Annotated in this window: 36 protein-coding genes; 12 read left to right on the top strand and 24 right to left on the bottom strand. The window is 61.7% G+C overall.

The features are described from left to right. The 4 genes from OZ411_RS31515 to OZ411_RS31500 form a co-directional block, all read right to left on the bottom strand. The coding region (locus OZ411_RS31515) for a DUF4082 domain-containing protein (protein WP_282531080.1) at positions 1-5,155 on the bottom strand (5,155 nt) is incomplete at its 3' end. Between the two features lie 177 nt (positions 5,156-5,332). Further along, positions 5,333-6,331: an SIS domain-containing protein gene (locus tag OZ411_RS31510; protein ID WP_282531079.1), complete on the bottom strand. Its 999-nt coding sequence runs from the start codon at positions 6,329-6,331 to the stop codon at positions 5,333-5,335. A gap of 11 nt (positions 6,332-6,342) precedes the next feature. Beyond that, positions 6,343-7,299 carry an N-acetylmuramic acid 6-phosphate etherase gene (locus OZ411_RS31505; protein ID WP_130579736.1) on the bottom strand — a complete coding sequence of 319 codons (957 nt, stop codon included), beginning with the start codon at positions 7,297-7,299 and terminating at the stop codon, positions 6,343-6,345. 19 nt (positions 7,300-7,318) lie between these two features. After that, positions 7,319-8,242 (bottom strand): BadF/BadG/BcrA/BcrD ATPase family protein, encoded by a 924-nt coding sequence (locus tag OZ411_RS31500; RefSeq protein ID WP_130579737.1) that lies wholly within the window; start codon positions 8,240-8,242, stop codon positions 7,319-7,321. Positions 8,243-8,358: 116 nt separating this feature from the next. Between OZ411_RS31500 and nagA the strand changes: the two genes are divergently transcribed. The 9 genes from nagA to OZ411_RS31455 all read left to right on the top strand — a co-directional run bounded on the left by nagA (position 8,359) and on the right by OZ411_RS31455 (position 27,895). Next, complete coding sequence (gene nagA, locus OZ411_RS31495) at positions 8,359-9,543, top strand: N-acetylglucosamine-6-phosphate deacetylase (RefSeq protein ID WP_282531078.1); 1,185 nt, start codon at positions 8,359-8,361, stop codon at positions 9,541-9,543. Then, positions 9,544-10,746: an aspartate kinase gene (locus tag OZ411_RS31490; RefSeq protein WP_282531077.1), complete on the top strand. Its 1,203-nt coding sequence runs from the start codon at positions 9,544-9,546 to the stop codon at positions 10,744-10,746. 329 nt (positions 10,747-11,075) lie between these two features. Next, the gene (locus OZ411_RS31485; protein ID WP_282531076.1) at positions 11,076-11,756 is read left to right on the top strand and encodes an STN domain-containing protein; all 681 of its coding nucleotides are present in this window, start codon (positions 11,076-11,078) and stop codon (positions 11,754-11,756) included. After that, positions 11,749-12,321 carry an RNA polymerase sigma factor gene (locus OZ411_RS31480; protein WP_282531075.1) on the top strand — a complete coding sequence of 191 codons (573 nt, stop codon included), beginning with the start codon at positions 11,749-11,751 and terminating at the stop codon, positions 12,319-12,321. The genes OZ411_RS31485 and OZ411_RS31480 overlap by 8 nt, the downstream gene beginning before the upstream one ends. A 119-nt stretch (positions 12,322-12,440) precedes the next feature. Beyond that, positions 12,441-13,412, top strand: coding sequence for a FecR domain-containing protein (locus OZ411_RS31475; protein ID WP_282531074.1), 972 nt, complete (start codon positions 12,441-12,443; stop codon positions 13,410-13,412). Between the two features lie 141 nt (positions 13,413-13,553). Continuing rightward, positions 13,554-25,067: a filamentous haemagglutinin family protein gene (locus tag OZ411_RS31470; RefSeq protein WP_282531073.1), complete on the top strand. Its 11,514-nt coding sequence runs from the start codon at positions 13,554-13,556 to the stop codon at positions 25,065-25,067. A 560-nt stretch (positions 25,068-25,627) separates the two neighbouring features. After that, positions 25,628-26,329, top strand: coding sequence for a TonB family protein (locus OZ411_RS31465; RefSeq protein ID WP_282531072.1), 702 nt, complete (start codon positions 25,628-25,630; stop codon positions 26,327-26,329). Next, positions 26,326-26,844 (top strand): sigma-70 family RNA polymerase sigma factor, encoded by a 519-nt coding sequence (locus OZ411_RS31460; protein WP_282531071.1) that lies wholly within the window; start codon positions 26,326-26,328, stop codon positions 26,842-26,844. The genes OZ411_RS31465 and OZ411_RS31460 overlap by 4 nt, the downstream gene beginning before the upstream one ends. A 280-nt stretch (positions 26,845-27,124) precedes the next feature. Further along, positions 27,125-27,895, top strand: a complete 771-nt coding sequence (locus OZ411_RS31455) for a FecR domain-containing protein (protein WP_282531070.1) — start codon at positions 27,125-27,127, stop codon at positions 27,893-27,895. Positions 27,896-27,928: 33 nt separating this feature from the next. On the opposite strand, the gene OZ411_RS31450 is transcribed toward OZ411_RS31455, so the two are convergent. The 3 genes from OZ411_RS31450 to OZ411_RS31440 form a co-directional block, all read right to left on the bottom strand. After that, positions 27,929-29,398, bottom strand: coding sequence for a class II fumarate hydratase (locus OZ411_RS31450; protein WP_282531069.1), 1,470 nt, complete (start codon positions 29,396-29,398; stop codon positions 27,929-27,931). A 162-nt stretch (positions 29,399-29,560) separates the two neighbouring features. Beyond that, on the bottom strand, positions 29,561-30,883 hold the full coding sequence (locus OZ411_RS31445; protein WP_282531068.1) for a cation:dicarboxylase symporter family transporter: 1,323 nt from the start codon (positions 30,881-30,883) through the stop codon (positions 29,561-29,563). A gap of 81 nt (positions 30,884-30,964) precedes the next feature. Then, positions 30,965-32,332 (bottom strand): adenylosuccinate lyase family protein, encoded by a 1,368-nt coding sequence (locus OZ411_RS31440; protein ID WP_282531067.1) that lies wholly within the window; start codon positions 32,330-32,332, stop codon positions 30,965-30,967. Positions 32,333-32,473: 141 nt separating this feature from the next. Between OZ411_RS31440 and OZ411_RS31435 the strand changes: the two genes are divergently transcribed. Continuing rightward, positions 32,474-33,223 (top strand): GntR family transcriptional regulator, encoded by a 750-nt coding sequence (locus OZ411_RS31435; RefSeq protein ID WP_130579777.1) that lies wholly within the window; start codon positions 32,474-32,476, stop codon positions 33,221-33,223. Between the two features lie 166 nt (positions 33,224-33,389). Here the strand turns inward: OZ411_RS31435 and OZ411_RS31430 are convergent, their stop codons facing one another. The 11 genes from OZ411_RS31430 to OZ411_RS31380 all read right to left on the bottom strand — a co-directional run bounded on the left by OZ411_RS31430 (position 33,390) and on the right by OZ411_RS31380 (position 48,812). Next, positions 33,390-35,951: an ATP-binding protein gene (locus OZ411_RS31430; RefSeq protein ID WP_282531066.1), complete on the bottom strand. Its 2,562-nt coding sequence runs from the start codon at positions 35,949-35,951 to the stop codon at positions 33,390-33,392. Between the two features lie 758 nt (positions 35,952-36,709). Continuing rightward, on the bottom strand, positions 36,710-39,820 hold the full coding sequence (locus tag OZ411_RS31425) for a proton-conducting transporter membrane subunit (RefSeq protein ID WP_282531065.1): 3,111 nt from the start codon (positions 39,818-39,820) through the stop codon (positions 36,710-36,712). After that, positions 39,814-40,173 (bottom strand): sodium:proton antiporter, encoded by a 360-nt coding sequence (locus OZ411_RS31420; protein WP_282531064.1) that lies wholly within the window; start codon positions 40,171-40,173, stop codon positions 39,814-39,816. The genes OZ411_RS31425 and OZ411_RS31420 overlap by 7 nt, the downstream gene beginning before the upstream one ends. A 26-nt stretch (positions 40,174-40,199) precedes the next feature. Further along, on the bottom strand, positions 40,200-40,901 hold the full coding sequence (gene mbhE / locus OZ411_RS31415) for a hydrogen gas-evolving membrane-bound hydrogenase subunit E (protein WP_130579781.1): 702 nt from the start codon (positions 40,899-40,901) through the stop codon (positions 40,200-40,202). Further along, the gene (gene mnhG / locus OZ411_RS31410) at positions 40,898-41,236 is read right to left on the bottom strand and encodes a monovalent cation/H(+) antiporter subunit G (protein ID WP_130579782.1); all 339 of its coding nucleotides are present in this window, start codon (positions 41,234-41,236) and stop codon (positions 40,898-40,900) included. The genes mbhE and mnhG overlap by 4 nt, the downstream gene beginning before the upstream one ends. Continuing rightward, positions 41,233-41,475 carry a hydrogenase subunit MbhD domain-containing protein gene (locus OZ411_RS31405; RefSeq protein WP_130579783.1) on the bottom strand — a complete coding sequence of 81 codons (243 nt, stop codon included), beginning with the start codon at positions 41,473-41,475 and terminating at the stop codon, positions 41,233-41,235. The genes mnhG and OZ411_RS31405 overlap by 4 nt, the downstream gene beginning before the upstream one ends. A 4-nt stretch (positions 41,476-41,479) precedes the next feature. Further along, positions 41,480-41,740, bottom strand: a complete 261-nt coding sequence (locus OZ411_RS31400) for a monovalent cation/H+ antiporter complex subunit F (protein ID WP_130579784.1) — start codon at positions 41,738-41,740, stop codon at positions 41,480-41,482. Further along, positions 41,733-42,251: a Na+/H+ antiporter subunit E gene (locus OZ411_RS31395; protein WP_282531063.1), complete on the bottom strand. Its 519-nt coding sequence runs from the start codon at positions 42,249-42,251 to the stop codon at positions 41,733-41,735. The genes OZ411_RS31400 and OZ411_RS31395 overlap by 8 nt, the downstream gene beginning before the upstream one ends. Before the next feature lie 32 nt (positions 42,252-42,283). Beyond that, the gene (locus OZ411_RS31390; protein ID WP_282531062.1) at positions 42,284-45,367 is read right to left on the bottom strand and encodes an efflux RND transporter permease subunit; all 3,084 of its coding nucleotides are present in this window, start codon (positions 45,365-45,367) and stop codon (positions 42,284-42,286) included. Next, entirely contained in the window at positions 45,364-46,440 is a 1,077-nt protein-coding gene (locus OZ411_RS31385) for an efflux RND transporter periplasmic adaptor subunit (RefSeq protein ID WP_282531061.1), read from the bottom strand. The genes OZ411_RS31390 and OZ411_RS31385 overlap by 4 nt, the downstream gene beginning before the upstream one ends. Positions 46,441-46,988: 548 nt before the next feature. Continuing rightward, a complete protein-coding gene (locus OZ411_RS31380) occupies positions 46,989-48,812 on the bottom strand; it encodes a tetratricopeptide repeat protein (RefSeq protein ID WP_349017049.1) in 1,824 nt (607 codons plus the stop codon). Positions 48,813-48,938: 126 nt separating this feature from the next. Between OZ411_RS31380 and OZ411_RS43415 the strand changes: the two genes are divergently transcribed. Next, complete coding sequence (locus OZ411_RS43415; RefSeq protein WP_349017048.1) at positions 48,939-49,226, top strand: hypothetical protein; 288 nt, start codon at positions 48,939-48,941, stop codon at positions 49,224-49,226. Positions 49,227-49,245: 19 nt separating this feature from the next. Continuing rightward, positions 49,246-49,422, top strand: coding sequence for a hypothetical protein (locus OZ411_RS31375; protein WP_282531082.1), 177 nt, complete (start codon positions 49,246-49,248; stop codon positions 49,420-49,422). Between the two features lie 95 nt (positions 49,423-49,517). Here the strand turns inward: OZ411_RS31375 and OZ411_RS31370 are convergent, their stop codons facing one another. From OZ411_RS31370 to OZ411_RS31345, 6 genes are all read right to left on the bottom strand, one after another. Beyond that, entirely contained in the window at positions 49,518-50,525 is a 1,008-nt protein-coding gene (locus OZ411_RS31370) for an HAD family hydrolase (RefSeq protein WP_282531060.1), read from the bottom strand. Positions 50,526-50,578: 53 nt separating this feature from the next. Further along, a complete protein-coding gene (locus OZ411_RS31365) occupies positions 50,579-50,764 on the bottom strand; it encodes a hypothetical protein (RefSeq protein ID WP_282531059.1) in 186 nt (61 codons plus the stop codon). 151 nt (positions 50,765-50,915) lie between these two features. Further along, positions 50,916-52,580 (bottom strand): arylsulfatase, encoded by a 1,665-nt coding sequence (locus OZ411_RS31360; RefSeq protein ID WP_282531058.1) that lies wholly within the window; start codon positions 52,578-52,580, stop codon positions 50,916-50,918. A 296-nt stretch (positions 52,581-52,876) separates the two neighbouring features. Continuing rightward, complete coding sequence (locus OZ411_RS31355) at positions 52,877-53,821, bottom strand: helix-turn-helix transcriptional regulator (protein ID WP_282531057.1); 945 nt, start codon at positions 53,819-53,821, stop codon at positions 52,877-52,879. A 256-nt stretch (positions 53,822-54,077) separates the two neighbouring features. Then, entirely contained in the window at positions 54,078-54,959 is an 882-nt protein-coding gene (locus OZ411_RS31350) for a helix-turn-helix domain-containing protein (protein ID WP_282531056.1), read from the bottom strand. A 147-nt stretch (positions 54,960-55,106) separates the two neighbouring features. Continuing rightward, positions 55,107-56,114 (bottom strand): helix-turn-helix domain-containing protein, encoded by a 1,008-nt coding sequence (locus tag OZ411_RS31345; RefSeq protein WP_130579791.1) that lies wholly within the window; start codon positions 56,112-56,114, stop codon positions 55,107-55,109. Positions 56,115-56,757: the final 643 nt, after the last annotated feature.

The raw sequence follows: 56,757 nt of genomic DNA, 5'->3' as shown, positions 1-56,757 counted from the left end.
CCGAAACCTGGACGCCGGCGGTGCCGACATTTGCCGATGTCGGCGTGCCGCTGAAAGTTCGTGTCGCCGCGCTGAACGTCAGCCATGCGGGAAGCGCCGCGCCGTTCGAGCCGGTTGCCGAATAGGTGAGAGCGCCGCCGTCGGGATCATTGAAGGTGCCGGCAGACAGCGTCAGCGAGAAGGCCGAGCCGGCAACCGCACTCTGGTTGGGGGTCTGGGTCACGAGCACCGGCGGCGTGTCGGTCGTCGAGCCAGGCGAGAACACCACGTCGGCGTAGTAGTTGGACGCGCTGAAGCTGCTGGTCGGGAAGATGCCGGCGGTGCTGGTGCCGCCATAGGAGTAAACCCCGTTGCCGCCGGACGAGGCGGAAGAGGGCGCCGTCAGCGCGCCGCTCGATACGGCGTTGGTGAAGAAATTGCTGGTGGCTGCATACGCGCCGTTTGTGTGATAGGACGCGACATAGGTGGTGTTGGCAGCGATCGAGACCGGCGTCGCCAAGGTCACGGTCTGCCAGCCGCTTGCGGTGGTGTTGGTGAAGGTGGCGCTGGCAAGCTTGGTGCCGGTCGAGGTCCACAGGTCGAGGAGATCGGAGCCGGTATCGCCGGGACTGCGGTAGAACTTGAGCGCGGTGATCTGGCCGGCAGTGGACGAGGTGAACTTCACCCCGACCTCGAGCGGCGAGCCATCATTCAAACTGGTCTGCGTCGGGATGTTCGATGCGGTGAACAGGCTCACCGTCGCGGACGTCGTGGTTACGGCGATATTAAAGGTCTCACTGGCAGAAAGGCCGGCAGGATCGGTGGCCGAAACCTGGACGCCGGCGGTGCCGACATTTGCCGATGTCGGCGTGCCGCTGAAAGTTCGTGTCGCCGCGTTGAACGTCAGCCATGAGGGAAGCGCCGCGCCGTTCGAGCCGGTTGCCGAATAGGTGAGAGCGCCGCCGTCGGGATCGTTGAAGGTGCCAGCCAGCGTCAGCGAGAAGGCGGAGCCGACGACCGCATTCTGGTTGGGGGTCTGGGTCACCAGCACCGGCGGCGTCTCGGTCGTCGAGCCAGTATCGTTAAGGACGACATCGACCCAGTAGTTGTCGCCGGAGACAGGGATATTAGTGGGGAAGATACTCCCTGAGGAATAGGCGTAAACGCCATTCAGACCATCAGCCGTTGCGGAAAGAGATCCGTTTGTCGGATTTTGGAGCGTGTCAAAATAGTAAGGCGTATCGGAGTATTGGCCATTGGTCATGTGGTACGAGGCGACGTAGGTCGTGCCTGCAACAATGTTCACAGGACTCGAAAAGTTCACCTGCTGCCAGCCACTGGCGGTCTCGTTGGTGGATGTGGCGGTCGCCAGCAGCGTGCCGCCGGCGCTCCAAAGGTCAACCAGATGGGCGCCGGTGTTCAGGGACCCCTTATAGAAGCGGATCCCGGTGATTTGGCCGTTGGTACTTGACGTGAACTTGAGGCCGACTTCCACGCCCTTTGGGTCACTTACATCAGCCGTAGCAGGCGTGGCGCTGGAGCCAAACAGGTTGAGGGACGTGGACGGTGAAACCGTGTACGACACGCCGGAACCCGGTGTCTCGAGATTTAGGCTGTCATCGACCGCTCGGGTTTCGATGCTGTACGACCCCTTGGCCGGCGCATTGAAAGTGTAGGTCCAATTGACAGTTTGCGTGCCAATTTGACCGCTCGTCACGTGCCACGTTTTTCCACCGTCGGTCGAAATCTGAACGCCGCCAATCACGCCGCCGACGTCAGTCGCGGTACCGCTTACGGTTACGGTTTGGCCTTCGATCACGGACGAGGATGACACGTTGGTGATCTTGGACGTTGGCGCGGTGTGATCGGTCGACTGGCTCGCGATCACCAGACTGGCCTGCAGCGTCTGGGGCTGGATGCCCATGTCCGCAAACACATTCACCATTGCCTGTTGGACGTTCGGGTCGGTGTTTGTCTGATTGCCGTCCGGCGAAGGGTCGTGCTGGTTTGACAGGCCCCATGACCAAAAGACGGTGCCGGCCCCGAACACCAGCGCGCCACTGGTGGGATCACGGTACTCGACTAGATTGTGGGTTGCGGTACCGCTTGTGTCGACGTTCCCGAACTCCGTGTTGAACGCCGAAGATTGCTGGAGTGTCGTCGAAGAGAGGTCGATCAGGCCGGCAGGCATGAAGCCGTTGTCAGGAGAGGAGTCCCATTCATATCCCAACAGGCCGCTTTCCAGCGAAGCTGTCTGGCCGGGTGCCGTGGCCGCGACGCTTGTATTGCGCCAGAAACGCAACTGGGTCATGCTGTAGGGAATCTTGATCGTCCCAAGGCTCCCGCTCTCATCAACCGAGAACACCGTTCCCGTCAGCGCATTGGACGGCATGGCGGCACCGCCCCAATTGGTGGGGGCCTCAAAGGTGCCCGTCCCCTGCCCGCTAGGGTTGATCAATTGCTCAAAGTGGCTGTCCTTGTAGGTGACCAGCGTGCGATTGGCTGTCTTGCTACTGTCTATGCTCGGTGTGAACTGGGTTTGCCAGAAGATCTCGTTGCCGCTGAGGAACACCAGGTTGACGCCCGCGTTCGCCGCGGCCTGAACATTCGCGACTTGGCTGTCGGTCCAATATTCGTCGTGTCCGGCATCCATGAACACCTTGTGGTTGAGCAGCAATGCGCCATTGGTTGCTGTATCCATGCCGGAGATGTAGCTTACATTGTAGCCGTTTTCTTCCAGCCAGTAGATTGCGGGATATTCGCCTGCAAACACAGTATCATCTGAATTCGCATACAGTCCTACTCCATCTCGGGTCATGATGGGGCGGTTGTAACTGACCGCGTAGGCCGCGCCACCCTGGGAAGGACCGTTGCCTCCATATAGGCTGGCGCCGCCCCAACCGTTGTAAGCCTGCCAGGTCTCATCAGACGTCTGAAAGACGATGTCGCTTGTGGAGTTGGGATCCTTGACGACGAACGGAATCTGGAAAACTTGAGTGCCTTGGACGACGTTGGCGACATAAACGCCTGATACGGCCGTGGTCGGAATGGACCATGAATCAGTGACGCTCCAATTGCCGGCGTCGACCTCCCCGGTCGCAGCATTCGTGATCGGTGACGGCTGGGCGATCGATGACGTGCCCTGATGCTGCAGGGTTGTGACGAGACGGGCGCCGTCTCCTCCGTAGTACCCCAGTCGATAGATCTGGATTTGATAGTTCGGGCTGCCCGTCAGATTGTCGATCTTGAACTGTACCGTGCTGCCGATATTGGTGCTGATTGCGGTCGTGAATCCCTCGAGCTTGGTCGAATCGGCACCGGGAGCAACCTGCCACACGCTCATCGGCGTGCCCGGTAACTCATTCTCCAGCACGATTGGATTCGTGCCAGACGGATCGGCGACAACAGTGCCGCCATGCCCGTCGCTATTCAGAGTCCAGTTCGGGTCCTTTCCAGCGAATAGCAAGGAGACCGTGGTAGAACCGTTGCTGAAGTTTACTGTGCTGGTGTTTGAGGTGATGTCGTACTGAACAGATGTCGACATCGACGATGTGAACGCAAGGTCCTTCAAATCGATGAACTGATTCGCCGAAAGCGGTGCTCCCGGCGACGAGCTTGCGATCAGACCGTGGAACTGCGCCGAATGATCGAGGACGATCTCACCGTTTCCTACATCGAAAGATACGGTTATTCCGGAAAACGATCCGTTTGTCAGTTGTCCGGAAACAGCACCTCCGATCTCGAGGACAGCCTGGTTTGAAACATCCAACGAACCGGTGCCACTGATATTGCCTTTGATGTCTACGTTGGAAATTTGATTTCCATTGAACGGGCCAGCCTGGATGATCCCGTTGTCGACTACGCTGCCTTCGACAGTGAATAGCGTGCCGGGATTGCACGACAAGGTTACGCCTGTACCGACGACCAGGCTATTTATGTCGACATTGCTCGTGCTCGTGACCGTATAAGCTCCTGTCGCATCCATCACCACCTTGTCGGCAAGCCCCGGGACACCGGCACCCCAGTTTGCCGCGACATTCCAGGATCCGCCGCCCGAATTGGTCCAGTGTGTGGTCGTGCTCGAAGGGCCGTTCGCCAACGTGGTGGCCAACAACGTTGGACCCATCATCAGCTCTCGATTCAGGAGGCTCGTCGTTATCGGCGCGGGGGAATTGAGCGTCGACGCTGACGTGGTCGTTGTCGTCAGCGGGTTAGGCAATGTCGTCTTCAGCAGATCGCTCGACGGCAGCGGCCTCAATGTAAGGCTGCCGGAATCCGGAGGAGTGCTCGAGCCGATACGATGGTGGCGTGTCTGGTCGGAGGGCGACGCATTCGTTCCGGTCGAACCAGTTGTGTCTGTTGTCGCCGACTGCGCCAGGATTGCGGGCGCCGCACCGACGATGTCGCTGGGCACAGGAACTGCCGCCTGATCGAAGACCTGACCGGCCAACCCGGCCGACGGGCCCGATGGCGCCGAGGAATCGGGTGGCAGGACGTCGTTGGGATCGACCGCAGCCGAAGCTTGCGTCGAGTTCAGGGACGAAAGACCTGTCTCCAGCAGCAGGGCAAGAGCGAGTGGCGCGACCGAGTTGCTGCCATCAGCGGTATCGGCCTCCGTTGGACTGGCAGTGGGCGTACCGGGACCGACAATCAGCAGAACTTCTCCCATGAATCCGTGGTCCGCGCTGCAATAGCGGAGCAGCGAAATCTGTCCGACCGCGTCGGCGGCCGGGCTGAACGTCAACCCGCATAGTTGTGAAGCAGTGATGATATGACCGCGGGCGACGGCGGTCGTTCCATCGGCCAAGAACACTGAACCGTTCGAGGGCAGCTCTGTGAGCGCAACAGGTGTGTCCCCGGTCAAGCCGGCAGGGAGGTCGGCAAGCAATGGGATCGGCAGCCGACCGCCGTCTTGGGGAACGTAAATCACCACCCCGTTCCAGGGCGACACGTCTCCGGACAGCAAGGGTGTCGGAGCGAAGCTCAATGCGGCGAGTTCCGCGGCTGTCAACGTGTCGCCAACAGTCACCCGCGTGAAGCGATCGGCTTTCAGGACAGCTCCGGCAGTCGGAAGGCCGGCCACCGTGACGGTCAGATCATGAAGGGTATAATTAGTTTCCGCGGACAGAAGCGGCTGCGCCTTCACAGATAAAGCGCTCGGTTTCTGCGTCAGCATGGCAATCACCCTCGAAAAACCGATTTAGTAATATCCGGAGTGACATAATGTCGCAGATTTAATTTATTTAATTTTAACGTCAATTAAATAATTAAAAATATTAATCACAAAAAAGGGATGGCGCTAAAAACACGTAAGATCCAAATGGAACGTCTTGGCGTTAAGGCCGGTCAGCCGTCAAAACGTCTCGGTGATCTTGCTCAGGCGAGGGGGACGATCCGGGTCAAATCCGCAGGCGCGCGCCGTCTGCTCGATCATCCGATAGGCTGGAACGAGCATGGTGATCGGGTCGGTGGCGGGGTCATCCTCGGCCAACCAGGGCAGCGAGCCATGCGGACCGCCGCATAGATGCAGCGCGATCTTTTGCTCGCGCAATTCTTCTGCCAGCGCGTCCACCGTGGCCGCCGTTTCATCCATGAGGCGCATCATGACAACCGGCGTGCGCGATGATAGCGCGGCCCGCGGTCCATGCTGCAGCTCGGCGGCGCTCAGACCAATGGAAGGCAGGCGCAGGATTTCCGAAAGTTTGAGCGCGATCTCCCGCGCCGAGCCTAGGCCGAGGCCCCGCGCCGCCACAAACACGGCTGACGCGTTGGCGAGATCATCGGCAATCCCGGACCAGTCGAGCACCAGCGCGCGGTGCAGGCGCCCGGGCAGCCTGTCGAGGGCTGACCGCAGCGCGTGATCTTCCGCCAGCTCGGCAACAAGTCCGGCGCTAGCGGCCATCGAGCCGATCACGGTCTTGGTCGCGGCTATGGAGTGCTCTCTGCCGGCTTCGATCGGAATGACGAACTCCGCTTCGTCAGCCACCGGCGACGACGTCGCATTGACGATGGCGACGGTGCGGGCGCCCGCTGATCGCGCCGACCTGGTCGCCGCAATAAGATCCGGGCTGCGCCCGGATTGCGAGATCACGATGAACAGCGCATGGCGCAGCATCAAGGGCGTGCGAAATGCCGTGATCACCGAAGGAGCGCTGGCTGAAACGGGAAGGCGAAGCCGCGTCTCGACAAGGTATCTTAAGAAAACCCCGGCATGCCCGGAGCTTCCCCGGCCGCACACGACGCACAGGGGGGCGGAGCCAATCCCAATTCGCTGTGCGATGTCGCGCGTGGCGGCGCGGTTACGAACAATTTTGGCGACAACATCCGCGCTTTCACCGATTTCGCTCGCCATCGCGGATGTTGTCACGGCTCAACCTCTCCGCCTTGCTTGCGCGCCGGCGCTTCCTTGTGATGCCGGTCAACATCCTTGACGAGATCCTTGGCGAGTTCGGCAAACACGCGCCGAAGATTGCCGTCACAGTTTTTCAGAATGGCCTCGGCATCAACCCTGTCGACACCCAACGCCAGAAGGCTTGCCGTCTTGATGTCTCCCTCGGCCTGCTCAAGCGAGCGTGCCGCGTGCGACGGATCACAGTGCGCGATTTGCGCCACCATGGCCTCGGCGCGCCGCTTCAGCTTGGCATTGGTCGGCTGCATGTTCACCATCATGCCGCGATACACCCGGCCAAGGCGCAGCATGATCCCTGAGGAGATCAGGTTGAGCACAACCTTCTGCGCGGTGCCCGCCTTCATCCGCGTAGAGCCGGCGATCAGCTCGCAGCCGGTCTCGATCAAGATCGGAAACTTTGCCGATGCCAGCAGTGCGGTGCCCGGATTGTTGGCGACACCGATTGTCACTGCACCGAAAGAGCCCGCCTGCTGCAGCGCCGCGACCGTGAATGGCGTTGTCCCGCTGGCGGCAACAGCGATCACCACGTCGTGCGGCGTGAGCCGCGCGGCATTGATCTGCGTGACCGCATCATCGACATCGTCCTCCGCGCCCTCGACGCTGGTGACGAACGCGCTGTCTCCGCCGGCGACGATGAAGCGGACACGCTCGTTAGGCCAGGCGAAGGTCGGCATCAGCTCGGCGCCGTCCTGGACCGCCACGCGGCCCGAGGTGCCGGCGCCGACATACACAATGCGTCCGCGATCGCCCAGCGCCGCTTTGGCCGCTTCGGTCGCCGCAGTGATCGCGGGAAGGGCATGGCCAATCGCCGCGACTGCCGCAAGCTGGCCCTCCCACATCGCTTCCATCGCTGACGTCAGCGACCATGCATCAAGATCGGCAAAGCGGGGATCTACTTCTTCGGTGGCCATATAGTTGATCCGTGCGCCATCAAACGCTGAACTTTGAAGCCTGTTCATGGTCAGTTTCTCTCCCGGGCAGGTCAAGCCGCCCTCGCGCCACCAGCAACGCGCCGGCCGCCGCGTCGGCGTCGGGACACCTCAGGCGGGCGCGCAGGTCAGGCGTCAGCCAGGGCGTAATGGCATCTGCGAGCCCGCCCACCAGCGAGAGCCGGTCAATTCCTCTCGCCAGGAACAGATCGAGCAGATCACCAATGGCATCGGCCGCGCGTTCGACAATGCGACGGCCGACCGGATCGCCCTGATTGGCGTGCCGTATCACGATCGGCGCGAACGCCGCGTAGTCTGTGGCCCTGGCTTCTTCAGACCAAGCCACGGCCTGATAAGGATCATGATCGAATGCACCCAGCACCTCTGAAAGCAATGGGGTCAGCTCGCTGCGGCGATCCGCGGCCCGCAGCGCCAATCGAACAACCTGCAGGCCGATGTCGGCGCCGCTGCCTTCGTCCGACACGGGAAAGCCGTAACCGCCGAGACGGATTTCGGAGCCGTCGATCAGGCCGACACCCACCGAGCCCGTGCCGGCTACCACGATGGCCCCGTCCGCGCCGCTATGGGCACCGAGACAGGCCGCCAGGCCGTCGCTGATGAAGATGACAGACGCAAAGGGATGCGCGATCTCGTTGAGCGCCGCTTCCGCGCCCCGGCGACCAAGACCGGCAAGGCCAATTCCAGCGTGCATCCGCGCGAAATCCTCGCGCGTCAGTCCAGCCTGTGCGCCTGCCGCTTCAGTGGCCTCCATAATGGACCGCCAGGCCTTCTCGAAGCCAATCCGCGTCGTGGCAGGCCCCGAGCTCGCTTCACCGAGTACCCTGCCGTTTTCGTCCTCGATCCGGGCACGGCAGCGGGTTCCGCCGCCGTCAATGCCGAGATACGTGGTACCTTTTGTTCCCATGGAAAGTTAACGCGAGGGTTTCGCTCCGGGTCCTCCCAAAGCCCTAGGTGTACATATAAAGTCTTGTACAGGACTCGCCTCACGAGTCCGTGACTGCCGTTCTCGGATCAATACTGATGGGCCACGTCGGGTCTTCCGTCTCTCTCACGATTGCCGCACAGCACATCTTTGATGGTGCAGAGATGCGCGGGCCGGGGTCGGTCAGGATCTCGCAGGGGCGGATTGAAAGCATCACCTTCGGCGAGGCGGAGGCACGCGCCTCCATCCACCTTCCCGCAGACGCGATCCTTGCACCCGGATTCATCGACATCCAGGTGAACGGAGGCGGGGGCGTTCTTCTCAACGACCAGCCAACGGAGGCTGGCGTTCGACGCATCGTTGAGGCGCACCGCAAGCAGGGGACCACGGGCTGCTTGCCGACCCTCATCACCGATCGCAGCGAGGTCATCGAGCGATTGGCTGCAGTCGCCCAGGCTTGTCTGAAGATTCCCGGCGTGCTCGGCTTTCATCTGGAAGGGCCGGCCCTCAACACGTCTCGCAAGGGCATTCATCCGGAAGCCGAGATACGCGTGCCCGATCGGCGCGATCTAGCTGCGATCAAGAGTTTTGGGGGCCGCGGCTGCTCCATTGTGACCTTGGCCCCGGAATGCGTGCCCGCGTCCATGATCGACGAATTGATCGGCGCCGGATTGCGTATCGCGGCCGGCCACAGCGACGCCACCGCGGCCGAAATCGGCCAGGCGGTCGATCGCGGTGTTTCGGGGGTGACCCATCTGTTCAATGCCATGTCGCAGTTGAACGCCCGGGAGCCGGGCTTGGTGGGCGCCGCGCTTTGGGATGACCGGCTGTTTGCGGGGATCATCTGCGACGGCATCCACGTTGACCGCGCTGGTTTGCGCGTTGCCTTCCGCTGCAAGGGACGCGATCGATTGATGCTGGTCACTGACGCCATGCCATTGGCTGATACGAACGACCGGCAATTCATGCTGCAGGGAAGGCAGATCACGTTGCACGACAATCGCCTGACTGGCCCCGATGGCACACTCGCGGGCGCTCACCTCACCATGATCGAGGCGGTGCGCAACGCTGTTGCGCTGCTCGGAATCTCCCTTGTCGATGCCCTCATCATGGCCTCTCGGACGCCAGCGGCATTTCTGGGCCTGGAGTCCGAGCTTGGACGGATCGCGCCCGGATACCGCGCGGACCTTGTCGCCTTCAATCCGAACTTTGAAGTCGTTGGCACATGGATCAGCGGTGTCGGTTCTATGGACGAGACGGGCGAGGCTTCTCACCGAGGTTAGATGCGCAACCATCCCATCATCGTGCAAAAATATGGCGGTGTCTGTCTCGAAACACCGACGAAAATTCGCGCGGTTGCGCGCAGTCTCGCCGAGCTGCATGGCCGTGGTCATCGTGTTGTGGCGATCGTCTCCGCCATGGGCAAGACCACTGACCAGTTGATCCAGATGGCTTATCAGGTGAGTCCTGCCCCCAATCGCCGTGAACTCGACATGTTGCTGACGACCGGTGAGCGCATCAGCATGTCCCTGATGAGCATGGCGCTTGCCGACCTCGGCGTATCAGCGATCAGCTTCACCGGCAGCCAGGCCGGCGTGATGACCGACGACTCGCATTCCTCTGCACGCATTCTGGATGTACGGCCCATTCGCGTGCGTGAGGAACTTGATCGTGGTCGCGTTGTGGTGCTGGCGGGATTTCAGGGCGTGAACCCGGCGACCAGGGAAATCACCACGCTCGGCCGGGGCGGCAGCGACACCACGGCTGTCGCGATGGCCGCGGCGCTGAAAGCCGAACGCTGTGAAATCATCAAAGAGGTCGACGGAATTTGTTCGGCCGATCCGCGCATCGTGCCGGATGCAAGGCCCCTGCGGCGCGTGGACTTCGCATCCCTGTCCGAAATGTGCTTCTGGGGTGCAAAGATCCTGCATTTTCGCAGCGTAGAGCTGGCGCAAAGTCAGGATGTGCCTCTGGTTCTCAAGCAGTGGGGTGGCGTTGAACACAGCACGCAAGTGATGAAAGAGGTTGCAGGCATGGAAAACGGAAAGGTTCTGGCCGTCAACTCGATGGCTCGCATTGAGCATGTGGAAATCGATTCCAACGATCTCAATCACGGTTTCGAGAAATTCGCGCAGCATCTCAAGCAAAACAGCCTGTCCTGGCCGCAGCTCCTCGCCTCGAGCTTCGCCGTGGGAAAAACCAGCATGACCGTGGCTTGTGATTCAGAGTGGCTCGACGCCCTATTGCGCACGCTGGAGCACGCTAAGGATCTGCGCAAGCAGCGCGAGGCGTCGAGCTCGGTGAGCCTCACCTGCTTCGGCGGCGTTTCGTCGGAATTGCCGTTCAGGGCGTTGCAGGTTCTCGGACATCACGGGATTGTCCCCGACAGTTATGTGTTGTCGCCGCATTCGGTCAGTCTGTTTGTCCCCGTGGAGAACCGGGAGGCCGCGGTTAGGGCGCTGCATTCGCTTGTCCAGCAAACATAAAGCCGAGCGCGAGCTAAGCGGTGAAGCGGTGGCCTGGGTCCGCCGTTTCCGCATCGAGCGTGACGTGATTTGGCAAGACATCGACGACGTAAATCGGACGACCACCTAAAGCCTGAAGCGGGCGGTGCTGCCGTTTGGCGGCTCGGTCACGAACAGCCGGACGCTCGCAAAACCATTGACATTATAATATGAGCATCGCAGCGACCCGTGTGTACCACGTCCGACATGGGATTGTGACACTGGCTGGCTAGGGTCCGCGACACGCGCTTATGAATTTGGGGGTACGTTTGACGATGAACAGGCCGGTTGTGAGGAACCGGTGGCGATATTTGCGCTGGGTCGTGATCTTCGGTACTGCAATCGCCTTCATCTCCGGCAGCCTCCGCGCGGCCGATCATCGCTTCGTGTTCGACCTCCCGGCGCAACAACTTGCATCCGCGCTGGAGACGTTCAGCGCCGTGACGGGAGTCGTCGTGCTTTATGACGGAAACTTGGCGGTGGGCCGCACCTCGGTCGAGGTGAAAGGCGAACTGTCCTCCGATGCGGCACTTCAACGGTTGCTGAAGGGTAGCGGGCTCGTCGCGCGATACACGGCTGACGAGGCGATCGTCATTGTGCCGGACGCTCCGGAACCAGCGATTGCGCGCTCACCCTCTGCTATCGCCAAGGCGGCGCTGGCGAACCGCGGCAGAGACGAGCAAAGCTATTTCAGCCTGCTGCAGGCTGGCATCGGCCGCGCGCTGTGCAGCACAGCGCAGACCAGACCGGGGGACTATCGCCTTGCCATGAAATTCTGGATCGGTCCGGCTGGCGAGGTGATGCATCCGGTTCTGCTCGGCTCGACGAACGACCCGGACCGGGATGCGGCGATCCTTGACGCGGTGGCAGCCGCCTCGATTGGCGAGCCGCCGCCGGCCGGGTTGGCGCAACCTTTTACATTTGTGATGCTGCCGCGCTCCTCCGGCATCGTTGAATGCGCCGCTGAGGAGAAAGGGCGGAGCCATGGATAAGCTCCGCGATCCCGCCGATGACAGCGGCGAGGCGAAAGAACCCGGCCGCGACGGTATCGGAGACGGCTCCGCCCTGCGGACCCTGTTCGTCAAGCGCTATGCCGATCTCACGCGCCGCCTTGCGCGGCGGCTGGGATCACAGGAATGGGCCGAAGACGCGCTGCACGATACTTATCTGCGGCTTGCGGGAGGCGAAAGCGTCGGAACGATCCGCAATCCGCTGGCCTATCTCTTCCGCATGGCCATCAACACGGCTCTGGACCAGCGTCGCGCCGAACAGCGACGCCTCACGAAGGCCGACATCGACGCCGTGATCAATGTCCCCGATGATGCGCCTGGACCCTTGCAAGTGGTCGAGAACCAACGGGAGATAGTCCGGCTGAGCGACATCATCGCCAAGCTTCCGGCGCGGCGGCGGGAGATACTGTTGGCGGCGCGTGTTGACGGAATGACACGCCGCGAGATCGCCGCGCGCTTCGGGATTTCCGTGAGCATGGTCGAACAGGAGCTGCGGGCGGCGCAGGAATATTGCGCCTCGCGCTTCAAACGGAAGACGCCCAAATGATGCGGGAGAGCAAAATTTGTTGTGCGGCTTTGCCGGTCGAAAAACGTCTTAGGGATGAACGTCAGCAGCCATGGAGATGGTTCGCCACGGGCCGGCATGGGCCTCGGGTGGAGTTATAGATGGTTCGTCCGGATAATGACGATGCGCTGGATCCGCTGGAACGTGAGGCCTATGCCTGGATCAGGCGTCTGACCTCCGGCGAGGCGACGTCCGCGGACGTGGAGGCGCTGAAGCACTGGCGAAGCCGGAGCGTCGCCCACGCGGAAGCCTTCGCATCCGCAAGCCGGCTGTGGGGCGCGCTGGGGCCGGCCGGCGAGCATCTGCGCCAAGGGCAAAGCGCCGGCAATGCCACCCGTCGTCCATCCGTGCTGACGCGGCGCCATATGATCGGCGGTGCGCTCGCGGCTTCCGTCGCCGGTGCCATGGTGATACGGCCGCCGTTCGGGATGTGGCCCTCCTGGTCAGAACTGCGCGCAGACTATCGCACCCAGGTTGGCGAGCAGCGCCGGATCACGGTGATGGACGGCGTATCGATCCGGATGAACACGCGCACCAGCATTGCCCTCGGCACGAGGGACGGTGGAGCCGGCATCGAACTGGTCGCCGGGGAGGCGTCGATCAGCGTTCCTGCGCCGGTAACACGACCGTTCGTCGTGGAGGCAGGCGGCGGCCGCGCGAGCACGCTCAATGCCAATTTCGAAATCCGCGTTCTCGACACTTTGACCTGCGTGACCTGCCTGCGTCAGCAGGTCGATGTCAGCTATGGACAGCGCACGGTGATGCTGCGCGATAGGCAGCAGGTTTCCTACGGCAACGGCGTGTTGGGCGCGGTCGCGGACATCGATCCGGAAGTTGTCTCGGCGTGGACCAACGGCGTGTTGCTGTTCCGCATGACTCCGCTGTCGGACGTGGTGGCCGAGTTGAACCGCTATCGCTCGGGACGCATCGTTCTCCTGAATGCGCAGCTCGGCAGCCGTCCCGTGAACGGCCGCTTCCGCATCGACCGGCCCGACGACGTGTTGACGCAGATCGAGCAGGCGTTCGGCGTTACCCGCAAGACGCTGCCCGGTGGCGTCGTGCTCCTGAGCTGACGCCGGTAACGGACCCCGGCGGAACTGTCATCAAAACTTCATAACATTCTTCTGTGGGGTCGCGCCTCGGGAAACGTCTCAGCACCGAGGCCCGTGGCTGCGCTCCTGCCGCCGCGGGCTGCTGTTGTCAGAGGTGCCTGCATGTCCATTCGTCCGTCGTCCGTCCGCTCCATCCATATGTCGTCCGGGCGCGCGTTGCGGCGGGGGCTGCTTCTCGCGACGGTCAGCATGGCGGCGTTGTCCGCGGCGGGCTCGGAATCTCTGGCGCGTCCCTTAGGGAGCTATGCACAAGGCTCGTCCGGCGCTGCCGCAGCGGCGGCCCAAGGCGCGATACAGGCCGCACGGCAAGCGCAGGAGTCGATCAACCGCGCGACGCTCGCGATTCAGGCAAGGCAAGCGGCGCAGAACGCGGCGAGGGCGGCGGCGCTCGCAGCAAGGCCAAGTGGTATCCCGGACGGCCTGCAGCCGGGTGGCCTGCAGATCGGGGCGGGGGTGCGGATGCCCGGCGGCGGCATCAATCCGGATCTCTGGCGCGGAGCGGACCTGCCGACCGAGACCGTGAGCGGGGATCGCACCCAAGTGAGGGTCGATCAGACCCAGCAGAAAGCGATCCTGACCTGGGACAGCTTCAACGTCAGCGAGCGCACGGATCTGCGGTTCAATCAGCAGGGTCGCGCCGACTGGTCGGCCCTGAACCGGGTGCTCGATCCGACGGCGGCGCCGAGCCGCATTCTCGGCACCATCAAGGCCGACGGCGCCGTCCACGTGATCAACCGCAACGGCATCATCTTCGACGGCAGGAGTCAGGTGAATGTCGGCAGCCTGATCGCGTCGTCGCTCGATATTCATGGTGGCGCGATCGAATATCAGGCGGGCGCGACCGAGCAGCAGAAGCTTGCGGCACGCAATCAGCGCTTCATGGACGGTATCTTGGCCGCTAATCCGCCGTCCAACGCAAGCGTGCCGCTGACCTTCTTCGACGGCACGAACATGAACGCGGTTGCCGACCGCACGAAGCCTGGTGAGACCTTCGCGGCATATGATGGCGTGACGGTGGAGGCGGGCGCGCAGATCGCCGTCGGCAGTTTCGGTCAGGCGGTGCTGATGGGCCACAACGTGGTCAATCGCGGTCGGATCGATGCGCCCGACGGTCAGGTGCTGATGGCGGCCGGGCGCGGCGTATTGCTGCTCGACGGCACCAAGCGGGATGCGCTCAAGGACGGGTGGGGCGCAGATATCGGTGGTCCGCCGATCCGCGGCTTCCTTGCGGGAGTGGATCGTGGCGGCTTCACCGAAAACTCGGGCCTGATCATCACCGAGCGCGGCAACATCACGCTCACCGGCAAGAACGTCAGCCAGGACGGCGCGCTGATCTCGACGACGGCAGCGGAAGCCGCGGGATCGATCCTGATCCAGGCCCAGTCAGGCATGGTCAGGGGCACGAACCATACCCGGGATCTGACGGGAAATCCGAACAATCCCGCCAGCCTGACTGAGGGTATGTTCCCGAACATGACCGGTGAGGGAGGTGCCGCGGAATTTGGCGAGGGCAGCTACGCGGCCATTCTCCCGGATTTCAGCGGCGAGAAGGTGGTCGGCAATCCCTACAAGCCGTCGACGGTCGACGTCTACGGCAACAGCATTGTATTCCGGAAAGACGCGGTGTTGTTTGTTCCCGCCGGCGACATGCGTCTTGTTGGCGTGAAGAAAGACGGGCGAAATTCATCAACGCTCAACGACAGCCGGATCTACATCGACTCTGGCGCAATCCTCGATGTCTCAGGATTGCGCGACGTCGAGATCGCAATGGAGCAGAACACCATTCGCGCCGAGCTGCGCGCCAACGAACTGCGCGACAACCCGGTGCTGCGTGATGGCAGCCTGCGCGGCACGACCGTCTATTTCGACGCCCGCTACGGTGCCAAGCTGACGGACGGAACGGGCGTTGCCGATCTGTCCGGCTACTACGATCTGATCCCGCGCGATGTCGCCCAGTTCATGACGGTCGGCGGCAAGATCTCGATGGCCGGCATGGAGGTAATTGCCCGCGAAGGATCCGTTATCGACCTGTCGGGCGGCAGCGTCCGCTACCTCGATGGCTACGTGCGCAGCACGCGCCTGATGACGGCAGGCGGCCAGTTGGTGCCGATCGAGCAGGCGCAAGCCGGCGTGGTGTACCTCGGCGTGGAGGGCGATTTCATTCGCAACCATGAACGCTGGGGCATCGTCGAGCGATACGTGTCGCCTTTCGGCAGGACCGGGGCCAGATTCGAAAAAGGATACACCGAAGGCCGCTCGGCAGGATCTCTGTTGCTGAACAACGTCGTCACGGCCACCTTGGGCGGAGGCGACAACGTTTCCACCGATGCCATTCGTATCTTCGATGGCGAGGTCCGCGCCGATGTCGTCGTCGGCGAGCGCCAGCGCGATGCCTCGACCGGAGCCGGCGTCACCGATGTGACGCGCATCTGGCACGAACGGCCGAGCCTCGGGACGCTGAATATGGGCTCGAACTACAGGATCATCACCTCTCAGTTCGACGCCAATCCGATCGGCGGCAGCATCATCATCGGCAGCGATGGCCCGCGGCTCGGCAAGGACTTTGGTGCCGACACCGCTCTTCTGGACTACACGCACGATCTCGCATCGCTGTACGGCTCCGTACAGGCCTATCAGCATGTGCTGCCAGAAGCATGGTTCGACGGCTCGACTTTCGGCAACGTCACGCTGATATCCGGCGGCGGCAAGAACGGCGTTCTGACGGTCGGCGAAGGCAAGACCGTTGACGTCGGCGCTTTCGGCTCCTTCACGTTCGTCGGCCGGCAGGCCGAGATCGACGGCGCGATCAGCGCGCCGGGCGGAAAGGTGCACGTCGAAGCTCTGCGTTCGACGTCGCCGGCAGGATCGACGTCGATCGCCTGGGATCAGATTCCGGAAATCGAACGTCCGATCATTCATCTGGGCGAATCCGGCGTCATCGACGTTGCCGGGCGCTGGACCAGCGATCGTTCGGGTGCGAGCAACGTGTCGCCAGTCGTCAATGGCGGCAAGGTCGAATTGATCAGTCGCAGCATCATACTGGACAAGGGTTCGCTCATCGACGCAAGTGGCGGCGCGCACTTGTCGAGCAACGGGAAGGTCGAGGCGGGCAATGGCGGGTCGATCCTGATCGATACGGTCACCCCATACATCAGCACGAGCAGCGCCGCAGGCCTCGCGAACGGGCGGCTCGAGATGAACGGCGATATTGTTGCCTATGCGCCAGGCAGAGGTGGCTCGCTCACCATCGATACGCCTGACGACGTGGTCATCAGTGATCACACGGTGTTGTTCGCGGATGGGGTCCTGCCTGCCGGAACGGCCGCGCCGCGGAACATGATGCTGGCGGCGGACTTCACCCTGAAGACGGGTGATGTGCTGCCGGTCGATTTCCAGTACGTGTTGAACAGGCTGGCTGCAGGCGAAAAGGCGCCTGTCGACGTAACCCTGTCAGGTCCCACCACCACCATCGGATCTGGCGGCTTCGTCGTTCCTCCGGGGATGAGATACCGCAAGTTTCCGCTCTCCACCTATTACGGCGCAGGAGAAACCATTCCAGCCGGGACGAGGGTCTACGGCACGCCCACACTGGCAAAAGGCTTCGCGCTTCCGATCAATCTATTCCCGAACGGCAGTGCGATCACCGCCGTGACCTTGACCAAGCCGGCTGGCTCCGTGGCCGACGCACCGCTCACCCTGAAAGCAGGGACGATCATTCCCACTGGCTCCGTTCTCTCCTCCGCGAGCCAGGTCGTTGCACCAAGGGTCCTTGCCGCCGATTTCTTCACCAAGGGGGGCTTTGCAAGCTATGCGCTGAGCGGCGCGCGGGGCATGACGGTGACGAGCGGTACCGTCATTGCGCCGACAGTCGATATGCTGATGCTGAACGCCGCTGCAATCCAGGCGCCGAACGGCGCCAGGCTCTACGACCTGCTCAACCAGCAGAACGGCGTCGCGCTGCTCAACTCGTCCGAACGTCCTGCTGGTCTGCGCGACCAAATGGAGCTCACGCTCGGCACCGCGCCGTTCTCGCCGGACGGAACAGCACGGCCCGTGCGCGTCACCGGGGCATATCAGACCTCCGAGTTCGTCACGGTGGCCCGGCATCCGGGCGGGCTGGTGCTGGAGACCGGCGCCGAGATCCTGATGGATGCCAAATCCACAGTCCGGCTCGACTCGCTCGTCGATGTGTTTGTCGATGGTACGATCTCGACACCCGGAGGAACAATTCATCTTGTCCCCAATGGCACGCAATCAACCTATCTGAATGCGAATGTGCGCCTGGGCGCGAATGCCCGCTTGCTCGCAGGCGGCTACCAGGAATCCGTCCCGACAGCCTATGGCGAACGCCGTTCGGTCGAGGCGGGCGGCCTGGTTCAGATCGGCGTCCTGCCGGTGAACGGCGACAATCGTGCGACCCAGGGCGCGGTGCTGATCGATCCGCATGCGGTGATCGACGTATCCGGCGTTCATGGCGTTGCGGATCTGGACCGTGGCGGCGCATCGACGCTCTCGAACTCCGGCAGCCCGTACACTCCGGTCGAAGTCGATGGCGCGGCGGGGGCGATCACCATCTATGCCAATAGCGGCGTGATCGCTGGTGATCTCCGGCTGTCGCCCGGCGGCGCCAGCGGATATGGCGGCACGCTGACAGTCGCCACCGGATTCACCTATCCTCAGCTCTTCGCCATTGTCGTTGCGCAGTCTGCGCCGGCTGGATTTGCGGTCACGCAGAACTCGCTGGCTTCCGGCTATTCGTCGCTGCTCGTGGCCGCGGACGCGGTCAACCGTTCCGGCGCGGATGATCTTTCCCTACTGCCGGCCGAGTTCACCAACAACCGCGGCATCATCTTCGATGGCGACGTCACACTCGCGACGCGCCGTTCGATCACGCTTGCCAGCTATAATCTCAGCACCGGCGCTGGCGTTTCGGCCGTTGCCGGTTCGGTGAACCTGACATCGTCCTACGTGCGTCTGCAGGGCTACAGCTCGGATTACCAGGGTGGCATGTCCGCTCCGTCCGGCACGGACGGGCGGCTGACGATCCATGCCGATCTGATCGATATCAGCGGCGGCACCAAGCTCGGCGGCTTCGGCCAAACATCCTTCGTTGCAACGGGCGATGTCAGGCTTGCCGGCAATTCCGGCGTGGCCGGCACGCTGACGACCGCGGGCTCGCTCCTGTTCGATGCGGCCCAGGTCTACGCCGCGCTCGGTCGGGCCGGGCCGTATCTGGCGGACGATCCGCGCGAGCTCGCGGATACCAATCCGGGCTTCCTCGTCGATGCAGGCCGTTCGATCACGGTGCGCTCGAACGGCCGCGCGGCGCCGGTGCCATTCTCCTATGGCCAGCGACTGACCTTGCGCGCGCCGATCATCGACCAGGGCGGCGTGATCCGCGCGCCGCAGGGACAGATTCGGCTCGAAGCCGGCCAGACGTTGACATTGCGGCCGGGCAGCCTGACCTCCGCGTCGCTCGAAGGGCTCGTTGTTCCCTTCGGCTATCTGACTTCCGATGGTCTGTTCGGCGGGTACCACAAAGCGGGCTATGTGCCGACCAAGTCGGTGAAACTCGCCGGCGCCGATGTCGACGTCCAGCAGGGCGCGGTGGTCGACGTCAGCGGCGGCGGCGATCTCCTCGGCTGGTCGTTTGTCGGCGGCAACGGTGGATCGGTGAACGTCCTCGCCGACACCTCCGTCGAGCGCTACGCGATCCTGCCGAGCCTTGGCGCTGCGCCTGCGCCCACGAGTGACAATGCGCCCGCAGCCGTCGGCGGCACGGCGCCGCTGCAGGACAGCCGGCTGAAGGTGGGCGACACCGTCTATCTTCAGGGCGTCCCGGGCCTCGCGGCGGGTTACTATACGCTGCTTCCCGCACACTACGCGCTGCTTGCCGGCGGCATGCTGGTCGAGCCGTTCGGCAGCAGCTCCGCCGCAGCGTATCCTACCGTGAAGTTGGCCGACGGCTCGGTGCTGGCGAGCGGCTATCGTGCGGTCGCCGGCAGCAGCATCCGCGACGCCGGCTTTTCCCGCTTCAAGGTGATGGATGCGGCAACGTGGACGCAGTACAGCCAGTTCAACACCCTGTCGTTCAATACCTCCGCCCATGAACTCGCACAGGCGGCCGAGCTCCCGACGGTGCGAACGCCGCAGGACGCAGGCGTGATCATGCTCGCCGCCGGCAACAGCCTGAACCTCGCAGGCACGGGGCGGTTGGGCGCCAGCGCCGGCGGGCTGCTTGGCAATCTCGACGTCTCGGCGGCGAAGATCGCGCTTGTCAGCGGGGCAACCGCGACGCCGACGGGCGTGCTGCGCCTCGACGCGCATCAATTGGAAAGCTTCGGCGCCGGCAGCGTGCTGATCGGCGGGACGCGCGCCTATGGTGCAACCGGAACCACCGTTACCGTCGGCGCGAGCGAGGTCACCGTCTACGAGAACGCCGAGTTCTCCGCGCCTGAGCTCATCCTCGCGGCGTCGGGAACAGTCGAGGTCCGTAACGGCACGTCGCTCACGGCACAGGGGGTGGCGTCCGTGGACAGCAATCCGCTGCTATTGAGCGGCAACGGCGCCTTGCTGCGGCTGTCCACAGGAGAGCGCGTCGGCCTCGTGCGCACGGGAAGCAACGGCACCGCAGGCGTGCTCACCGTTGGCGACGACGCGGTGCTGCGGGCTGCGGGCTCGATCTCATTCGACGGTGGCAACGCCATCAACCTGTCCCCTCGTGCGGTCTTTCAGGCCGCGCAGCTCGATCTCGCCTCCGACATCGTCAATCTGGGCGACGTGCCGGCCGGCACCGCGGGGACAACCTTCACCGAAGGCATGCTGGAGCGTTTTGCTGCGGCTTCCGACCTGCTGATCCGCGGACACCATTCGATCAATCTCTACGGCGACTTCCAGCTCGGGCAACACGGCGCAGCCGGGACCGCAACGCTCAAGGCGCTGACGCTGGATACCGCATTGCTGCAGGGCGTCGGCGCGCCGGCGCGTCGGCCCAGCATCACCGCGCAGACGCTGGCGCTGCGCAACAGCGGCGCTTCGGGGACCTATGCCGGGCCGGATACGGCGGCCGCGCTGAACCTCGACGTTGATCGCCTGCTGCTTGGACCTGGTAATGTCGTACTCGGCGGCTTCCAGGCACTGCAGGGCAGAGCCGGCGAGATCCGTGCGTCTGGAAGCGGCACGTTCAACGTGATTACCGCCGGTGCCGCGGGCACGGGTGGCGTGTCGCTTGCGGTTGGGCGGGTCACGGCGGAGGCTCAGTCCGACTATGCGCTCGTGACCACGGGCAGCCTGCAACTGAACAAGGGCGCGTTTGCCGGCGCCGCTGCTGATCTCCCGATTGGCGGCCGCCTGATGCTGCAGGGCACGAGCGTCGTGTTCGACACCCAGGCGATCCTGCCGGCCGGCGTGATCGACATCCGCGCGACCAGCGGAGGATTGGTTGTTGGGTCCTCGGCGATGCTCGACGTCTCCGGCCGCGCCGTGGATTTCCGCGACGTCGTGCGCTTCGCCCCAGGCGGCGGCGTGACGCTTGTGGCGGCTGGCGATCTCTTGCTCGCGCCCGGCTCGGTCATCGACGTGTCGGGATCAGCGCGCGGCGGCGATGCGGGCTGGATCGATCTGACCGCTACGCGCGCGCAGATTGACGCCGTTCTCCGCAGCAACGTGGCAAGTGGCTACGCCGGCGGCTCCTTCACGCTCGATGCTGATCAACTTGGCAGCACTTTCTCTGACCTGAACGGCAGGCTCAACGCCGGCAACTTCGATCGCGACATCACCGTGCGTTTGCGCGCGCAGGATATTGCGCTTCTGGCCGGCGAGCGTCTTTCGGCGCATCGCGTGATGCTGCGCTCCGATAGCGGCTGGATCGACATCCAGGGCACGATTGCCGCGGCAGGCGACGAGGTGATCGCCGACGGCGGCGACGTGCGTCTGATCGGCGAAAAGGGCGTTCGGCTCCATGCCGGCGCCCGCATCGAGGCCCAGGCCGGGCCGACGGCGGCGGACGGCTATGCGCCGGCCAGCGGCTATGTCGAACTGGCCTCGACCGGAACGCGTAGCGGCCTCACCGACACGAAAGGGATTGATGTCGACGCGCGCGCCGTGATCGACGTGTCCGGTGGCCGTGAGGGCGGCGGCCGCATCCTGATGCGCGCGAACTACGTGCCGGTCGCCGGAGACGATCCGCGCAACGTCTTCCGCGTCGCGGCCGGCAACACCTCAACCTATGTGGGCGCGCGAGAGAAGGTTCTGGTCGGCGTCCACACCTATGACGTGGCTGCTGTCGATGCGGCGTTGGTGACGCAGGCGTTGGCTGACCTGCAAGCCATGCCGGCAAACGCGGTCACGGGCTTCGCCTCGATGGGCGGAGCGCTGTTCCGCAACACCAGCGGCGATCTGACGATCGCTGCCGATATCGATCTCGGAGGGGCCAGCCTGAACCGTCCGAGCTGGATGGGCTTCGAGGCCGGACAGGACATCCTGGTCAATGCCACGATCAGTGACAGCTTCGACAGTGCCGCAAAGGGCGCAGCCCTCAAGTCGGCCGCGCCCGATGCGGGAGTGACCGGGACTTCGTTCAACTTCAACTTCGACAGCGGTCGCGATATCGTTGTCGGCGCGGGCGAGATCATCCGCAGCGGCACCGGCGAGATCCGGATGGATGCGGGACGCGATCTCGTCCTCACCAGCAACACCTCGGTGATCTATACCGCGGGCGTGAAGACGCCGACCAAAGCAGGGTTTGTCGTCGGCGCCAAGCAGGGGGACTATCCGACCGCGGGCGGCAACATCATCCTCAACGCGGGACGGGACATCACGGCACCCATCGTCAGGCAGAGCACGTCCGCCTGGCTCTATCACTACGGCGAGACCAACTGGACCGGCGATCCCGCTGCATCGACCGTCAAGGACCAGACGAGCTGGTCGATCGTGTTCGGCAATTTCGAATCCGGCGTTGGCGCACTCGGCGGCGGTGACGTGCGCGTGCGTGCAGGCCGCGACAGTAGGGACCTCTCGGTCGCAATCCCGACGACGGGACATCTGACCACGCCGACGACACCGCAAGGCCAGGCCGGTCCGGTTGCCACCGCGCAGGACCTTTACATCCGCGGCGGCGGCAATCTCGACGTCCGCACCGGGCGCGATCTTCTCGGCGGCGTGTACATGCTCGGGCGTGGTCATGCGGAACTGAGCGCCGGCGGACGTATCATGGCGAGCGGCGCGCTGGCGCCGCTGCGGACCGGCAACTGGACCGCATCGCCGCCCTACACCACGACCACAGTCAGCATGCTGGTGGGCCTGATGGGCGCCACCGCCAGCCTCAGCGCGGTCGGCGGGGTTGCCATCGAAGGGATTTACGATCCCATGCTCATCGGACAGGTGGCCGGCAATCGCAACGGCAACGTCGGTTCCGCGTTTATGAGCTTCTCCGAACGCGCGGCCGTCGATGCGGTGTCGGTCGGTGGGGACGTCGTTTACTACGGCAACCCATGGCGGGCTCCGGATCTCAGCCTTGGCGGCGCCTACGAGGTGCAGGTGAAGACCGTCAGCACACCGGATCCGAGGCCGCTGTTGCTGGAGCGGTTGAACCTCCTGCCGCCGACCTTGCGGCTGGCTTCGCTGCAGTCCGATGTCTCGATCGCAGCCAAGGCGCGGACGTTCGGCATCTACGTGCCGATGCTGCTTGCGCCGGGGAAGTCTGGAACGCTCGAGCTTCTTGCCAATGACGATGTTCTGCTCGGTCAGGGGCAGATGATCCGGCTCGACGATACCGGGCTTGCCTATCGTCGCGGTCCGCTGGCGCCGTTCGGCACCGACAACAATGTCTGGCTGAATCTCGGCCTAGGCACTGCGCTGGCGCAGCCGATCGGGGCCAACACCAATTGGGAGCGCGGCTTCGATCTTCTCCACGCCGGCGATGCCGATCCCGTCCGGCTCTATGCGCTGAACGGCACGATCGGCACGATTCTGGGGTGGGGCGTGACCGCGCCGAAGCCGGTCGATGTCTACGCCGGCAAGGACATTCTCTACGGCGCGATCATCGCGCAAAACAACAACCCGTCACAGGTGTCGAGCGTGATCGCCGGGCGGGACATCATCCGTCCCCAGATCGCGTTCCTCGGGCAGGGCTCGTTGTGGGTCGAAGCCGGCCACGACGTCACCTTCAACGCTCACGACAATATCGGAATGCGCGGCGGCATCATGAGCACCGGCAACGTGCTGGTCTCGGGCTTCACCGAAACCCGCGCGAGCACCGACAATCCGAACCTGGCGCTTCCCGACAAGGGCGGCAACATCAATATCATCGCCGGCACCGCCGGCGGCGCGGACTATGCCGGATTCGTCGATCTCTATCTTGATCCACGCAACGCGTCCGATCCAGCGTTCCCGCTGTCTTATCCGACCAATGCGGGCAAGGTAGTGCGGACCTACGAGAAGGAACTGGCCGAGTTCCTCAAGGGCCTCGGTTACGACGACCGTCCGGCGGATGAGCAGCGTGTGCTGTTCGCATCGTTGCCCAGGCTCACCCAGCAGGCCTTCCTGCAGAAGGTGCTGTTCACCGAGCTCAAGGAGACCGGCATCGACTACAACAACGCGGACAGCCTTCGCTTCAAGCAGTACACCCGCGGTTATGCCGCGATCCAACGCCTGTTTCCGGTATCGCCGGACACCATGAGTGCTGGGGTCGGGGGTGATATAACGCTGCGTGGCGGCGTGGTGCAGACCCAGTCTGGCGGCGATATCAGCATCATGGCGCCCTACGGCAAGGTCGCCGTGGGCTATGACAGCGAGATCGCCAAGAATCTCGGATCGGGCGGCGTGGTCACGCGGCGCGGCGGCGACGTCCGCATCATGGCTGACGGCAGCATCGACCTTTACGTCTCTCGCGTCTTCACGTTGCAGGGCGGCGATCTGACGATGTGGACCTCGAACGGCAATATCAGCGCGGGCGCCGGCGCCAAGACATCGGTCTTCAACATTCCGCTGAAGTTCGCGATGGACAACGACGCACACGTCTCTGTCGACGCATTCGGCCTTTCGACCGGCGCGGGCATCGGCGTGCTGGATGCGCTGCAGGGTAGCGGCGATGCGGTGGCGCAGCAGCCTCCGTGGAATCCGCCGGCCGGCACATCGGGCGCCCCGCAGCAGGACACACCGGTGCGCAAGAAGAGCCGCATGGATCTGCTGGCCTTCCGCGGCGAGATCAATGCCGGCGACGCAGGCATTCGGGTGGTCGGCGACTTCAACATCGCTGCGCTCCGCATCGTCAATGCCGCCAACATCAGTGTGTCCGGGGCGGCGACGGGGCTTCCGACCGTGCAGGCGCCGAACATCGCCGGCCTGACCGAAGCCTCCAACGTGGCCGGCTCCGCCGCGCAAACGGCGACCTTGCCAGCAGCAGCGCGCGGCGGCGAGCAGCCTTCGATCATCATGGTCGAATTCCTCGGCTTCGGCGGCGGCGACGGCAGTCCTGAAAACGAAGAGCAGCCAGGCCGCAAAAACAGGCAGAGCTACGACACCAACAGCGTGTTTCAAGTGGTCGGCAACGGCACTCTGACGCCCGAACAGGCGCAGGCCCTCACCGACGAGGAGAGACGGAACTCCGCTCGTTGATCGGCAAATCCGCGGAGATAAGGTATCGCAGCTTCGGGTAGCGTGGGGAAAGGCGGTAGCATAACCGTCTCGACGCTCACCGACCCGTCTAGAGCATATTCGGTTCTGATTGAATCAGAACCGAAGCTCTAGATTCTTGTTTTGACGCGTTTCCCGCCTGAGCTGCTTGCATCACCAAAGCAATGAGCGTGCGGCCTGCGGGAATCGGCAGCCAGCGGTGGAAACCCGGCAGGCGCACTCACTTGTCATTGAACAAGGATGCCCTGGTCCCTCGTAGCGCCGAGCGGCCGGGAATATCGTTTGCCGGCTGTCCTGGGCGGTCTCCATCATCAATATGCCCGGATTTGATTTGCGACAAGGACGGCCTCGATATTCTCGGTGACGCCCGATCGAAAGTGTTGGCAATGTGGGCGAAATGTATTTCATGCAATCGATCGCTTTGACGCGTCGAGCCAAACATGGACCGGCTGTTCATCGTTCACGATGTGTCCGCCGCGGCGCCCTGACATCTGAGTGTAACACAGCTTGCCTAATGTCGGTCTTGTGTGAAGGTTCTGTGAATGGGGATCGTGTTGACTGGGATTGTGCCGGTATCCGCGCAGTCCCGGCGCTTTTTGTTGTGCGGTACGCTGGTGTTCGTCCTCTCGCTCTGTGCGCAAACGACGGCTGCCCAAGAACGCCGCATTGAATTCAACATCCCTGCCCAAGCGATCGACAAGGCTTTAGACGCCTTCGGCGCCATAAGCGGCTTTCAGATCTTCTATGAAACCGCTCTCACCGCTGGCCGTCAATCGAAGGCGGTCAACGGTGTCTTTGCTCGTGAAACCGCCCTTCGTCTCCTGCTGGAAGGCTCAAACCTGACCGCTCACATCATTGCGGCCGACACGATCACGATTGCGCCGTCCAATACAACAGACGCTGATCTGCATCAGGCGAAGCGCGCTGCGGTCTCTTACTATGGCTTCATGCAGGCCGGCATCATGAGCGCGCTGTGCCGGAGCGCCACGACGAGGCCGGGCACTTACCGGCTGGCGATGCAGTATTGGATCGACGCCTCAGGGCGGATCACGGAGCTCCGGGTGATCCGATCGTCGGGAGACCAGCAGCGTGACGGTGCGATCGCGCAGGCAATCCGCACCGTCGTCTTTCAACCGCCGCTTGTGGATATCCCGCAGCCTGTCACGCTCGCGATCGAACCGAGCCCGCCTCAAGATCTTGCCGGATGTATGCCCGACCGCGTCGACGCAGAACGGGTGCGATGATGTCGGACACGGTTTGGGCTTCACTGCGACGAACGTTCTTCGTTCGCTATGACGAGATCAGAATCCGGCTGGCGCGCTCTCTTGGGTCGAAGGAGCTTGCCGACGACGCGCTGCACGACACGTATTTGCGTCTGCATCGCAGCGACGCGATTGGGGTGATCCAGCAGCCCGAATCCTATATTTTCAGGATCGCATTGAACGTTGCGACGGACAAGCGACGCGAAGAGCGGCGACGTGCCTCGCAGGCCGAAGTTCTGGCGTCGATCCGGCCCCAGGATGAAGCGTTGGACCTCTCGCGGGAGCTCGAAGCGCGCTCCGAGGTCGAGGCCTTGAAAAGAGCTTTGGCCGAGTTGCCGCCCCGCCGTCGTGCCATCCTGATCGCAGCCCGCGTTGATGGTTTGAGCCATGAAGTCATCGCCGAGCGATTCAACATCTCTCGCACAATGGTGCAGAAGGAGCTACGCCGGGCGGTCAGCCATTGCGTCGAACGGCTTGGGAAAAGTGAATCGCCCTGACGGTGAGCTGTGAAGGGAGATGAAACGATATATGAGGAAGAGAACATTCAACCCATGATTTTGAGCCATGATGCGACCGCAATCTGAAATCCTTCAAGGCGAAGCGCTGGAGCGGCTCATGCATGCGACCTCCGGGCATGCAACCGTCGCCGATCTGCGGGACCTGGAGGCGTGGCGGACGCGGAGCGCGGCGCATGCGGATGCCTATCGTCGGGCGCTGGGAATCTGGGAGTCGCTGGGAACTGCCGCGCGGGAAGCCAAGACCGCGGCAGATCACGTGATGATCGCTGGTCAGGTTCGCGCAGAGGGCAGGCCCGTCGGCCGTCGGGCTTTCCTGACTGGAGGCGCGGCGGCCGCAGCAGCCACGGTCGCCGCCGGGTTCGTTCTGCAGCCGCCGCTGGGCTTATGGCCGTCTTTGCCTGATCTGATGGCCGATTACCGCACCGGCGCGGGTGAAAATCGCGCAGTTGCGTTGGCCGAAGGTCTCTCCATCGAAATGAACACACGCACCAGCATCGTTCGTCGTCCTTCAGATGATGGGGAGGAGCGCATCGAGCTGCTTGCGGGCGAGGCGGCGATCGCTGCTGCACAAAACGCATCGAAGTCCCTGACCGCAATCGCCGCCGACGGGCGCGTGTTTGCGGCAAGAGCGCAAGCTAATCTGCGCAATGATGCCGGCGCGGTGCATGTCACTTGTCTCAGCGGCTCCGTGCAGGTCGAATGCGGTGGCCGTACCGCAACGCTTCGCGCGGGCGAACAACTCGCCTACTCCCCCCAGCTCGTCAGCCCCGTTGCTGTCGTTGATCCAGCGATGATTACGGCCTGGAAACGAGGATTGTTGATCTTCCGCGATGAGCCGCTGGCGCAAGTGCTCGACGAGGTCAACCGCTATTGGCGCGGAAGGATCGTTCTCCTGAACACCGATCTTGGTCACCGCCGTGTCACGGTTCGGATCGAACTGGCGCGTATCGAAGAGGTGGTTTCCTATGTTCGAAGCGTTCTGGGCGCGAAAGTGCGGACGCTGCCCGGCGGCGTCGTGATTCTGACGTAGCACAAACTTCACAAAAAAAATCGGGCGCGATGGTTAGCTGGATGCGCCCGCCTGCGGGACAGAATCGCGCTCATCGTTCGCATTGGAATTAGAATCGCTGCTATCGTCTCGGTTTCTGATCCCTGCCATGACATACGGATCGACGTGACGATCATAGTCCTCGGCGCTAACAAAACCGAGTGCCAGCGCAGATTCGCGCGGTGTCGTGGACTCGCTCAACGCCTTGGCGGTGATCTTCGCGACCTTGTCGTAACCAAGGATCGGATTCAGAGCGGTCGCGAGCAGAAGGGCGTTCGACACGTTCAAATCAAGCTGCTGCCGGTCGATGTCCAGCTCATGAATGAGACGCACCGCAAAGGTTCGGCTGCTGTCCGCGAGAATCCGGATCGACTGCAGGATGTTGTAGATCAGCACGGGTTTGGCAACGTTGAGCTCGAAGTTACCAGACGCGCCCGCTGCCGTGACGGTCGCGTGATTGCCGATCACCTGAAATGCGGCCTGCGTCACTACTTCGGCGATGGTCGGGTTCCGCTTGCCCGGCATGATGGACGAGGTCAGCCCGTCATGCGGGATGACGAGCTCACCCAGGCCGCAGCGCGGGCCTGAACCCAGAAACCGGATGTCGTTTGCGACTTTGAGAAGACAGACCGCAAGCGTGTTGAGCGTCCCGGAAACCTCAACCAGGGTGTCGTGTGCGCCCATCCCCTCAAACTTGCTCGGATTGGACGTGAAGGCCAGGCCGCTCAATGCGCTCAGTTCATCGCAGAACGCCAGATCGAAGCCGGCCGCCGCGTTGAGGCCGGATCCGACCGCGGTCCCGCCCTGCACGATGACATGGAGGCGAGGCAACGCGTCTTCGATCCGAGCGATGCAATTATCGATCTGCGTGTAGAAGGCCTGAAAAGCTTGCCCCATCGTCATGGGAACCGCATCCATCAAATGCGTGCGTCCGATCTTCACGACGTCGGAAAAGGATACGGCCTTCGCCGCGAGTTCGTCGCGCAGCGTTTTCAAAGCCGGCAGCAAGCGGTCGCGTATCTCCAGCGAGGTGACAATGTGCATCACCGTCGGAAAGCTGTCGTTGGACGACTGCGAGCAATTGACGTGATCGTTGGGATGGATCGGTGCCTTCGCGCCGAGTGGCTGACCCAGCATTTCGTTGGCGCGGTTGGCAATGACCTCGTTGACGTTCATATTGGTCTGCGTGCCAGAACCAGTCTGCCAGATCGTCAATGGAAAATGATCGTCGAAGCGGCCCTCCCGCAATTCCACGGCAGCCAGCTCGATCGGCCCGCCGATAGCCCGATCAAGCGCGCCAAGCCGAACGTTGGCACGGGCCGCCGCGATCTTCTGCAGGGCGAAAGCGCGACACAGACACACCGGAAAACGCTCGTCGCCGACTTCAAATACCCCGAGCGCGCGCTGCGTCTGCGCGCCCCAATAGCGATCTGCTGGCACTTCGATGGCGCCAAATGCGTCATGTTCGATGCGTGACTGGACCACGTTGGCTGTCCTCCCGTGGAGATCGAAACCGGCAATCAATTTCGCCGCAGTAAGTTGAAACTAGAGCATGATCCGGAAAAGTGGAGACCGGTTTTCCGAAAAAGATCATGCTCAAGCAAAAAGCTAGAGCGGGATGACGATTCGAAGAAAAGTCATCACGCTCTAGGGAGTTTCGACGCGCTTCCAGGCGGTCTCGTCGAACTCTCCGGCCAGCTTCGCGACGACCACCGTTGCCACCGTGTTGCCGATGACGTTGCACGTCGCAAGCGCGATCGAGAGAAAGCGGTAGACGCCGAAGATCAGCGCGAGGCCGTCGACCGGCAGAATTCCGGATGCCGTCACGGTCGCGGCGAAGACGACGAAGGAACCACCTGAGACCGTGGCCGCTCCCTTCGATGTCAGAAGCATGATCGCGAGAATTCCGATTTCCTGCTCCCAGCTTAGCGGCACGCCATAGGCATTGGCCAGAAAGATCACGCCCATCGACATGAACAGGGAGGTGCCGTCGAGATTGAAGGCGTATCCGGTCGGCAGGACGAGCCCGACCGTCTGCTTCGAGGCCCCATACGCCGGCAGCTTCTCCAGCAGGCGTGGCAACACGCTTTCCGAGGAGGCGGTGCCCAGCATGATGATGATTTCGTCGCGGATGTAACGCAGCAGCCGGAAGATATTGATGCTGAACATGGCGCAGACTGCGCCGAGGACCACCACAATGAACAGGATAACCAAGGCGTAGAACGTCAGCACGAAGTATGCGAGCGAAACCAGGACGGCCGTTCCATTGGAGCCGACGGCGTAGGCGACGGCGCCGAACGTTCCAATCGGCGCCAGGGCCATGATGATGTGGATGAACTCGAAGAACGCGGTCGAGATCGTGTTCAGTCCGCTCTCGATGGGTGCGCGCTTCTCCGGCGAGAGCGCCATCAGCCCGAAGCCGAAGATCAAGGCGATGACGAGAACCTGAAGCAACTCGCCGCGCGCGAAGGCCCCGACGAAATTGTCCGGGAAGACGTTGAGCAGGAACTGGTCGAATGTCGTGTGCGAGGTTGCCGCGGCCTTCGTCGCGGCTGCGGCGCCTTTGGCTGCTGTCGCGGGCGCAGTGACATGATCGAGGTTCTTGCCGACCCCGACGAGGTTTCCGAACAGCAGGCCAAGCGCCAGCGCAATCGTCGAGACGATCTCGAAGTAGATCATGGCGATCAGCCCGACCTTGCCTACCCGTTTGATGTCTCCGGCCGCGACGACACCGACGACGACCGTGAGAAAAACCAGCGGCGCGACCGCCGTCTTGATCAGCCGCAGGAAGATATCACCGAGAATCTTCAGAGAAGCGCCGAATTCGGGCCACACAAGACCAACGATGATTCCGAGAATCATGCTGACGGCAACCTGGAGACCGAGGTTCTTCCACAGGGCTTTCTTCGTTGGCTTGACGGTCTGTTCGAGAGCGATGTCCTCGCGCTGCGTTGTCGCCATGGCGGCCATGGTGTCCTCCTGGGTCATCTGTTGGGCTGAAGCGGCGCTCTGCGGCGCATTGGCGAGATCGGCTGCGGCGCGCCGGCGATGTCAGCCGCCGCGAGCGGCATTCGCGCCTGACATCTCCAAAACGCGATCGACCATCGGGCCGCACAGGCCCAAATAGTTCGCCGGATCGCAATGACGCCGGATCGCATCCTTGCCACCGAGGGCCTCGGCAATCTCCGGCACGTCCGCCAGAATGTCGGCGAGTTGTCCGCCGCCTTCGATGGCCTTGCGGCAGGCGTCATAGACGACGTCGTGCGCTTTTTGCCGTCCGAGCTTTGGCGCGGCTGCCATCATCACAGCCTCCGCAACGATGAGGCCTTGGGTGAGATCGAGATTGTCCAGCATTCGCCGCTCATGGACGACGAGGCCGGCGAGCATGAACCTGGCGTTGGCCAGCGACGAGGCCGTCAGCAGGAAGCTTTCCGGCAGGGACACCCATTCGAGATGCCAGGGGCCGGTCGCCCGCTCGAAATCGTGGATCATGCCGTCCAGCATCGCGGCGACGTGCTGCCGCACGGCCTTCGCCGCCGCGAGCATCAGCTCGCTGGAGATGGGATTGCGCTTCTGTGGCATCGTCGACGAGGCGCCACGCCCAGGCACGAACGGCTCGGAGACTTCGCCGAATTCCGACGCCGACATCAGCATCACGTCGGTCGCGATCTTCCCCAACGTGCCGGTGATAAGGCCCAGCAGAGTCACCGACTCGGCGATGCCATCCCGGGCGACGTGCCATGTGATCGACGGCTGATGCAGTCCCAGCTCTTCGCAGAACAGTTTCTGCATTTCGAGGCCGGCGGCGCCGACAGAGGCGAGCGTGCCGGCTGCCCCGGAGAATTCGCCAAGGAGGATGCGCGGCAGCGCCTGATCGACACGCTCGATATGCCGGTCGATGGAGGACAGCCAGACCGCGGCCTTGTAACCGAACGTCACTGGAAGCGCTTGCTGGAGATGGGTTCGCCCGGCCATCGGCGTGTCGCGGTATTTCCGTGCCATCGTCGCCAGGATGTCACGGACCTCGCGCAGGTCTCGCGCAACGATTTGAAGCGCTGCCCGGATCTGCAGAACGTTGGCCGTGTCCATGATGTCCTGGGTCGTCGCCCCCCAATGAACGTAACGACCAGCTTCACCCGCAGCTTCCGAAAGCTGATGCACAAGCGGAAGGATGGGGTAGCCGACGATCTCGGTTTCGTGGCGCAGCTTTTCGACGTCGATCTTGATGGAGTGCGCAGCCGCCTCGATGGCGTCGGCGGCGGCTTTAGGCACCACGCCCAATCGGGCTTGGGCACGGGCAAGTGCGACTTCGGCTTCGGTATAGCGCGCGATAAGCGCATCGTCGGCGAAGACCGCTCGCATTTCGGCAGTCCCGAACATGTCGCGAAACAAAGCCGAATCGAAAACTGTGCTGCCCATCCGTCGACCCCCCTTGGATCATTGTGTTATATTATGTTCGTACATATTAATATGTACGGACATAAAGGATGAGTCAACATCCTTTCTTGACGAATCCCACTCCCATTGGGCTTCCATTGACCGGATAGAACGGAGGCAGGTGTGGAAACGCGGTACGCTTACGTTGCTCGCCTGCTCACGGAGGCAATCGCCGGCGGTCGACATCCCATAGGTTCGGTTCTGCCCAACGAGTTCGAACTGGCCGAACAGTTTGCCGTGAGTCGCTCGACGGTGCGTGCCGCGATGCGCGAACTTCAGGCGTCAGGCCTCGTCAGCCGCAAGAGGAACGCAGGCACCCGCGTCGAAGCGCTGACGCCGCAGCGCAGCGGTGGCGGATTTACCCAGGCGCTCGAATCCATAGAGGCCGTGCAGCGGTTCGGCGTCGAAACCGAACGTCACGTCCAGCGGGTTGCCGAAGTCGTCGCCGATGATGCGCTGGCACGGGATCTCGGATGCCGGCCCGGGCGTCGCTGGCTGCGCATATCGAGCCTCCGCATGATCCCCGGCGATGCAACGAAGACCCCGATCTGCTGGACAGATGTCTACATCGACGACGCTTTTGCACGCGAGGTTCGATCGAGGATGGATGGCCATCGCGACATCTTCGGCACGCTGGTGGAAAAGATATCCGGCCGGCGATTCAGCGAAATTCGTCAGGATATCCGTGCGGTCGGCGTGTCCCATGACATGGCAGAGCCTTTGAAGGCCACGCCGGGCGCGCACGCGCTTGCGATCCGGCGTCAATATCTTTTCAGCTCGAACGAGATGGCTGAAGTATCGCTCAGCATTCACCCGGCCGATCGATACAGCTACACGACAAGGTTGATGCGGAAGGATTCGGAGCGGGAGTGAGGCGGCGCCGCTAGAGCGTTTTCGAGCGAAGTGGACACCGGTTCGCGCGAAGAAAACGCGTCAAAACAAGAATCTAGAGCTTCGGTTCTGATTCAATCAGGACCGAAAATGCTCTAGGAGTTCACTCCCGTGCATTGCGTTGAAACGTTCCCAGCCGGAGATGATTTCAGGCAGTGCCCATAACCACCTGCAGATATTGCGCCAGCTCCGCGCGCCGGAAGGGCTTGCCGAGAACGGGAAACTCGCCCTCTGCCCCATGGCGCGACAACGCGTCTGCCGCATTGCCTGACGTGAGCAAAATCTTGATGCCGCTGCAGAGCTGCTTCGCTTCGCGAGCCAGTTCAACACCGCTGATGCCTCCTGGCATCATGATATCGCTGAATAGCAGATCGAGGCTCTCGTTATCTCTCAGAATCCGGATGGCCTCGGCGCCATCCTGGGCACAGAGGACTTCATAGCCGAGCTCTCTCAGTATTGCTGACGTGACGTCCATGACATCGTGATCATCTTCGACCATGAGAACCCTGCCTGACCCTGCTGCCATGTCCGGGAGTTGGATGATATCCCTCCCCAGATCGGACATTTGGCCGGATCTGGGCAGATAGAGACTGACCGTGGTTCCCAGTCCGACTGAGCTTTCGATGGCGATATGGCCGCCGGATTGCCGGACGAACCCATAAACCATGCTGAGGCCGAGCCCGGTTCCTTTGCCGACCTCCTTCGTGGTGAAAAACGGTTCGAACACCCGATCCAGCGTGTCTTGCGGTATGCCGCAGCCAGTGTCGGTGACGGAGAGCTTGACGTACGATCCGGACGCGACACCGGCAATGGCGTCTTCGTGGAGGGTTATATTTCGTGCCTCGATCTCCAGTCTGCCGCCGTCCGGCATGGCGTCGCGCGCGTTCAGGGCCAGGTTGAGGAGCGCTGTCTCCAGTTGTGCCGGGTCAAGATGGCATGGCCACAGTTGATCATCTGCGACAAGGTTGATCTTGCACCTGTCTCCGAGTGCGCGAAGGATTAGTCCCTGAAAATCCCGAATGAGAGCGTCTATGTGGATGGTCTTCGGGTTCAGCTTCTGCCGTCGGGAAAAGGCGAGAAGCTGCGCGGTCAGGCTTGCACCCCGGTCGGCGGCTTTCCGCGCCGCTACTGCGAGTCTCCGGACGCATTCGTCGTCTGCCGTACGGCTCTCGATAAGTTCGAGATTGCCCGAAATCACCATCAGCAAATTGTTGAAGTCGTGGGCAACGCCCCCCGTGAGCTGGCCGACAGCCTCCATCTTTTGGCTCTGATGGAGTTGTTCTTCCATCAAGCGTCGTGCCTCGACGGCGTGCTTCTGTTCGGTGATGTCTCGAAACAGGATGACGATGCCTTCGCCGGACGGGAATGCATTGACCGCGTACCAGACATCTCGAAAGAACGTTTCGACAGACGCGGAGTTCTGTTCCGACATCGCCGTATGTGCTCGGGCCGAGAGGTTCTTGTCGGTCCAATCCGGAAAGATCTCACACAGATTCATACCGATGAGGTCATATCCCACAGCGAGCTGCGCCCTTGCCCTCTCGTTCAGATAAGTGATGTACCATTCCGTATCGACGATAAGGACGCAGTCGGTCGTGCTCTCGAATATCGTCGTGATCCGAGCCGCTGCCTGCTCGGCTTTCTCCTTGGCATCGTGCAGCTCGTGTTCGCGGTTCGCGAGCGCATCGGCCATGGTGTTGAATGCGTCGGCGACCCGGGTAATCTCTGATCGTTTGTCCCGGATATGCACTCGGCCCGCGTAGTCGCCAAGTCGCCATTGGTTGGCCGCATCAACCATTTGTCCCAGCGGATGCTGGATGAACCGACGGGCACCAAACCAGGTCAAGGCCAATACGACCGACGTGCCCAGGACAATCAGGAGGATGCCTAGCCGCGTACGACGTTGGATCTGACTGAAGGCCAGCGTCTTGTCGACGCCGAAGGTGACAAAAATCTCTCCGGCGTCTGCTTGCAGCGCTGTGTAGCCTACGATCCGCTCCACGCCGTCAATGTCGCGCGCGGTTGTTGTGCCCGAGTGATCCGAGCGCAAGTAATGGTCACCGGGTATCCTCCGGCCGACGAACTGGTCGTTACCAGGATAGCGTGCGAGGTACGTGCCGTTGCGGTCTCTAATGGCGAGGGCGGCGCCGGGGGGCGGGCCCTTCTGCGCGAGATAATGAGCCAGCCAATCGAGGCTGAGGGCGGCTATTACGACGCCGCCCATGTGGCCATCGTCGTCGTAGAATGGCAGCGCAAAGTGGAGGACGTTGCGGCCGGTCGCTCGGCCGTGCGCGAACTCTCCGACCGTAAACTTGCCGGTTTTCAGGACGTTGGCGAAGTAGGCGCGCCCGGCGGCGGTCGATGGCTTATAGTCGCTGGTCGAGTCGCAGAACGAATCGCCGTTCATGTCGACCACGATAAAATTAATGAATCCCGGATAGCGCTCCTTGATTCTGGAGAGGTAAGCCTCGCATCCGCGGGCGTCCTTCGCCTTTACCGCCGGAAGTTCCGAGAGCGCAATCAATGCCTGGCGAATTCCTTGGATGATCTGCTGCTGCTCGGCGGCGGCGAGCTTGGCAAGACCAAGCGCCAGCTCTTGCACTTCCATTTGGTGCGAGAAACGGAGGTCAAACTCATTGTACAACTGGATTGCGATTCCAGGCAGAAGCGCAAACGCCACCAGGGCAAACAGCCGCAACAATAAAGCCACTGCCTAGTTTCCAAGACGAGAAATCTGACGTGGCAGGCTGTAGAGCTCTGGCGCGCGAGGACGGCGCAGGGCGTCACGCCCACAGCACACCCCGGCTTCGCGATCGCTGTAATGGGTCCGGTCGACCAGCGGACGTCGTGCGTATCGCCTTCGTGTCATCTCTTACCCGTCTGCTGTTCCAATTGGGCAGGGCAGTACATAGGCTTTGTTACGATGCGATTTCGGCGTTTAGCGTTTTGTCACCGTGGCGACATATTTGTCGCGCCAACAACTAACGCCGCGTTCTCTGTTACAGTTGCAACGGAGCGCCGCTGGGATGAGCCGGATACTCGAAATAGAATGATATCGGCCTAACTGGACGGCAGGCATTAATGGCGTCGATTGCGTATCGCGGCGGTAGGAGATTTGTTGTCTGGTGCACCGCTTAGTCTGGCCGCAGCGCGGATCGCATTCCAGGAACTTGCTCGGCGCGACGGAGCGGCAGATCTCGAACGTGCTCAGCGGGCGGCGGATCGATGTTATGCCAGTCAAGATTATGCAGAGGGTCGGGCGGCTCAGCGAGAGAAGCGCAAGCCAGTCTTTCGTGGAAACGAGCCTGTTGCGATCGAGTCAATGTTTGGCGTAACCGGCAATCTCCTGCGTGCTCGTGTATTCGCCTGGCCTGCTTTCGATCAATCGCAGGAACGGGGTGCTGCGCGCCTCGCAACCACCTATTCTTGCGATATTGGCGCTGGGCGAGCCGGAAAGAGTCGCCTTAGCTAATCCGTCGGCCACAAATGGCGAAGGCCGCCGCCAGCGATATACAGAGCAAGAAAGTAATACAGAATGTAGAGGTTATAGGTCTGGCCGTTGCCCGTGTAGAGCATTCGGATCCGTTCCGCAGACGCCGTGGTGGCGGTGGCCAGCCCGCCCCAGAGCCCCTGGGCCCATGGAGGCGTCAGCATTGTGAAGACAGTCTTGAGGCCTTGGTAAAGGCTCGATCGCATGCCACCGATTTCGACGCGCGCAATGGCAGCCCACCAGCCGCTTCGTAGCAGCAACCAGAACAGTCCGAGCAATATTGCAGACACGATCACCGCAAACGCCATGACAGGCACCGGATTCCAGTAGCCGTAAATCATCTCCAGCGACATGCCTTGCCACACCAGCGTCGATGCGAATTGCGGATCGATCGCTTCGGAGATCGGGGCGATCAGCAGTTTCGGGAAAAACGACATCAGGAAAATGCCGGCGACCAGCAGAATCTGCGGTATCAGCAGGGTGATCGGCGCCTCTGTCAGGGCGTCATGCACAGCCTTGCGGGGGCCGAGAAAGATCGCCTGGATGAAGCGCGCCATGTACACAAAGCCGACAAAAGTCGCCAGCAGAGTCATCAGCGCCGGCCCGTACCAGCCCTTCTCAATCATTGCGCTCAGCAGCAGCCATTTGCCGCCGAAGCCGGCGAGTGGCGGCAGACCGGACATCGCGACAATCGCGATCGCAGCCGTTGTGAATGTGACGGGCATGACACCGGCAAGTCCGCCGAGTTCGACAATCAGCCGCTTCCCCGTTCGCAGGATGATCGCGGCAGCGACGAGGAACAGGATGCCTTTCACCAGGAGATGGTTGGCAACGAGATACAGTGCCGTCACCCAGCCAAGATGGCTCATCAGTGCGATCGCTGCCACGATGTAGCCAAGCTGGCTCATGCTGGAATAGGCCAGCATGCGCTTCAGGTCGTCCTGGCGCGCCGCAAGCATGGCGCCGGCCAGCGTGGTCAGCATGCCGATCCAGCCCATGACAAGTGCGAGATTCAAGCTCACTTCGGAGCGGATCGCGACATAGGTCCCGACCAGCAGCCCGAAGATTGACACCTTGCTGATGACGGCCGAGAGCAGGGCGGACACGTCGTCATCGGCTTCCGCGTAGGCGCCCGGTAGCCAGACGTGGACGCCGACGGCGCCGGCCTTGATCAGCAGGCCGATGGCCAACAGCACAAAGACCGGCGCGCTATCCGGACCCGCGACGCGCAGCGCCGACAGCGATACGCTGTCGGTCTGCGCCTGTAGTACAGCGAACGCGCACAGCAGAAAGAAGGCCGCGGCCAGCGAGAACAGCAGATATTGTAGTGCATGTGACGCGGCCTCGGTCCTTCGCAGGATCAGGAAATAGGAGGACAGCGTGATCAGTTCCCAGATGAAAATGAATTCGAGGCTGGTCATGGCGCGCGGCAGCGCCGGCAACGACAGCAGCATGACGGCAAGCAGCGGATAGAAGCCGGGACGGGGATCCGTGCGGGCGAGGCAGGCGATCGACACGACAAGGCCGCCAACGAGAAGGAGCATCGCGAACAGAAAGTTGATGCCGGACAAGCTGAGAATGAGCCAGGTGCCACCAGCGGACACCAGAACGAGCACGATCAAACATTGCATGCCGCTCGGCAGGCGAGCCAGCATGTACAATACAAGTCCTGCAGCAAGCGGCATGTACGCCCACGGAGCGGCAAGGCCGGCAAGCTCGCCGGCGAGGTACCCGCTCGCGACAAGAAGAAGAGCCATTCCGAAGATCGGAAACAGATCACTCTGGCCCTGCGGCTCTGCGTCTATCTCGGCGGGAGAGTGAAGAGCCAAGCTGAACCAGCGGAACATGTAGGCCGCTTCCAGAAGCGAGCCGACCAGGACAATGGCGATCCAGACGTAGAGATCGCCGGCCGCCAAGGTCATGATGAGCTGCCATTTCGCCCAGAATCCCGGGAACGGCGGCAATCCTGAGATCGCGACGATCAGTATGCCGAACACCAGGATCGTTCCCGGGCGTCGGGCGAGGACCGCCCAATCTTGCAGGCGTTCCTTGCCCACGTAACCGGCCAACCAGAAAAGCCCGACCTTGGCGAACAGGTGATTGATGAATAGCCCGCCCACCACCAAGAACATCGCGTCGCCGGCCTTGAGTTGGTAGAGCAGGGGCGCGGCGATCGTCAGCAGCGCCATCTGGCCGATCGAAGAATAGCCGAGAAGGCGCTGCGCTTTCGTCTGCTGGAGACCGATGAGGTTTGAGAAGACGAACGTAATCGCCCCCAGGACGGCGATGAGTTCGAGCTGGTCCTCGAACAGCGGCAGCAACTTGAGCAGGCCGAAAAAGACGCCCGCCGAAACACCGCCCGAGATGATCGCGGCAACGTCGCTGCGCGCGGTCTCATAGACATCGAGGCCCCAGCCGTTCGCGGGGAAGGGCTTCAGCTCCAGCAGCAGGCACGCCAGCAGGAAGATGAGTGCGGCGAAGCCGATCGGGCCTGTGATCGAGCTGCGGCTTGCGATCAGTTCGTCGATGTTCAGGATGCCAGTGGCGGCATAGAGCAGCAAGGTGCCGATCAGGAAGAAGGTCGAGGCCAGGACCGTTGCCATGAGAAACTTGAACGTCGCCGACAAAGCCTCGGGCGCGTCCCGCAGGCCGAGCAATGCATAGGTTGCGATCGAGACGATCTCCAGGAATACGAACAGATTGAAGAGGTCGCGAGTCATCACCATGCCCTGGATGCCCATGACCAGCAGCAGGTAAAGCAGCAGTGTCCCGTACCCTTCGCGCACGACATAGGCGGCGCCGAAAAGCGCGACGAGATTGACGCCGAAGGCGAAGATGCTTTCGGCGAGCCCCATGCGCAGATTGATCGCATAAGGCGGCTTCGCGCCTCCGGTCAGGATCTCAATGGGGGCGGCGCCGTTCAGAAGGACGAACAGCGCGTAGCCTGAGATCAGCGTCATCGCCGCGAGCGCAAGGACAAAGGCGGCGGCTACCCAGGATTTGCCGAGACGATAGAAGAGTGGGATCAGGAAGCCGCCACCCAGGCCCACAATGAAAATGTTGAGCGGGTGGAGGAGGCTCTCTACCATTTCGACTCCGTGAAGGCGTCGATTGACAGCGTTCTTTTGGCCTCATAGAGCCGGATCGCATAGGCCAGCATAACCGCCGTCACGGCCATACCAATGACGATGGCGGTGACGGCGAGTGCAGACGGTATCGGATCGACTGCGCGTGAGGCCGCTTCCGACAAACTCAGCGCGTGGTCGATGATCGGCGCCGTGCCATTCGCCACATAGCCGATTGCAACGATGACGATGTGGGCGCCGGTTCCCATCAGGGAAAATCCGATGACGATCCGCAGGATGTTGCGGTGTGTGAGCATGCCCCAAAGTCCGATCAGGATCAGGAGAAGGCCCGTTGTCAGAACGATGCTCGAGATCATCGGACGGTTTTCCTTCGTATGAGGCGTCAGGGCCGGAACCTTTCGAGAATGACGCTCAGCTCGCAGCCCACCTTGATGCCCAGAAGCGCCGACAGGATCGGAATGGTACCGGCGCTGAAGAAGGCGCCGAACTGCCCAAGCGGGAGGATCCGGTTGTCCAGGAACCCGCCCGCGGCGATTAGTCCCGCGATGCCCGTCAGCACAAACAAAGCGCCTGCCACGGACTCGGTGACGCCAAGGAATTCGGGATTGGGCTGGTATTGCGGATAGGTCAGCAGCATCAGCAGAACGCCGGAAGCTATGACGGCGCCGCCCTGAAAACCGCCGCCTGCAGTCAGGTGCCCGTTCATGATGATATAGGCTGCGAAGATGGAAATGAGCGGAACGAGGATCTGGGTGCCAGTCTGCACGATCTCCGACGGTGGCCGGGCTCCCTCAAAGCGATCCTCGAGGGGCCCGCTGCGCGGCGGGCGTTCCCCACCGAGCACGAGGCCGACGCCCGCCGCCACCATGAATAAAACGGCGACCTCTCCGAGAGTGTCAAACGCGCGGTAGGTCAGCAATATGCCGGTGATGACGTTCGCCGCGCCCAACTCCTGCGGCACGAGCCTGATGTAGCTTTCCGCCAGGGGCAGCAGTGATTGCTGTTCGGTATGGCCGATGACAAGACTTGCAAAGACCAGCCCGAACGCGACAATGGCGACGATGATAGAGAGGCGCCGGATCATGTGCCGCTTCCCGCTTTCTGTCGTGCGTCACGCAGCGCATCTATACCTGTATCACCTGCCATCGGAATCCGGATGCTGTGCGCGGCCCGAGCCAGCGCATGCGAGGAGACGGGATTCGTCATCAGCACGAAGTAGACGATGATCAAAAGCTTGAGGCTCCAGCCCGGGTGATAGATAGCCAGGCCCGCGAGCACCAAGGTGTTGCCGAGCGTGGAGGCTTTCGTGCCCGCTTGCATGCGCGTATAGACATCGGGCATCCGCAACATGCCGAGCCCTGCTGAAAAGTGGAAGATTGCGCCGAGCAGGACCAGGACGCTTCCGATCAGAGCCATCATGGTGCTCTCTCTGTTGTCCTGCGGATCGCATAGAGGAAAATGAGCACCGACAGGCCGGACCCGATCGACGCCTCCGTCATCGCGACATCCGGCGCGCCCAGCAGGACGTAGCAAACCGCTGCGAACAGGCTCGCCAGTCCGCCGCTGACCGCCGCCGCCAGGGTGCTGTCCAGGCACACGGCTAGAATACCGCTCACGAGAATGCTGCCGCACAACAGGTAGACGAAGAGATCAAGCATGCTGTCAAAGACCTCGCTCGAGATAGCGTGCAATCGCCAGGACGGCCAGAAAGCTCAGAACACCGTAAACCAGGGCGACATCTAGATAGATGGAGCGGCCGGCCACGTGCGCGTAAAGCGCAATGAGGGAAATCGAAACGACGGTCAGCATATCGATCGCCGCAACCCGGTCTATCGTGGTCTGTCCGAGAACCAGACGCAGCACGCCGAACGCGACCCCGAGAAAGATCAGAACCGCCGCGGCGGTGAGGATTGCATCAGCCAAAGGTCTTCCTCAGATGTTCTTCGAACGCACCGGCAATGGCGCGGGTCGCCTCGTCCGGATCTGTTGTTTTGACGTCGAGCCAATGGACGAAGAGGCTTTCGCCGTCGATGTCGATAACGAGTGATCCGGGCGTCAGTGCGATGGAGTTGGCAAGCGCAAGACGTCCTACCGGAGTCTTGAGTCTCGTTCTGATCCTGACGATGCCGGGGTTGATATTGATGCGTGGGGCATAAACGTAGCGCATCATGTTGATGTTCGCACGGACGAGCTCGACCAGAAAGACGCCCGTGTAGAGAACGAAGTGATAGAGGCGCCCTGGGGATAAGCGGACGTCTCGCCACGCGCCCGGTTTGCGCGTGAACATGTAGGCCAGAACGACGGAAATCAGCGCGCCGGTCGCGAGCGCGCTAACGGCGAAGGACGAGTTCGCCGCGAACCAGATAAATGTGAGGAGCACCGATAGCCAAAGGAAACCGCTCGGTCGTTTCACTGCGGGCTGATTTGGCGCCATTGTCAGCAACCCCGACTGTCAGCAACCCAGTGTTATGAGTTGATCCTCGGAATGCCGATCCCCGCCGGCTTCTGCGGATCGGCTGATTTTTCAGTTCCCTTGAACCAAGCTACATACAAGGTAGGAAGGAAGATAAGCGTAAGTATCGTCGCGACCAGCAATCCTCCCATGATCGCGAAGGCCATTGGTCCCCAGAACACCGTTGGAGCGATCGGGATCATGCCGAGAACGGTCGATACGGCGGTCAACATGATTGGGCGGAAGCGAGAGCTGCTGGCATTGATTGCGGCTGACCAGACGTTCTCTCCCCGTGCGCGTTCGGCTTCGATTTGGCCAATCAGGATCACGGCGTTCTTGGTAATCATGCCGATCAAAGCCAGAATGCCAAGAATGGCGACGAAGCCGAGCGGCCTGCGCGACACGAGAAGCGCCGCGACAACGCCGATCAAGCCGAGAGGCGCGACGCTGAGGACCAGGAATAGCCGCTGAAAGCTTTGCAGCTCGGCCATAAGGACCGTGAACATCAGCAGCAGCATGACCGGAACAACAGCGATGACGGAAGCTTGCGAATACTTGCTTTCTTCAACGGTTCCGCCCATGACGATGCGATAAGCGCGGGGAAGGTTTTTTGCGAGCGTATCGACCGCCGGCGCAAGCGCATTGATCACGGTTTCCGGAAGCGCCCCGGGCGCCACATCGGCCTGCACCGTGAGCGTAGGTACGCGATCGCGCCGCCAGACCAATGGATATTCCTGCTTGTATTCGAATGTAGCGAACTGGTTGAGCGGAACTGTTCGCCCGTTAGGCAGCGGCACTTGCAAGGTGCTCAGGTTCGCCAGCGAGACGCGCTGTTCGTCGGTCGCTCGCACGAGAACGTCGACGAGATAGATGTCGTCGCGAACCTGTGTGACAGGCGTGCCTGAAATCACGGTGTTCAGGACGCTCGCCACGGCTTGCGAGCTCAGACCCAGCGATCGCGCCTCGTCCTGGTCGACACGGATGCGGAGCTGACGCGCCGGCCCGATCCAGTCGAAATTGACCTGCTCGGCCTGCGGGTTGGTCGCGACGATCTGGGCAAGCTTCAGCGAGATGTCCCGTACCTGGTCAATGTCGGGGCCGCTTACACGATATTGCACAGGCCAGCCGACCGGCGGGCCGAGTTCGAGCGGAGAGATCCGGGAAATCGCGCCCGGGAATTCATTGGCCAGGAATTTTTCAAGCTTGACGCGAAGGCGCTCGCGCGCGGCGACATCCTTCGCAACGATCACCACTTGCGTGAAAAAGTCGTTCGCCAACTGGACATTGAGCGGCAGATAGAAGCGAATGGCGCCACGTCCCACATAGGTACTCCAGCGCGCTACGTCCGCATCGCCCTTCAGGGCCGCGTCGAAGCGCTTCGCGGCCGCTTCGCTGGCATAGATCGACGCATTTTGCGGCAGACTGATATCGACCAGAAGCTCCGGACGATCGGAGGACGGAAAGAATTGGCGGGGAATGAGCGGAAGGGCGAGATAGGAGAGAACGAAGAGCGCCACGGTGAGAAGAATAGTCACCCATTTTGCCCGCATGGCGGCGGTAAGAAAGCCTCGATACCAAGAGAGGATTCTGCTGGGGTTCGCGGTTTGCGAGGTCCGGGGCGGTTTCAGAATGACGACGCCCAGCAGTGGCGCGAAGACGACGGCCACGAACCAGGATACGAGCAGTGCGATGCTGACGACGGCAAACAGCGAGAACGTGTACTCTCCCGCGGAGCTGGCGGCAAAGCCGACGGGAACAAATCCGGCGATGGTTACCAGCGTTCCCGCGAGCATGGCGAATGCATAGGTCCGGAACGCGAATGTCGCCGCTTCGACCTTGTCATCGCCCGCGGCTAGCCGGTTGAGGGTGGCGTCGGTGGTGGTCATCGCGTCATCGACGAGCAGTGCCAGCGCGATGATGAGGGCGCCGAGCGATATCCTCTGCATGTCAATGCCCGCCATCTGCATGATCGGAAAGACGATGGCGAGCGTCAAAGGAATCGAAAGCGCGATGATCAGCCCTGGGCGGACGCCCAGACTGATGAAGCTGATCACGAGAATGATGGCAATCGCCTGCAACAACGACGTCATGAACTCGGAGATCGCGCCATCGACCGTGACGGCCTGATCGGCGACGAGGATTGGCTGGATCCCTATCGGCAGGCCCGCCGTGATCTGGTCCATCGCCTGATTGATGTTCCTGCCGAGGGCGAGAATATCTCCGCCCTCCCTCATGGCGATGGCAAGCCCGATCGCCGGTTCGCCGTTGACGCGGAACATGGGCTGCGGGGGGTCGGAATAGCCGCGCCGCACCTGCGCTATGTCACTCAGGCGGAGCGTCCGTCCGCCCGCGATGAAGTTGACGCTGGCGACGTCCTGCTCCGTCCGAAACGCACCTGAAACCTGCAGCGACAGACTCTCGTCGCCGGTCTGGATGGTACCGGCCGGACGTACGACGTTTTGAGCCTGGAGGGCGGCGATGAGCGCCGAGCGGTCGATGCCGAGGCCGGCGAGTTCCTTTATCGAGAACTCGACGAAAATCCGTTCGTCCTGGGCACCCAGCAGTTCGATCTCCGAGACGTCACGAACAAGAAGCAGCTTCGAGCGGATGTCTTCAACGTAATCGCGAAGTTCGCGATGGGTGAACCCGTCGCTCGTAAAACCGTAGATGATCCCGAACGTAGTGCCGAAATCGTCGTTGAAGCCGGGCCCAACGATGCCTGCTGGCAGCGTATGCCTGATATCACCGACGTTCTTGCGAACCTGATACCAGGTGTCGGCCACCTCTTTCGCGTTTGTGCTGCCCTTCAAGTTGACGAAGATCGTCGTGATGCCGGCTTTGGTATAGCTGCGCAGGAAGTCGAGATGCGGCGTTTCCTGCAGCCTGCGCTCAAGTCGTTCGGTTACTTGCTTGAGAGTATCCTCGAAGGTTGCTCCAGGCCACGCGGCCTGAACAACCATCGTCTTGATGATGAAGGTAGGATCCTCGCTGCGCCCAAGACGGAAATAGGATAGAACGCCGGCAACGACAGCGATGATCATGAGATAAGCGACGAACGAGCGGTGATTCAGCGCCCATTCGGAAAGATTGAATCTCATGACGACCCCGACCCGAGTATGCGAATCTTCTGGCCCGGGTGCAGGGCTTGCACGCCTGCCGTGACCACGATTTCTCCGGTGTCGATTCCTTGGGAAACTGCTACCAGCGCCTGGTTGAAGCGCAGCACGTCGATGTTTCGCAATGATACGGTATTCTTGGAGGGATCGACGACCCACACGGCGGGCTGTTGATTTACTCTCGTTAGCGCCGTGGCGGGGATTTCAATGATTGGAACGGCCTCCATTTGCAGGCGCCCGGTCACGGTCGCGCCAAGAAGCATGGCCGGCGGGGGATCCGTCAGGCCAACCTTCACTTCAAAGGTTCGTGTTGCCGGATTGGCTTGCGGGGCGACTTCGCGGATGCGGCCTTGCGCGGTCACCGTGCGATCGTCGGTCAGACTCACGCTGATTTCAGGATCGCTCGGCGCTGTTCGGATGACCTGGGCGGGGATGTCGAAAACGGCATCACGGCCATCCTTGCGGGCAACCCTGACGATGCTTTGTCCGGGCTGGACGACCTCACCCGCGGCGGGACCTGTTGCCGTCAAAACACCCGGAGCGTCAGCCTTGAGTTCGGTGAAGCTCACCTGATCATGCGCGATCTTGAGTTGGGCTTCGGCAGCATCGACCTGCGATTGAGCGGTTTGTTGGCCTTGTTTTGCCTGATCGAAGTTGACGTTCGTGGTCCAGCCTTGCGCGAAGAGGGTTTGTTGACGCTCGAATTGATTGCGGGCCTGAACCAGTTGCCCCTGGGCGGCTGCGAGGGCCGCCTGCGCCTGCCGCAGGCCGTTCATCTCGTTTTGCGATTCAAGGCGCGCAACAACCTGACCGCGCTGCACCCGATCTCCGAGCTTGCCGTTGTTCTCGAGAAGCCGGCCACCAATGCGGAACGAAAGCGAAACCTCGTCCTCGGCTTCAATCCTGCCGGTAAACGTGAGTAGTGTTCCAGCTTTGCTCTTTTCAACGGTTACGGTTCGAACCGGACGGATTGCTGGAGCCGCTGTTTCTGGCTCACGTTCGCAACCTGCAAGCAGCATTGGAGCGACCAAAACCATCAGTCCGGTCTGCCGCATGCGACGCATTCTGTTCAAACGGGCGGCACACCCAGACGTGGACATGGCTCACTTCCTTGTTCGTTGGCCCACCTGGTTCTTCCAGCCATTCCGATCGTTGTTATCGTCGCTCCAGTTTGTAATTCTCGTTCGGACTCTGCGAGATCGAGCGAATGCGCAAGAACGCAAACAATCGTTCGTGCGTAGCCTCTAGACTTGTTTCGATGTTGGCGAGGACGGCTTCGTGGTTAGACAGCGGCCGGTCACTGCTGCCATCATATGGCCGAGCGAAATAATCCTCAAGCGGATGGAATTGCGAGTCCCGCAGGCATCACAAGCAGACACGCACCGGTGCTCGGGGCGCATCACCTTTGAGAGTCAGCAAGCCCAAGGCGACCCACTTGCGAGATGTGGCGCTAGGTAAGTCATGCTGACGTGTTAAGGTAGCGTCGATCAACGAAGAATCTCGTCGCAACCTGAGCAGCTTTTGGCGCCCGGCGAGACGCGCGCAGGATTTTGAAAGAAGCAATCCGCAGCGCTATGCGAAATCGGCAGGAAAGACTGTCAAGTCACTTCAAACGTGCGCGAAGATCGTCGGTGAGGCGGGCTAATTCACGGTCATTCGGGAGAAGGCGAGAGAGACGCTCGGCGTATTCGAGGGCGGCACCAATGTTGCCGGAGTCGCGGCTGAACGAGACGAGGGCAGACAGCGAGTCGCGATCGTCCGGATGGCGGGCCAGGTTCGCCTTCAAGACCTCAATCGATTCACCAATGCGGCCTGACGAATGTAGCGCCACGGCGTAGACATAGGCGTAGCGCGACCGGTCAGGTTCGAGCTCGCTGGCTGTGCGGAATTCGCCAAGCGCGTCGTTCGGCCGTTTCTCCCGCGTCAGGTTGAGCCCGAGGGCGTGATGCAAGCCGGCATCCTCGCGTGAGGACGTGATCGCTGTTCTCAGAACACTTTCTCCGTCGCCATCCCGGCCAAGCTGCCGATATAGGTCCGCCAGATTGATCGCCGCAGGCGCATATTGTGGGCTGAGTCGCAGGGCTGCCTTGTATTCACTCTCTGCATCGGCCGCCAGTCCGCGCCGCGCATAGAAGTTTCCGAGGGTCGATCGGGCTTCGGGGCGGTCCGCGTTGAGACGTTGCGCCGCAATGAACTCGGCAGTGGCCCGCTCGAAGGCTGCACGGTCCGCCGGCGGCTGGGCTACGGTCGGGACGGCGGCCAAGATCGACACCGCCCTGATGCGAACGCCGCGGCTTGGATCGGCAAGAAGCGGCGAGACCAGCGGCCAGATTCGCTCGCCCGGAAGGCCGTCGAGCATGTCAAGCGCTGCGACCCGCACCATTGGATCGGGATCGGCCAACCCCTTGCGCGCGAGCTCGATATTGGCGGGCGAGACCCGCGAGTGAAGTTCGCTAAGCGCGCTCGCACGGGCGATGGACGGCGCGGTGGGACTGGCCGCCACCACAGCCAGCAGCGTGGCAGCGTCGGCGCGGTCGGTCCAAGACGCCTGGAAGGCCTCGGCGTAATTCTGAAAGCCTTTTCGGACCGGCCCGTGCCAGCGCTCGATGGCGTCGGCCGCCCATTGTGCGGATTTGTCGCCATGACAGTTGTTGCAGGCGTTGGGGGTGCCGAGCTTCACGGAGAGATCTGGCCTCGGAATTCGAAGGCTGTGGTCGTGCCGCTTGTCGACCACCATGTAGGTGCTGACGGGCATGTGGCATGACGCGCAAGCCACGGCCAGCGTAACGCCTTCGTGGCGATGATGTGAGGCAACTTCATATTTGTCGGCGGCATGGCATTGCAGGCAAACGCCATCGCCTGGAGCGCGGAGCTTGGCTGCATGCGGTTCATGGCAATCGCTGCAGGTCACGCCGGCTGCGAACATCTTGCTCTGCTTGAACGGGCCGTAATTGTACACCTCATCGAGCATCTGCCCGTCCGCGTGATACAGGCCAGCAGCAAGGAGGGAAACGGCATGCGTGTCGGACAATGGTTGTCCTGGTACCCAATCTTCCGAAAATTCACCGCGTCGGGCGTGGCACAATCCGCAGGTCTCGACCTCCCTGCGTGTCACCGCAGGGGCGATGCTGCGTTGCGGGTTGCCGGTCTTCGGATCGGGGTGCCAGGTAATGCCATCTCGCTCGTTCAGCAAGACGGCTAACCCTTTGCGCGGGTCATCGTCTTTCCCAAACCAACTCCGCTGGCTGTGAGCCCAATCAACGTGCCGCGAGCCTTTGCTGTGGCATGCCTCGCAGCCGACGCTGATCTCCGTCCACGTCGTGCGGAAGCGATCTTCGGCCGCGTCGTAGTTCTTCCGGACGCCGGTTGAATGGCACTCCGCACACATGAAATTCCAGTTCTGATTGAGCTTGGTCCAGTGCAGCACGTCGTCGTGCTTGATCTCCTCATTGGGGTAGAGATGAAACCAGCGTTGCCCGCCCTTGTCCTTCGGCCGGCTATCCCAGGCGATTGAGAGCGCCTGCAGGCGGCCATCCGGGAATTCGATCAGATATTGCTGGAGCGGATCAATGCCGAAGGTGTATTTGACATCGAAGCTCGCAAGCTTGCCGTCAGGACCATCGGTCTCGACGAAGAATTTGTTGTCCTTTTTGAAGAACCGCGAATGGACGCCGAAATAATCGAAACTGGCATCATCGAAATTCCCAAACACGGAAGCGACGGTGGCGTGCTGCATGGCATGCTTGTGCTGGGACTCCTTCCACAGCGCGGCTTCGGCCTGGTGGCACCCGGCGCAGGCTTCACTGCCGACAAAGACGGCAGCAGGAGCCGCCTCGCTTGAACGAAAAGTTGCAGGCAGGATGACGCCGCCGTTGATGGCAAACAGGAGTGCAGCGCCACCCAATGCGAGGACTGCCATCGCCATCAACGTGGCGGCGCGCGTCGGTGGCCTCTGGTTCTTATCTGCTCTGTTGTCGCTGCGCGCCACGAATTGCTATCCGCTGCAGGCTAAGGGCGAATTCCAGCAAATCCTCTGATGCTGTCCCACGCTATGCAGATTCGGCAAAATGTTTGTCGCGGCGTTGCCGGCTGAGCCGGTTCATCGCCTGCCGCGCTCCCTTCAGAATCGGCGCTAGTGCTCGAACGGAAACACTCGCTTCCAATCGTTTTTCATGCTGATCACTGTCCAGCCGTCCTTCTTGGCCTCGTCATAAAGCGCGGGAGTGAAAGGGCCGACCTTGGTGTCCGGCAGACCTTGCGCCGGGCCGTAGGCGTATTCGCGGGCGGCATCGTCATGCAGCACCAGCATCTTCAGCCGTGCACCGGTACCTGCACCGGTCCACTCCAGCATCTCGCGATCGCCCGTCGAGTTGCCGAACGCCGCATACGGCCGGCGCCCGATCATGAGGTGAATCCCTTCTGGCTTGCCCGCGTTGTCGTCGTTCAGGATGAGCTTCGGTTCCTTGGTCAGGAACGGTTTGCCGTCCTTGCCGTAGCCATATTTCGTTCCGCCCGCGGTACCGACCACCTGCTCAGGCGGGATGCCATAGACCTGTTGGGCGTATACACGCACGAAGTCTTGCCCTCCACCGGTCACGATAAAGGTCTTGAAGCCGTTGTCGCGCAGGAATCGCAGGACTTCGAGCATTGGCTGATAAACGAGCTCGGTATAGGGGCGCTTCCAGCGCGGATGCCGCGCGATTCCAATCCACTTCTTGGCTTCGGCGTTGAACTCCTCCACCGACATGCCGGTCAGCGTTGCGGCGAGGATTTCCTCGAGGTCCCTCAAGGAAAGCCTGGCGATCGCCTCCCGGTCGCCCGAAAGCACGGTCTTGAATGGCGCGACGTCCTTGAGCTCCGGCTTTTTTTCGACCACTGCCGGGACACGCTCCAGACAGTAGACCACTTGCGTGTACATCGGATGCTCGACCCAGAGCGTGCCGTCCTGATCAAAGACGGCAATCCGATCCTCTGTTGGCACGTGGTTGGGGCTCGCAGTGTCGGTTGTGACGCGCACGAAGTCGAGGATCGCCTGTTTCGCGGCCCCATCGTTCCATGAAGGCAACGGATTCTGAGACGTTGTTTGTGCCAATACCGGGACCGTCAGAAGCGGACTGGACAAGGCAGGCAACAGCGTCAAGATCGAAATCAGAACGCGGCGGTTCGTCTGACAGTGCAACAGAGACGGCATGATCACCTCCTAGTTCGTCGAGGGTGGGAGAGCCGTAGCTTCTCCATTGCCTGTTCGACCGAGAAGCTGCCGGGCCGTTGGCGCGGCGGGAATTCGCGGAAGCTTGCGATGTTCTGGGCCACGATCGCTTGCGCCGGCACAAGCAGGAAGGCGTGATCGATTGGACTCGTGGTATTCTTCATGGTCATGAGCAACTCCTTGGCTGTTGCTGCCCAAACGCATGGATCGGTTGACGTTCTCTCGGAGGGGTTGCATGGGAAGCGCGTTCATCGCTTCGCCTGTGGTGGGCGGACGCCCTGTGGGGCGTCCACATATTCAGGTCATGCTCGCTTCACGCGGCTAGTCGCTCGCGGCGCGGGAGTTGGCCTTCTTGACCTCCTCAAGGATCTGGCTGAGGTTGTAGCTCTCCGGGGCCTGCAGCGGCGGGAACTTCTCGTAGCTGGACAGGTGCTCCAGCCACAACCGCTGACCGATCGGCAGCATGTTCCAGTCGTATTGGAAGGCGGTCGCCGGGGCGCCGAGCACGCCGCCCGTGCTCATGGCCGTCTTCTGGTCAACGCCGACAGCCTGCTCGAAGGGATCACGCTTGATGTTCTGGACCAAAGTGAAGTGGAAGGGGATGAGCGGCATGATCCAGCCGGCCGGCCCGGGCTGCGACATGGTGTAGTACATCTTCCAATTCTTGTAGCGCACCGCCGACGGCGTTGCGCCCGAGAAGTAGAAGAAGTAGTCCCGCGCCGACTTGTCGGACTTGCCTTCGAGGTACTCGCGCTGGTCGACGCCATCGAGCGTCGTCTTGACGATGCCGGGGTACCGCCCTGCCTCGATCTGCTGCTTCAGTTCGTCGCCCTTGGGTCCGCCGGCGACGTCGACCAACGTGGGAACCCAGTCGAGCGCGGCGAACAGTTGGTTCTTGACCGTGCCTGGCTTGATGACACCGGGCCATTTGATCACCATAGGTGCGCGATAGCCGCCTTCCCAGGCCTCGCCCTTCTGGCCCTTAAACGGGGTCACGCCGCCGTCCGGGAAGGAGATCGCCTCAGCACCATTATCGGTCGTGAATACAACGATCGTATTGTTGGCCTGACCCATGTCGTCGAGCTTCTTGAGGACGACGCCGATATTGTCGTCCATCTGCTTCATGCCGGCTTCGTTGAGTCCCCAGTCCTTGCCGCCGCGCTCGCCGACCATGGCCTCGTATTTCGGCGGCAGCACGGTGACGACGTGCATGCGCGCCGGGTTGTACCAGACAAAGAATGGCTTGCCGGTCTTCTTCGGGTCATTGCGATCGAGGAAATCGACGACCTTCTCTGAAATCTCCTCGTCCACGGTCCGCGAGCGATCCAGGGTCAACGGCCCTTCGTCGCTGCACATCTGATTCTTGCTCGTGCCGTCTGAGGACTTGCACGACAGGATGTTGCGCGGGGGCGTAAGGCACAGCGTGGTCTTGGGGTCCACCGCGCCGGGCACTTCGGGCACGCCCGGGATCGGCGTATTCTTGCAGGGTGGCGCCACGGTCTGCTGCAGCGGCGTCTTGTTGATGTCAGGGAAGCTGACCTGCTGCATCGCGTCGAGATGGTAGAGATAGCCCCAGTATTCCTGGAAGCCGTGTGCCGTCGGCAGGGCATCGGTGTGGTCGCCGAGATGGTTCTTGCCGAATTCGCCGGTGGTGTAGCCGAGATCGAACAGGAACTGGGCGAGGGCCGGCGTGCCGGGCCGCAGGTAGGACGGGCTCCCCGGGAGCTGTGGCGGGATCATGCCGGTGCGCAGCGGATACATGCCGGTGAAGAACGCATTGCGGCCGGAGGTGCAGCTCTGCATCGCGACGTAGTCCATGAAGATGGCACCCTCGTTGCCGATGCGGTCGATACTCGGCGTTTCGCCGACCATCAGGCCGCGGTGATAGATGCTTGGCTGCATCCATCCGATGTCGTCGCCCATGATGAATAGGATGTTGGGTTTTTGTCCCTGCTGGGCGGAGGCAGGAATGCTTGCCATTGTCATGGCGGCGCACGCCAAGACAAGAGCGCCCGAAATTGGTCGGAACATGCTCATGGTTGCTTCCTAATTGGCGGCTGCCGAAAGCCCGGGCCGCAGCCTTCGCCCACCTCCACCCGCCGACCAACTTGGCTTTGCCGATTCATGCGAGATCGCAACCGGCAATCGGTCGGACGCTTTGCGACGGCAAATTGGGCGAAGCGCCCTGAATGCGCTATGCACATTCGGCAGATTAAGCTTGGTCGTATACGAGGCTGAAGCTAGTGTCGGCTTCGCAGGGCTGACTATGCGCTTTCGGCGGATTACGGATCGCGTTGCAGCGTGACGGAAGGCGATTCGCCGAAGGTGGTGCGATACGTCACCGCAAAGCGCCCAAGCTCCAGGAATTGATGATTTCGCGCGACCTCCGCGACGGTGGCCATCAAAGGATCGGCACGTCGCAGTGCCGAACGAGCCTGATTCAATCGTCGCAACAAGAGATATCGTGCGGGGCTTACGCCGAGGAACTTCGCGCAACACATCCGCAGGCTGCGCTCCGGTACGCCGATCTCGGCACAAAGCGCGGGCATTTTGAGTCTTTGATCGATACGTTTGCTTAGGCCATCTTCGAAACGATGCATGACGGCGGTGTGATGGTGTCTTGCCTTGGAGTTGTTGTTGTCGATGTCGTCGGCGGTCAGACAATTGATGATCGCGTGAAGCAATTCCTGCTCCAGCGCTCTTGCTACCTCGGGACGCTCGATCAGTTTCCGTCCAGCCTCTGCAAGGTAGCAAGCTTCTCTGAAGAGAAGACGAAATCTTGATATATCCGCGCGGGCAGGGTGGAGCAGTCTGCTCACGGGCGGCGGCGCGATTTCCCGTCCAGTCAAGGCCTTGCTGCAAGTCCTTAATTGGTCCGGCGATAAGGCTATCAAGCCCCATTGGGATGCGCCGTGGGAGCGCTGATGGGTGCTCTCGCCACGACCGTGCAAAACCATGTCGCCGTTCCGCAAGACAAGCCCATCGGACACGAGGGACGCGGTACCGACCGGAAAAGAAAGGAATATCCGTTCGGGGGGCAGCGAAATATATGCGATGCGCGGAAGGATTTCGCGGCACCGACACAATTCCAGATGGTTCAATCTCAACCGTGTTAGCCGTGCCTCGAAATCGCCGGCACCCGTTATCGTCAGATTGATACGTGCATCGCCGAATCCTGCGGCATAGCCGTCGGCGTCGCCAAACGTGAGTGTTGCGCCTTCTGCCATTTGCGCCGTCCCATCGGACCGGTGGACGGTCCGGTCTCATCGACGGAGGCAGCATCAAGCAGTCGGCCGCTGTCGGCTATGCGGGTTCGGAAGGTCGATCTTGGGGGTGGAATGTGAAGAATATGCAAATCCGGCAAGCCGGCCGATAGTCTCGAGCAGGTGCTGCGACCATGGGTGTCCCCTCAGTGGAAAGACCGCGCGTAGCGTCACGGTTTTCTCGCAGGCGACCGCGCGTTTGCGATCACGCGCATCCGGTTCAGGCGAGGCCGGGCCCGGCAAAAGCAATGGTTGATGGGCGGTCGAGACGAACCCTCGGGTCCGCCGGCGGGCGCCGCAAGGTGCACGATGGCGATTCTCCGAAAAACATTCGGTAGGCAACTGAAAAGCGCCCCAGTTCCCAAAAGCCGTGGTCGGTGACGATTTGCGTCACAGTTGCCGTTGATGGGTCCGACCTCAAGAGCGCCTGCCGCACGAGATGCATTCGGCGCAAGGTGAGATAACGGATCGGTCCCATGCCCAAATGTTCCTCACAGGAGGCGCGAAGGGTGCGTTCGGCGACACCAATCGCCGCGCAGATCTCCATGAGATAAAGTGGGCGGTCGGGATTGGCCTCCAAAAACGCCTCGAACCGCGCGACGATCGCGTCATGGCGACGGCCGCCCATGGTCGTTTCCAGCACGACGCCTTCCGCGAGGCACCGGACCATGACATGCACCAGTTCGCTTTCGAGGGCACGAAGCACTTCCGGTATTGCGAGCACATGGGGAGTTTCATGGGCGAGTTGTCCGACCACTTTGTGCAGCTTCATCAGCCGCGACATCAACGCAGGATTCGGGTGAACGCTACGCTCATCCAGCCGCTTGCTGAAACCACGGCCGGCTGTCGCTTCGACAGCGGCGTCGAATTCATCGGTCGGGAGGGACATCGCCCCTAAATGATAATCATGGCCGGATCGATGATGTGCAACGTCAGTTCTGTTAATGATGATGTCACCAGGCAAGACTTCCTGGCCACAGTGCTGTAGTGGGGACGAATTGGATTCGGTGAGAAAGAGGATCGATCGCCGGTCGGGTTTGCACGCAACGTTGCTGATTTGCGGCAAAGATACAGTGAAACGCTGCATCCAAAGTTTGGTCATGCCGATCTGTGTAATCTCGGCCCAAAAATCTCCCTTCGTTGTAGGGAGTATCTCAACATCAGTAGCTTGAACGGCCGCCTGACAGGGAAACGGGTCGGTAAATCTAAGAACTCTTGCCCACGACATTGTAATAAGTCCCTGTCTGGCTCAAGCTGCCCGCAAGTTTGTGGCCGCAAGCGATGTTGGGCGATTGGGACGCGTTTCGGGCAGCTCGACCGATCGCCGCAAGGTACGCGACGGCGCCTCGCCAAACAGTGTGCGGTAGGCAACCGAAAAGCGGCCAAGTTCCCAAAAACCGTGGTCGGTGACAATCTGGGTGACGGTTCTCTTTGAATGGTCCGAGCCCAGGAGCGCGCGGTGTACGAGGTGCATTCGGCGCAGGGTGAGATAACGGATCGGCCCCATTCCCAAATGCTCTTCGCAGGAGGCGCGGAGCGTGCGCTCCGCGACGCCAATCCCCGCGCAGATTTCCGCAAGATAAAGCGGCCGGTCGGGGTTGGCCTCCAGGAATTCCTCAAAACGCGCGACGATGGCGTCGTGGCGACGGCTACCAGTTCTCGACTCTGCAGCGGCACCTTCGGCAACGCACCTCACCATCACATAAGTGAGCTCATTTTCCAGTGCCCGCCCCACTTCCGGGATTTCGAGAACATCCGGCATGTCATGAGCGAGCAGCCCAACGCTCTTGTGCAGTTTCAGCAGTCGGAGCATCGCCGCAGAATGCGGGCGGATAACTCGTTTCTGCGGCATTTCGACAAACTCGCGGCCGAGTACTGCCTCGGCAGCAGCATCAAAGTCATCAGCCGCAAGAGAGATCGTGCCATAGTGGAGGTTTGCGCCAGATCGTTGATGTACGACGTCGGACCTGTTCACGACGATATCGCTGGCCAAGACCTCCAAGCCACAGTGCAGGAAGGCTGTTCCATTGGGCTCGGCAAGAAAGCCAATTGATCTGCGGCCTGGCCTGACCGCGACGGTGTTAACCTGTGGCAGCGACACTCGATATCGTTGCACCAGAAGCCTGTTTATGCCGATCTGCGCAATTTCGGCATGAAAGCTTCCTTTCGCCGTCGGAAAAAGTTCGATATCCGCGGACCAAATAACTGCCTTGCACTGCGACGGATCAGATAAATCAAAAACTCTACTCCACGCCATTTCTGTTCTCCCCCGAAAACAGAACTACTAATCACTCGGGTCAACTAGGCTTACAGCAAGGAGACACAGGGAATCGGGAAGAGCGATTTCGGTCGCAAAAGAAGAGCAGGCAACGCCATCAAGTCGATTCGAGATCCGAGGCGCCCCGAAATCTCGGTTGTATTGTAGGGCCAGTATTACCTGTGGGCAACTGCGCGAATACTTGGCACAAAACGCATATCGCTCTGCAGGGTAGTCTTATGCGCTCGCACAACTGCCTGTCAGAGTTAGGAAAACAGGCCAGCGCGGCTGCCTGTGCCGGAACGACCCCGCGCCGGCGGTTCTGCCGAAGATGCATAGCCGCACCCGCAGTGTAGGTCTGATTTGAATTTCAAACAGCTTCTCCGCTGTCATCGTCCGCGAAGGCGGACGATCCAGTATTCCAGAGGCACCAGTGCTTGAGCCGAGAGGCTGCCGGATACTGGATGCCCCGCCTGCGCGGGGCATGACGGTGGAGTTTAAGGAGAGGACGTGAGTCCGCGTTCTCGCGGCACGTTACGCCCGAGCTTTGCGTCTCGTTTCACCCTCTCATCGAACAGAGGGCGCAGGGAAAGCCGGGTGCCGGTTGCACCCATGGGTCCCGTGCAACAAAAAGCACGGGGGT

Source organism: Bradyrhizobium sp. Arg237L (assembly GCF_029990105.1).
In the GTDB taxonomy this organism is placed as follows: Bacteria; Pseudomonadota; Alphaproteobacteria; order Rhizobiales; family Xanthobacteraceae; genus Bradyrhizobium.
The sequence above is the reverse complement of the archived record's forward strand: the minus strand, read 5'-3'. Positions and strand labels throughout refer to the sequence as shown.

Coding starts and splice junctions, on each gene's coding strand:
- OZ411_RS31490 (WP_282531077.1), top strand. CDS start 9,544: ATGCGCAACCATCCCATCATCGTGCAAAAATATGGCGGTGTCTGTCTC.
- mnhG (WP_130579782.1), bottom strand. CDS start 41,236: ATGATGGCTCTGATCGGAAGCGTCCTGGTCCTGCTCGGCGCAATCTTC.
- OZ411_RS31440 (WP_282531067.1), bottom strand. CDS start 32,332: ATGGGCAGCACAGTTTTCGATTCGGCTTTGTTTCGCGACATGTTCGGG.
- OZ411_RS31385 (WP_282531061.1), bottom strand. CDS start 46,440: ATGCGGCAGACCGGACTGATGGTTTTGGTCGCTCCAATGCTGCTTGCA.
- OZ411_RS31375 (WP_282531082.1), top strand. CDS start 49,246: ATGACGCCGCCGTTGATGGCAAACAGGAGTGCAGCGCCACCCAATGCG.
- OZ411_RS31500 (WP_130579737.1), bottom strand. CDS start 8,242: ATGGGAACAAAAGGTACCACGTATCTCGGCATTGACGGCGGCGGAACC.
- OZ411_RS31420 (WP_282531064.1), bottom strand. CDS start 40,173: ATGATCTCGAGCATCGTTCTGACAACGGGCCTTCTCCTGATCCTGATC.
- nagA (WP_282531078.1), top strand. CDS start 8,359: ATGGGCCACGTCGGGTCTTCCGTCTCTCTCACGATTGCCGCACAGCAC.
- OZ411_RS31505 (WP_130579736.1), bottom strand. CDS start 7,299: ATGGCCACCGAAGAAGTAGATCCCCGCTTTGCCGATCTTGATGCATGG.
- OZ411_RS31405 (WP_130579783.1), bottom strand. CDS start 41,475: ATGCTTGATCTCTTCGTCTACCTGTTGTGCGGCAGCATTCTCGTGAGC.
- OZ411_RS31465 (WP_282531072.1), top strand. CDS start 25,628: ATGGGGATCGTGTTGACTGGGATTGTGCCGGTATCCGCGCAGTCCCGG.
- mbhE (WP_130579781.1), bottom strand. CDS start 40,901: ATGATCCGGCGCCTCTCTATCATCGTCGCCATTGTCGCGTTCGGGCTG.
- OZ411_RS31395 (WP_282531063.1), bottom strand. CDS start 42,251: ATGGCGCCAAATCAGCCCGCAGTGAAACGACCGAGCGGTTTCCTTTGG.
- OZ411_RS31460 (WP_282531071.1), top strand. CDS start 26,326: ATGATGTCGGACACGGTTTGGGCTTCACTGCGACGAACGTTCTTCGTT.
- OZ411_RS31470 (WP_282531073.1), top strand. CDS start 13,554: ATGTCCATTCGTCCGTCGTCCGTCCGCTCCATCCATATGTCGTCCGGG.
- OZ411_RS31425 (WP_282531065.1), bottom strand. CDS start 39,820: ATGGTAGAGAGCCTCCTCCACCCGCTCAACATTTTCATTGTGGGCCTG.
- OZ411_RS31365 (WP_282531059.1), bottom strand. CDS start 50,764: ATGACCATGAAGAATACCACGAGTCCAATCGATCACGCCTTCCTGCTT.
- OZ411_RS31480 (WP_282531075.1), top strand. CDS start 11,749: ATGGATAAGCTCCGCGATCCCGCCGATGACAGCGGCGAGGCGAAAGAA.
- OZ411_RS31455 (WP_282531070.1), top strand. CDS start 27,125: ATGATCGCTGGTCAGGTTCGCGCAGAGGGCAGGCCCGTCGGCCGTCGG.
- OZ411_RS31445 (WP_282531068.1), bottom strand. CDS start 30,883: ATGGCCGCCATGGCGACAACGCAGCGCGAGGACATCGCTCTCGAACAG.
- OZ411_RS31510 (WP_282531079.1), bottom strand. CDS start 6,331: ATGGCGAGCGAAATCGGTGAAAGCGCGGATGTTGTCGCCAAAATTGTT.
- OZ411_RS31360 (WP_282531058.1), bottom strand. CDS start 52,580: ATGACAATGGCAAGCATTCCTGCCTCCGCCCAGCAGGGACAAAAACCC.
- OZ411_RS31390 (WP_282531062.1), bottom strand. CDS start 45,367: ATGAGATTCAATCTTTCCGAATGGGCGCTGAATCACCGCTCGTTCGTC.
- OZ411_RS31475 (WP_282531074.1), top strand. CDS start 12,441: ATGGTTCGTCCGGATAATGACGATGCGCTGGATCCGCTGGAACGTGAG.
- OZ411_RS31350 (WP_282531056.1), bottom strand. CDS start 54,959: ATGACCAAACTTTGGATGCAGCGTTTCACTGTATCTTTGCCGCAAATC.
- OZ411_RS31355 (WP_282531057.1), bottom strand. CDS start 53,821: ATGGCAGAAGGCGCAACACTCACGTTTGGCGACGCCGACGGCTATGCC.
- OZ411_RS31345 (WP_130579791.1), bottom strand. CDS start 56,114: ATGGCGTGGAGTAGAGTTTTTGATTTATCTGATCCGTCGCAGTGCAAG.